This window comes from Sorangium sp. So ce1335, from assembly GCF_051521615.1.
In the GTDB taxonomy this organism is placed as follows: domain Bacteria; phylum Myxococcota_A; class Polyangia; order Polyangiales; family Polyangiaceae; genus Sorangium.
Genome location: NZ_CP150363.1, coordinates 3,482,501 through 3,540,171, shown reverse-complemented (window position 1 = coordinate 3,540,171; position 57,671 = coordinate 3,482,501). Strand labels below are relative to the sequence as shown.

Sequence of the window (57,671 nt, the reverse complement as noted above, 5' to 3'; positions counted from 1 at the left end):
TCCCCTTCGGGCCCAGCTCGTCGGCGAGGTTCTTCGTGATGGCCGCCACGCCGACGTTGCGCAGGGTGGCGACCGGGCGGCCGGTCTTCCGCACGGCCAGCCCGCCGATGTTGATGATGCGGCCCCAGCCGTTCGCGATGAGGTGCGGCGCGACGGCGCGCGCCGTCCGCAGGTAGCCGACGACCTTGATGTTGATGTCCTCGATCACCTGCTCGTCGACGATCTGATCGAGGCGGGTGGCCGGCGAGATCCCGCCCGGCAAGGCGGCGTTGTTGACAAGGATGTCCACGCCCCCGAGCGCGGCGACGGCGCGCTCGACGAGCGCGTTGACCGACGTCTCGTTGCCCGTGTCGACGACCAGCGGGACGACGCGGCGGCCGGTCTCGGCCGAGAGCTCGGCGGCGGTCGCGTCGAGCTTGTCCTTGCCGCGCGCGGCGATCACGACGTCGGCGCCCTCGCGCGCCAGCTCCCGCGCGATGGCCTTGCCGATGCCGCGGCTGCCGCCGGTGACGATCGCACGCTTTCCAGTGAGCTCGAGATCCAAGAGCGTCTCCCTTCCATCCGGCGCGCAGCCACGAGCTCTGCGCCTCTCGCGCGCGGCGCCCGCAGCGCGCTCCACAGCACGTCGCGGCCCGCCTGAGCACGTTCTGAGCACGTTCTGAGCACGTTCCGTTCCAGCCCGATTTTCCCCGCGCGCTCGGCGCGCCAGGCGGCGCGCGTGTTGCACTGGCAGCAACCTGCTGGCGCTGTGCTGCTGGCGAGGCAGTCCGCGCGCTCTACAACGACAACCGGGTTGAAACCGCTCGAAAGAGCAGAAAGACGAACCGCCAAGACACCAAAGACGCCAAGATCTCGTTCTCTTCTTGGCGTTCTTGGCGTCCTTGGCGGTTCATTTCTCGCTCGATCAACGAGATCGCTGTCCAGCGCGTCACGACGCCGGATCCGCGGGCGGAGGCTGCGCGGGTCGCCTCGAGCGGAGCCGGTCGCTCGCCGCGAGCACGCCCGCCGCGAGCGCGAGGATCGGCGCGACGACCACGGCGCTGAACCACGCGATCGCATACGCGACGCCGAGCGAGGGGTCGCCCCCGCTGCCGGGCGGGGCCGTGCCGCTCAGCACGGAGACGTGCTCGCGCAGGCCGAGCAGGTGACACGCGATGAAGGCCGACGCGAGCAGCGCGGCGCCGAGGGCGAGCAGGCGGATCACGGGGCACCTCCCGCCGCGGCGATCCGCTGCCAGAGCGGGCCGAAGCTCAGCGCGTGCAGCAGCGCCGCGTCGCCGACCTGGTTGCTCGCGGCGTAGCGCAAGAGGCTGCGGGCGGGCTGCTGCACGAACGGCCTCCCGGTGGCGTAGGGCATCAGGAAGTGCAGCATCCCGCGCTCGCGCTCCAGCGCGAGGGTCTCGTCGATGATCCGGTCCATCACCGCGAGGTGCCGCGCCTCGGCCCCCGGATCGCGCAGCGCGGCGTTGGCGAGCCCGAGGACGAGGAAGGTCCGGCCCATGAAGTCCCACTCCGCGTTCGTGGCCCGCATCCGCGCGAGCGTCGCGTCCCTCGCGGCCGTGTCCTCCCACAGGGAGAGCTGATGCGCGAGCAGCGCCCGGCCGCGCGGCAAGAGCGCGCCCGAGGGGCGGTGCTCGACGGGCTCGCGCCGGAAGAAGAGGTGGAGGCAGGAAAGCCAGACGGCCGCGGCGACCAGCACGGAAAGCGCGACGTCCCCGAGCCGGCGAAGGCGGCGTGCAGACCGAGGGCGGAGCGCGGCGCCGGTGGAAGAGAGGCCGGTCATGGGAGGCAGCATGGTACGGCGCCGTGGCCGGGCAGCGTACGAGTTGTGGCTTTTTCGAGGAAACCTCCAGAATTCCTCGCCGGATCGCCCATTCCGGCCATGGCGACGCCCGCGGCCGCGGCGGGCATCGCTCGCGCCCTCACGGGCGCGGACCAAGAGATCCCCTGCCCGGGTGCCCACTCTCAGCATGGAGACTGACAGAGAGGCCATGAGACGGGGTGTTCTCCAGAGATCTTGCTCCTCGCCCGTCTGACGGGCCGATCACGGGATGTATCGATTGACCATGTCGTCCGGGTCAGGCCGCGTTTCCACGCCGGAGCCACTGGCCTCCTCGACTCCACACGATGTCGGGAGATCGCTGTCGCCGGCGTGGTAGGTTCGCAGCGCGGGAAGACACACACCCTCTTGATAGGGAGATCATCCATCTATGTATCTACGGACACCGAGGGCGGGTATCGCTGCCTGGGTCATCGTGTCGGCCATCGCGAGCGGCGCGCTCGCCGCGTGCGGCGACGACGGCGCGCAGGCATCGGGCTCGGCGGCCACAGGGACCGGCGGAGATGGCAGCGGCGGAGACGGCGGGACCGGCGGAAACAGCGGGACCGGCGGAGGCGGCGGCTCCACGGGCGTGGGCGGCGAAGATCCTTATGCGTGGCTGGAGGAGGCGACCTCGGAGGAGGCGCTCGAGTGGGTGAGGCAGGCGAACCAGGCGACGCTCGACGCGCTCACCGTGGGAGAGCCGTTCACGTCGCTCTACGAAGATCACTACCGCGAGAGGACGAAGGAGCCGCCGCTCCGCTGCATTCCCCAGCCGGACGGCTTCGTCTACCAGTTCAAGCAGGACGCGACGAACCCGCGCGGGGTGTGGCGCCGGACGCCGGCGGAGGCGTGCCTGGCCGGCGATCCCGCGTGGGACGTCCTGCTCGACGTCGACCGGGTCGCGGCCGAGGAGGACGAGGACTGGGTCTACGCGGGATCGGATTGCTATCACGATGACACCGACATGTGCCTGATCTCGCTCTCGCGGGGCGGCAAGGACGCCACCGTGATCCGCGAGTTCGACAAGGCGACGAAGACGTTCGTCGCGGACGGGTTCACCCTCCCCGAGGCGAAGTCGGAGGTCGCGTGGAGCGACGGGGACACCCTCCTCATCGCGCACGGCACCGACGAGGAGTCGCTCACGACCTCGGGCTACCCACGGCAGGTGAAGGTCTGGCGCCGGGGCACCCCGCTCTCCGAGGCGAAGCTCGTCTTCGAGGCGGGGAAGGAGACCGTGTACGCCACCGGCGTGACCCTGCACGACGTCGACGGGTCGAGCCTCCGGATCATCACGAATCACATCGACTTCTTTCACGCCGACAACTACGTGCTCGGGGACGACGATGTGCCGGTGAAGATCGAGGTGCCCCGGGACGCCACGGTCCAGGATCTCTTCCAGGGCAAGCTGCTGGTCCGGCTCGCGTCGGACTGGACCGTCTCCGGCACGACGCTGAAGGCCGGCGCGCTGGCCGCCGTCTCGCCGGGCGACGCCCAGGCGACCGCGGAGCTCGTGTACGCGCCCGACGAGCGGAGCGCCTTCGTCGGGCTCGCGAAGTCCAGGGAGGGCATCCTCGTCACCCAGCTCCGCGACGTCGCCTCCGAGCTCCTCTCGCTCACGTACGCGGACGACGCGTGGACCTCGACGCCGATCCCGATCCCGCCGCTCGGGACCGCCCAGGTCACCGCGGATCCACGCATGGACGACGCCTATGTCACGTTCCGGAGCTTCCTTCAGCCGACCACGGTGTACCAGGTGCGGCCCGAAGGCGACGCGTACGCCGTGACGGAGCTCAGCGCGTATCCCCCGCTGTTCGACGCGTCGCCGTTCGAGGTCTCGCAGGAGACCGCGACGAGCAAGGACGGCACCGAGGTCCCCTATTTCCTCGTCAAGCCCACGGCGGCGGCGGCCGACGGCAAGAATCCCACGCTCCTCTACGGCTATGGCGGGTTCGAGGACGCGCGGTCGCCCTCCTACCTGGGGCTCACGGGCAAGCACTGGCTCGAGAAGGGCGGCGTCTACGTGCTCGCCAACATCCGCGGCGGCGGGGAGTTCGGCCCGGCGTGGCACAAGGCCGCGATCCTCGAGAACAAGCAGCGCTCGTACGACGACTTCATCGCCATCGCCGAGGACCTGATCGCGAAGGGCATCACCTCCCCCGAGCACCTGGCGATCCAGGGCGGGAGCAACGGCGGCCTCCTCGTCGGCGCCGTCTCGATGCAGCGGCCCGATCTCTTCGGCGCCGTCTCGTGCCAGGTCCCGCTGCTCGACATGATGCGCTATCACGAGATCGGCGCAGGGGCGAGCTGGATGGGCGAATACGGCAACCCCGAAGATCCCGAGATGGCCGAGATCATCCGGGCTTACTCGCCGTACCACAACATCCAGGCCGGCGTGGACTACCCGCCGATCCTGTTCACCACGACCACCACCGACGATCGCGTCCACCCCGCGCACGCGCGCAAGATGGCCGCGCGCCTGAAGGAGATGAACATCCCCTTCTACTTCTACGAGGGTGAGAAGGGCGGGCACGCGGGCTCCGCCGATCCCGAGACCTATGCGTTCCTCCAGGCGCTGAACACGACGTACCTCTACCGCGTCTTCGAGCGCCCGTAGCGAAGCGCCCCCCCGGACGCCTCGAGACGGGACTCGGGGCGTCAGGACGGGCCGAACAGGACGTGGATCGCGTCGGGGTTGCGGAACGCGAAGCCCTTGATCTCCGGCGCCGGCGCGTCCGGGTCGAGCCGCAGGTCGGGCAGCCTGTCGAGGATGGCGTCGAGCCCGACGCGCATCTCGAGGCGCGCGAGGTGCACGCCGAGGCAGGTGTGCGGGCCGGCGCCGAACGCGAGGTGCGGCCGGGGCGGCCGGTCGAGGCGGAAGGCGTCGGCCGCCTCGTAGCGGGCCTCGTCGCGGCCGGCCGAGCCCGTGAGGACGTTGAGCACCGCGCCGGCCGGGATGGGGCACCCCGCGATCTCGGTGTCCCGCGTGGCGACGCGCGAGACGAGGGTGACGCTCGTCTCCCAGCGCAGCGTCTCCTCGACGACGGCGGGGATCAGCGACCGGTCGGCGACCACCTGCGCCAGCATGGCCGGTCGGGTGAGCAGGGCGACGAGCGCGTTGCCCAGCGCCCGGAACGTCGTCTCCGCGCCGGCCGGCAGCAGCAGCAGGAGAAAGCCGTAGATCCTCTCCTCGGTGAGCCGCTGGCCGTCGATCTCGGCGGCCAGGAGCTCGCTGATCAGATCGCCCGCGGGCTCGCGCCGGCGCGCCTCGATGATGCCGGCGAGGTAGCCCCGCATCGCCCGCGACGACGCGACGCCCAGCGGCGGGTTCAGCGCGCCCTGCACGATCTCGTCCGACCAGCGCGCGAACTGCGCCTGATCGTGGAGCGGCACGCCGATGATCCCGCAGATGACCTGGACAGGGTACTTCAGGACGACATCGCGCAGGAGATCGGCGCGCCCGGCCGGCGCGATGCCGTCGAGGAGCGCGTGAATCGTGGGCCGCACGAGCGCCTCGTCCCACCGCTCGAGCACGGAGGCGCGGAACGCGTGCGCCACGAGGCTCCGGTACCGGCGGTGCTCCCCGCCGTCCATGCCCAGCATGGACTCGCCCATGTACTTGCCGACGACCTCGTTGTTGATCGCGCTCGAGAACGTCTCGGGGTCGCGCAGCACCCGCTCGGCGTCCTCGTGACGGGACACGACGAAGGTGGGCGCGGGGTTGATCGACGTGGCATCGAAGCGCAGGACAGGGCACGCCGCCCTGGCCTTCGCCCACAGCGGGTGCGGCTGCGCGACAGAGAAATCGAGCACGGAGGAAGGCTTGCTGTCGTCCATCGCGAGACGCTATCGACCCGCAGGCGGCCGATCAACGGGCGGCGGATGAACGTGTGGCCGCGCGAAAGAGCCGCGTCGTTATCGCGCGGGTCATGGCGAGGAGGTTATGGCGCGTGAAGCGGTACCAGAAGCCGACGTAGCAGCCGTTCGTGCGGAAATCGGGGTTGACCGCGGCGTAGCGCCTGGCGGCCGGGCGGTCGAAGTAGCGCGGCGGATAGCGGCGCAGCGTGTCCTCGGTCATGAAGATGTCGACGGAGAAGAGGCCCGTCTCCTCGTCGACGCGGAAGTCGCTCTCCGCGGCGAGCGCGAGGAACGCCGCGCGCACCGCCTCGTCCTCCTCCCCTCCCCTGCGCCCCGGGTCGAAGAGCTCGTATTTCGCGAGCGCCTCGGTGATCGAGACGAACCCGAACAGGCTGGCAATCGAGAGCCGGTAGAGGCGGGTCCGCGGCGCGCGGCGCTTCGTGTCGAGCAAGAACACGAGGCCGGAGACGAGGTGCAGCCCGCGGGTGCGGAGCTCGGGCGCTATCCGCAGCTTCCCGCCCACGATGGCCAGGCTGCGGGGCAGGGCCAGGGGCGCCGTCTTCCAGAACTGGAAGCCGGCGATCGCGCCCGTGTCGGCGCGGCGGAAGACGTGGACGACATCGTTCGTCTGGGCGTGGACGCGGAAATGGTCGAAGTCCTCGGCCATCAGCGCGTTCGAGAGGGCGTGGAGCTCGCGCAGGCGCTCGTCGGTGAAGTCGCGCCGGCGGAGGACCTCGAGGCGCACGCCGGGGCGCAGCGGGGAGAGGCGGAGCAGGAGGTTCAGCGCGGTGGTCCCGCTCATCGCTCCTCCAGCTTGGTCCCCGCCGTGAAGGCGTCCTCGAGGTGGGTGTCGGCGGCGCGCGCCTTCCAGGTCTCCGCCTGATACAGGTTGGCGCCGCGCAGGTCGGCGCCCTCGAGATCGGCGCCGTCGAAGGCGGCGCGCATCAGGTTCGCCTGGCGAAGGCGCGCGCCCCGGAGCCGCGCCTTGCGGAAGCGGGCGTCGACGAGGTCGGCGCCCTCGAAGGTGGCCCCGTCGAGCGTCGCCCGGGTGAAGCTCGCCTCCGGGAGCGCCGCGCCCGCGAAGACGCCCTCGGTGAGGTCTGCGCCCTCCCACACCGAGCCCGGGCCCCGCGCGCCGCGGAACGAGCCGCTCCGGAGCACGACGTCGTCGGCGCGGAGGTCGGCGAGCGAGGCCCCGTCCAGGGTGACGCGAGCTCCCGTGGCACCGTAAATTTTCACATCGTCGAGCGTGGCGTCACGGAAGCTCGCCTCGTCGAGCGCGGCCTGCATCATCTCGGCGCCGGTGAGGTCCGCGCGATCGAAGCTGGCGCCCGTGAGCGTGGCCCCCGCGAAGCTGGCGCCGGGCGCCCGCGCGCCCTCGAACACGGCGCCCTCGCAGCGCGCCGCCCCGGCGGCCGCGAGCTCCAGGATGGCGCCGGCGAAGCGCGCGGCCTTGACGCTGGCGCCGGTGAGGTCGGCCCGGGTGAGGTCGGCGCCCTCGAAGCGCGCGCCCTCGGCGTCGGCCTCGGCGAGCACCGCCTCGACGAGCCGCGCGCCGTCGAGGCGGGCGCCCCGGAGGTTCGCCCGCTTCAGGAGGACGCCGCCGAGGTCGGCCCCGGAGAGGTCCGCGCCGGACAGGTCGATGCCGGTCAGGTCCACGCCGGCGAGCGGCTCGCCGAGGCGAAGGAGCTCGAGGATCGCGTCGCGGCCGGCGGGCGGCGGCGCCTCGACGGGATCGCCGGGCGCGGCTTCCGCCGCGGGGGACTCCGCGGCGGCCGCCCCCGCCGCCGCGCCGCTGCCGGCCGCCGTGCGCCGGCGCGCGCGCGCCCGGGCGAGCGCCTCGGCGATGCGCGCGTCGAGGGCCGATTCGCCCTCCTCGGCCGTCGTGTCGTTCGCCGCCCCCTCCTCGCCCGCCGCCGGCGCCTCGGCCGCCTCGCGCGCCGACAGCTCCGCGAAGAAGCGCGCCCGCGCGTCGCGCTTCGCCATCGGCTCGCGCTTCGCCCCGCCCGCCGCCATCGGCTCGCTCAGGACGAACAGCGACGCGATCTCGGAAGCGTCCTCGTCCGCGACGTCCAGCAGGCCGCGCCAGACGAGCACGAGCCGGAGCGCGTCGGCGTCGAACCACACGGTGTCGAGCCGCATCGGCACCTCGGAGAACCCGCCGCCGGCCTTCTCCGTGGCCTGCTTGAACACGCGCACGCGCAGCTCGGGAAGCCGCCCCCGGACGACCTCCCCCTCCGGGCGCACGGACCAGAGCTCGAACGCCTCGTCCCCGCGCGGATAGGCGATCTGCTGCTCCGCGGGCGCGGCGTTGAAGAACGTCCAGTCGAAGTCGTCAGGGAAGAACGGCCAGCGCGTCTTCCGCCAGCGCTCGCCGTAGGACCCGATCTTCCTGAGACGATCGCCCCACGTCGCCGCGATCGGGGCGAAGCACGCCGGAGGGGGCCTGTCGCCCGCCGAGCGGATGAGCCGGTCGGGCAGCTCGAGCGACGGGAGCGCGCCGCCGGCCCGCGCGCCGTGCCCGGTCCCCACGGGGTTCGCGCCGAACCCGGCGCCCCCGAACGCGTTCTCGAAGCGGAGCGGGATGCGATCCCACGGCCCGGGCGCGGTGGGCGCGCCGAGCGCGTCCCAGCGGCGCGGGCCGATGGCCGCGACGGCGCGATCGAGCGCGTCGCCGAGGCGCAGCCGGACGAGCGCCGCGGCGTCGCCGGCGCCGGCGCTGTGCGCGTGCCCGACGAGCAGGACGTCGGCCTTCGGCTTGAAGATCGCGAAATCGGACGGGTAGCGGAGGCTCTTGCCGGGGTCGTCGTCGACGTGGACGTCGCCGCCGGGGAGCTCCTGGTCGGCCGCGATCGCCGCGGGCGCCCCGGGAACGAGGTCGAAGGTGCCCTTGACGACGACGGTGAGCGAGTCCCTCGGCGGCCGGGCCTGCCAGGGGATGGTGAAGGCGGCGAACGGGGTGAGGTTCAGGATCGGGACGTGCTCGGTGGTCCTGGCGGGCGGCGGCAGGTCGGGCGAGCCGGCGAGATCCTCGCCTGTCGGCGTCGACGGCTCCGGCTCGGGCAGCGGGAGCGTGGCCGTCGGCAGCGGCGCGCCGGCGTGCGCCGCGATGTGCGCGGCCATGGCGGGGAAGGCCTGCCGCAGCGCCTCCAGCGAGACCTCGGCCGGGGCCCGCGCGGCCTCGGCCTGCTCCGCGGGCCGCGCCGGCGCGAGCGGGAACGGCGCGTCCTCCTGGCGCGCGCCGCGCAGCACGTCCTGGAGGTTGAACTCGCGCGTGCTCGCGAGCACCGGCGGCTGCCCGGACCCCTGCGGCGCCGGCGCGCCCGCGCCTCCGGCCGCCTCCGCCGCCCGGGGGCCCTCCCCCGAGGGCGCGCCCGCGCCTCCGGCCGCCTCCGCCGCCCGGGGCGCCGCCGCGGGGGCCTCGGGGGCGGCGGCGCCGGGCGGCGCCGGGTCGAACGCCTCGAGCGCCTCGGCGAAGGCCGCGGGGTCGAGCGGGCGCGTCTGCGTCAGATCGAACGGCGGGCGCGCCGGCTCCGCGCCCGCGCCGCGCGCGGCCCACTCCTCGGCGCTCATGCCGCGGGCGACCGACGGATCCGGCTCGGGGATCGGGAGCGACGGCCGCGCGCCAGCAGGCGGCCTCGCCCCCTCCGGCAGCGGCGCCGTCGTCGCGCCCACCGGCGGCGCCGGCGCGACGGCGGGCACGGGCGCAGGCCACGCAACGCGCTCGCCGGGGGGCGCCAGCGCCACGAGGATGCCGCCGCGCTCGACGACCTCCAGGGCGCGCTCGGCGACGGCCAGGGACGCGCGCCATGTCAGGGTGCACCGGAGCGCGTCGGCGTCGATCCAGAGCGTGTCGCAGCGCACGGTGAGCTCGACGCCGGCAGGGTCGACGAGCGGCGGCGCGCGGAGGAGCACGCGCGCCGTCAGGCCGGGCAGGCGAGAGCGCACCTGGGCGGCCGTGGGGTGGAGGCCCTCGAGCAGGATCCACTCGTCCCCGCGCAGGTAGGGGATCTGCTGGTCGCGCGGTGCCGCGTTGAAGTAGCCCCAGTCCATGGCGATCGGGAGCTCCGGCACGGGCAAGAGGAGCTTCGCTGGATCCCACGCGGCGAGCGCGCGCCGGCGCTCGGGCCACGCGCTCGAGAGGGGCCCGAAGCCGTCGGGGGTGTCCGGCGCGGCGGGGTTGACGATGCTCGGCAGCCGGAGGTCCGCGGGGTCGGCGCCCCTGCCGACGGGGTTCTCGGGGCAGCGGGCGCCGCCGAAGGCGAGCTCGTAGCGCACGGGCAGCCGGGAGAACGGGGCCGGCGCCGTCGCCTGGCCGGTCCCTGGATCGCGCTGCCGCTCGCCCACGACCTGGAGCCGCTTGTCGACAGCGGGCACCTGCGCGCGCGAGTCAAAGACGGCGAGGCGCACCCACCGGTGGCTCACGCGCTGGCCGGGCGGGGCGTACGCGCTTCCGGTGAGCAGGACGTCGGCCCGGGGCTTGTGGGGCACGGCGTCCGAGGCGACATAGAGGCTCCGGCCCGCGTTCTGCTCGTGGAAGACGTCGTGGAAGAGCGGCAGCGGCGCGGCCAGCGCGGCGGTGTCGTCGGGCGTGAGCTGGAAGGTCGCCTTCACGGCGACGGTCACGCAGGGGCCGTTCGCCGTTCGCCAGAGCAACGCCGACGCTGCCAGGGGGGACAGGGAGATGAGCTGCATGGGCGGCGCGCCACCCTAGCCGAGAGCCCCGCCGGATGCGCCATCGTCGGCGACGCGGGGCTGCTCCGAGCTTCGACGCAGGCGGTGGTGCGGAGCGGTGATCATCAGAAGCGATGTTGAACCACCAAGACACTGAGAGAAGAATTTTACAATACCATCGTCCAGATTTTCTGGCGCTGATCTCGCGATGGGAAAGAGAATTTGAACCACAGAGGCACAGAGGGCACAGAGGGAGAGAGAAAGAGCGAGAAATATCTATCTTTCTCTCTTCTCTTCCTCTGTGCCCTCTGTGGTTCATTCTTTTCTGGCGCTGATCCCGCGATGGGAAAGAGAATTTGAACCACAGAGGCACAGAGGGCACAGAGGGAGAGAGAAAGAGCGAGAAATATCTATCTTTCTCTCTTCTCTTCCTCTGTGCCCTCTGTGCCCTCTGTGGTTCATTCTTTTCTGGCGCTGGCCCCGCGATGGGAAAGAGAATTTGAACCACGGAGGCACAGAGGACACAGAGGGAGAGAGAAAGAGCGAGAAATATCTATCTTTCTCTCTTCTCTTCCTCTGTGCCCTCTGTGCCCTCTGTGGTTCATTCTCTCATGCTCAGAGACGAACCTGGGCAACGCAGTAACGACGTCCCCGGCGCGTCACGCCACGGCGAAGCCGGCGCTCAGGAGATCCTGCGGACGGGACGACGCGCCGATGTGGACGCGGAACTCCCCCGGCTCGACGACGCGGCGCCCCTCGGCGTCGAGCATCGAGAGCTCCGAGGCGGGGACGTCGAAGCGCACCGTGCGCGCCTCGCCGGCGGCGAGGAGCAGGCGGCGGAACGCCTTGAGCTCCTTCACCGCCCACGTGGACGAGGTCACCAGATCCTCGATGTAGAGCTGGGCTATCTCGACGCCGTCGCGCCCGCCCGCGTTGGTGACCGTCACCTCGAAGGAGGCTGTGCCGTCCGGCGCCACGCTGGGCGTCAGCACCTTCAGGTCGGAGTACGCAAAGCGCGTGTAGCTCAGGCCGAAGCCGAAGGCGAACGCCGGCTCCTGCGTCAGATCGGCATAGCGATTCCCGTGCTGGCCGCGGGCCTGGTTGTAGAACACCGGCTGCTGGCCCACGTGGTAAGGGAACGAGATCGTCAGCTTGCCAGAGGGGTTGAGCCGGCCGAAGATCGCCTCGGCCACCGCCCGCCCGCCCATCATCCCCGGGTTGAACGCCTCGACGATCGCCGCCGCGCCCAGCGCCGAGCGCGGAAGGACCAGCGGCTTGCTGTTGACGAGGACCACCGCCGTGGGCACCCCCGTCCGGGCGATCGCGTCCGCGAGGGCCCGCTGCCCGCCCATCAGCTCGAGCGTCGCCGTGCTCTTCGTCTCGCCGATGAGCTCGATCCGATCCCCGACGACGAGGACCACCACGTCGGCGCCCCGCGCCAGCTCGACCGCCGCGGCGATGCCCGACTCGTCCTCGCTGACCACCGAACAGCCCGCGGCGTGGACCACCTCGCACCCCGCGGGCGCGAGCTCCCGTATCCCGTCGAGGATCGTGACGATGCTCGAGCGCGGGTGCTGAGGGCCGTTGCCGCCGCTCATCTGGCCCGAGCCGAGCGACCAGTCGCCGAGCTGGGCGATCGGGTCGTCCGCGTTGGGCCCGATCACCGCGATCCGCCGCAGCGGCCTCGGCGCCGCGCCCTGCCCGGCCCCGTCGCCCGCGAGCGGCAAGAGGCCGTCGTTCTTGAGCAGCACGAGCGACGCCCGCGCGACCTCCAGGTTCAGCTCCCGGTGCGCCGCGCAGCCGATGACCTCCTTGATCCGCCGCTCGTCGCTGTACCCGGGGTCCTCGAAGAGCCCCAGCGAGAACTTGAGCGAGAGGACGCGCCGCACCACCGCGTCGATCTCCGCCTCGCCGAGGAGCCCGCGGCGCACCGCCTCCTGGGCCCCCTCGTAGAACTGCGGGGTCGCCATCATCAGATCATTGCCGCTGCGCACCGCCACCGCGGCCGCCTCGGCCATGTCCTTGCACACCTTCTGGTCGAGCACGAGGTTGCCCACGTTGTTCCAGTCGGTCACGACGATCCCCTGAAAGCCCCACTCCTCCTTGAGCACCTCCGTGAGGAGCCAGCGGTTCGCGGTGGCCGGGATGCCGTCCATCGACTGATATCCCGTCATGAACGCCATGCAGCCGCTCTGCGCGGCCCGCTCGAACGGCGGCAGGAAATACGAGCGCAAATAGCGCCGCGAGATGTTCGCCTCCGAGGCGTCGCGGCCGCCCAGCGTCTCCGAATACCCCGCGTAGTGCTTCGCCGTGGCCAGCACCGCGTCCGGATCGTCGAGGCCCTTGCCCTGATAGCCCCTGACCATCGCGCAGGCGAGCTCGCCGATCACGTAGGGATCCTCGCCGAACGTCTCCCCCACCCTGCCCCAGCGGAGATCGCGCGTGAGGCACAGGACCGGTGAGAACGTCCACTTGAGCCCGGTGGCCCGCATCTCGACGGCGGTCACCCGCGCGACCTTCTCCAGGAGCCCCGGATCCCAGCTGCACGCCATGCCGAGCTGCGTCGGGAAGATCGTGGCGCCCGCCCAGAAGGAATGGCCGTGAATCCCGTCGTCGGCCATCAGCACCGGAATCCCGAGCCGCGTGCCCAGCGCGCGCCGTATCGCCGCGTCCGCGTCCTTGCCGTTGCAGTGGAGCAGGCTGCCCACCTTCATTCGCCCGATCGCGTCCTCGAGATCCCCCTGGGCGTCGAGCTGCATGAGCTGGCCCACCTTCTCGTCCAGCGTCATCCGGCGCAGGAGGTCTTCCACCCGCCTGTCCACGGGCTGCTTTGCATCTCGGTAGAGGGGAGCGTCGTTCATGAGTTCTCCGGTTCGGGACGAGGCGCGCACGATACCAGGTCCCTCCACCGGACGACGACGGATTCCCCCTCACGCGGCGGCGAGCTTGCCCGCCGCGTCGCGCACCATCGCCTCCGCGGCGGCGAGCTCACACCACCCTTGCCCCTCGGGGAACCCGCGGAGCGCGCGCGTCAGCGCGTCGTGGACCTCGCCGTGGCGCCCCTCCCTGTCGAGGAGCCGCGCGAGGTGCAGCGACGCGCGCAGCTCGGGCGACCGCGCGCCCTGGGCCCGCGCGAGCTCGACCGCCTCGCGGTAGCTGCGCTCGGCTGCTCGCTCGTCGCCAAGGCACCGCAGGCAGTCGCCCCTCAGGCGATGGATCTCGGGGACGTAGCGGCGCTCCCTGACCACCCCCGCCGCGGCGAGGCACCGGTCGAGCCGCGCCAGCGCCGCCTCGAAGCGGCCGAGATCCATCTCGGACTCCGCGACGAGCGAGCTCCAGCGAGGGTAGGGCTGCCCCATGCCGGCCGCGCTCATGTCCGCGAGCAGCCGGTTCCCGCCCTCCACGTCCCGCGCGATCCACGCCCGCAAAAGCCCGCCGAGCGTCAGCCACTGCGTCAGGCCGAGGGGCTCCGCGAGCCCGATGAGCCGCCGCGCCGCGCGCCGGACCGCGTCGCGGTCGCGCCGGCCGTGGTGGACCATGGCCGCGTGGACGAGCAGGTGGCACGTGGTGCCCACGTCGTCCAGCGCCCCGGCGGCCGCTTCGGCGCTCCTCAGCCACGCCGCCGACCGCTCCAGGTGGCCCGTCGACCAGCTGACCGCCGCGAGCGCGACCTGGGCGCTCACCGCGAGATCGACGCCGAACACGAGCGCGGCCCCGCGGTGCCGCTCCGGGTCGTACAGCGCGACGGCCCGCCCGAGCGCGGCCTCTGCCTCGCCGTAGCGCGCGGCGACGAGGTGCGAGCGCCCGAGCGCCACGTGCGCCGCGATCGTGTGCTGCGCGTCGCCGGAGCGCTCGCTCAGCGCGGCGTACTGCTGCGCCAGCGCGTACGCCTGCTCGGCGTTTCCCCGCTTCCAGTGGTGGTTGAACCGCGCCCAGAGCATCGCGAGCGCGTGCGACCTGTCGCCGACGCGCTCGATGAGCTCCTGAGCGCGCCGCACCGCCGAGTCGACCTCCTCCGCCGCGAAGCTGCGGATCGACGCGACGGCGGCGATCGTGATCTGGTGGAGGTCGAGCTCCGCCTCGGCGCGCTCGCGCGGCTCATCGAGCGCGCCGAGCCAGGAGATCGTCTGGAAGGCCGCCTCGACCGCCTCCGCGTTCATCGATCGCCCGAGCGCGCGGCGCGCCGCCGCCCGGCCGTACGCGATCGCCTCCCGCATCTGCTCCGCCCGCGCGTGGTGCATCGCGAGGAGCCCCGGCCGCTCCGCGGCGATCTGGGGGAAGCGCTCCTCCAGCGCCCGCGCGACGCGCGCGTGCGCGCGCTGGCGCGCCCGCCTCGGCAGCGACGCGTACGCCGCGTCCCGCAGGAGGACGTGCCGGAAGACGTAGGTCGACTGCCGCGCCCGCCGCCGCAGGAGCAGGATGTCCGCGGCGATGAGCCGGTCGAGATCCTCCCTCACCGCGGCCTCGTCGAGCGCGCTGATCTCGGCCAGCACCTCCCCGCTGAACTCGCGGCCCAGCACCGCGGCGAGCTGCGCCGTCTCGCGCGCGCGCCCCAGCCGATCCAGGCGCGCCATGAGGGACACACGGAGCGGGGTCGGGATCGACACCTCGCCGGACGAGCGCTCGATCGAGGGACCCCGCTCGGCGCGCTCCTCCGCCGACGCGCCCGACTCGATCGCCGCGCGCGTGAGCTCCTCGACGAAGAGCGGCACGCCCTCGGCCTGCTCGATCACCCGCTGGACGGCGCGCGGCGGGAGCTCTTTCCCCGCGGCGATGCCGGCGATCAGCGCCGCGACCTGGGCGCTCTCCAGGGCCGAGAGCTGGATCTGCAGCGTGCCCGCGAGCGGCCACGGCGGCGAGAAGTCGGGCCGCGCCGTCAGCAGCACGCAGACGCGCGCCGCCGCCACCTCGGGCAGGAGCCGCGTCAGGAGCTCGAGCGTCGTCGGGTCCGCCCACTGGAGATCCTCGAGGAGGAACAGCACCGGCCGCCGCTCGGCCATCTCGATCAGCAGCGAGACGAGCGCGCCCAGCGTCAGCTCCTTGCGGCGCTGCGGGGCCAGGTCGAGCGGCGTCGGGTCGTCCCCCGGCGGGATCGGGATGGCGAGCAGCGACGCGAGCAGCGGCATCGTGTCCGCCAGCCGGAAGCCGTAGGCCACGAGCAGCGCCCGCAGCCTGGCGGCCTTCTCCTCGGGCGTGTGGCGCTCGTCGATGTCGGCCACCTGCTCCAGCGCCTCGGTCATGGGCCGGAGCGCGCTGCTGCGGTTCTCGGGCGCGCAGCGGCACTCGATCCAGAAGTGCGCCTCCCCGCGGATCTCGCGGTAAAGCTCCGCGGCGAGGCGGGACTTGCCGATCCCCGGCTGCCCGGTGACGAGCACGCCCTGGCCGAAGCCCTCCCGCACGCGGCGCCAGCGCTGCGTGAGCAGCGCGAGCTCCTGCGTCCGCCCGATCATCGGCAGCGCCGCGACGCGCGGCTCGAGCGCCGAGCGCTCGCGCGCGATGCGGTGGACCTCGACCCGCCCGGCGCCCCCGAGCTCGCGCGCCCCGAGCGCCTCGGTCACGAACCGGTCGCGCAGCAGGCGGCACGTGTCCCCGCTGAGCAGGACCGCGCCCGGCGGCGCGAGCCCGCTCAGGTGCGCCGCGACGCTCGCCGTCGTCCCCGCGAACGGCCCCGGGCCGCCGGCGCTCGCCTCGCCGCCCTCGGGGACGATCACGAGCCCTGTGTGCGCGCCGATCCGGACCTGAGGGCCGAGCCGCCGCCACACCTCCCGCCGCTGGCCCAGCTCGCCGATCGTCGCCGCGATCTCCAGCGCCGCGCGCGACGCGCGCTCGGCGTCGTCCTCGCCCGCGACCGGGTGGCCGAAGCAGAGGAGCACCCGCTCGCCGAGCGCGCCGACGACGGTCCCCTGGAAGCGCCGGGCGACGTCGAAGCACACCTCCTGCTGCGCGCGGAGGAGCTCGTCCCGGTCCTCGACGTCGGCGCCCTCCCGCGCGGCCGCCGACGTCTGCAGCGAGCAGCACACGGCGGTGAGCAGCCGGCGCTCCCCCGCTCCCTCGCTCGAGGGGCGCGCCGGCGAGGGCGGGCCCCCGCGGCGGTCCGCGGCCGTCGCCGCCCGCGGCCCCGGGCACGCCGCGGCGCCGGGCGCCTGCTCCGATCCGCGCAGCCCCCGCGGGAGATCCCTCAGGTCGCACGCCTCGAGCTCCCGCAGCAGGCCCTCGGCGGTCACGTCGCGCTCCTCGACCTTCTTGACGAGCGCGCGCGACAGCAGCCGGCCGACGGGGTGGCGGAGCAGCGCGGCGGGCACGGCGATCGGCTCGGGGTCGAGCTGCCGCGACACGACCTCGGCCACCCGCCGCCCGGAGAAGACCGGCCGCCCCGTCAGGCACTCGAGGAAGACGAGCCCCCAGGCGAAGAGGTCGGCGCGCGGCGTCGCGGTGCCCCCCTGGAGCTGCTCGGGCGCCGCGTACGCCGGCGTCCCGAGGACCTCGTCGTCCCCGGTCAGGTTCGCCTCGCCCGCGGGCCCGACGTCCTCGGCGATCGCGCCGATCCCGAAGTCGAGGACGAGCGCGTTCCGCCGCGCCCCGGTGGGCATGATCATGAGGTTGGACGGCTTCAGGTCCCTGTGCGTGATCCCCTGCGCGTGCGCGGCCGAGAGCGCGTCGAGCACCTGGAGCATGAGGTGGCGCGCCTCCTGCGGCTCGAGCGCCCCCTCCTCGCGCAGCACCTCCCTGAGGTTCTTGCCGGGGACGAACTCGAACACGAGGTAGATCTGCCCGTCGCTCGTCTGCCCTGAGTCGATGAGACCGACGATGTTCGTGTGGTGGAGGCGCGCGCACAGGCGCATCTCCCGCTGGAAGCGCGCGACGCGCTTCGACGCCGACCCCTCGCGGGCGCCGGGCTTCAGGATCTTGATCGCGACCCGCTGGCCGGTCGCGACCTGACGCCCCTGAAAGACGGTGCCGAACCCCCCGGCGCCGATCCTGGACAGGATCTCGTAGCGCCCCTGGAACCCCTGTGACCGGAACGGAGCGTCTCGTTTCGGCCTCTCGTCGCCGCGGCTGCTCATCGCGCTGTCCCGGTGGCTTACGTCAACAGGCCTCGATCGCCAGGGGCGAGCGGCGGAGTTGCCGGCGCCGGGCCGGCGCGGCCGCGCCTCAGGCGACCAGGCGGAAGCTGGAGAGCGGCATGCCGTACACCCGCTGCGCTCCCTGCACGTCGACCTCGGTGATCGCGAGATCGCGGCTGCCCACGCCGCCGCAGTAATAGTGCATCACCGACCGCGGATCGTAGGCCGTGAGGTCGATCGTCTGCGACGTGTCCTCCTGCGGGCACACGGGCGGCGCGCCGCTCCGGATGTGCTCGTGGCGGAAGCCGAGGACGTGGCCCAGCTCGTGCCGGAGCACGCCGACGGCATCGAACCCGAGCGAGGGTGAGAAATAGGAAGGATCGATGAGGACCTGCCGCCTCGACGCCGGCTCGTGCGGGAAGAAGGCCGCGGCGACGAACCTCCCGCCGGCGTTGAAGAGCCGCACCGGGAACACGACCTCCTCGGGGCGGCGGTCGCTCCCGTCGAGCTCGGCGACGTGGCGGAACGAGACGCCGCACGTCGCCTCCCAGTCGCGCGTGGCCGCCAGCATGTTGGCGCGCGCCGTCGCGTACTCGCGCTCGTCCCGGAAGGTCGACCTGAGCACGCAGTACGTGATCACGAATCCGGGAGGCCAGCGCACCAGCTTGCCGTCTTGCAGGATGCCGACGAGCCCCTCTCCGCCGGGGCCGGTAGGCACGTGCGGCGGCTCGACGTTGGCGGCGCGAGGCACGTAGTCGGCGAGCTGCTCGTCGTCGAGCAGGAGATCGCCCTCCGCGACATACATCAGCTTTCCATCGAGCTCGAACGTCGGGAGCCTGGTCTTCAGCTCCTCGGCCTTCTGCGCGATGACCGGATCGACGATGGCCATGACGGGGACTCCTCGGCCCGGAGCGCCCGGGCCCGTGTGGGTGGTTGTCCTGGATCGGATCGCGTCGCGCCGCGGATCACCTCCTGGAGGTGCCGTGGCAGCTCAAGGAAGAGCGCGCGGCTGAGCGGATCGGCACCCTCGGGCGCGGCGCCGCGGGCGAGCGCGTCGACGAGCAGATCCTCGCGCGAGCCGAGCGTGTCTCCCCGCACGAGGTAGTGCGTCCTGCCGTCGAGCTCGACGCGATACCGCTCCTCCACGCGAGGGAAGATCGCGGACCGCTCGAGGAACGTGAGCAGCTCCGGGTGAGCCGCGAGCAGCGCGGGCCGCGGCTCATCCAGCCCGATCGACTCCATGTCGCCCCCCGCGCGGCCTCATGGCAAAGGCACCACGATCGCATTATTCCAGCCGCACAAGAACATTCTCGGGTCGGATGCGAGGGCGTCAACCCGCAGCTCGTAGACTGCGGGGAAGATGCCGGGCAGCGCGAGATCGACCTCGAACAGCGGGCCGGCGCCGAGCGTCACCGGCGATCCCGCGGGGCTCGTCGCGAAGAACCGCACCTCGCCCGGCTGATCGAGCGCGAAGAACGCGCGCAGCCCGGCGGCCTTGAGCGCCGCCCCCGGCCGGGTCGCGCGCGGCGAGACGGCCTCGGCGAACGACAGCCGGCCTTCCAGGCGCGACACGGTGAGCGCCCCCATGTGCTGCACGGACACCTTCACGGTGTCGCCGGGCTTCGCCTCGACGCGCGTGGGCCACACGAGGGAGGCGCCCCGCTGCCGCCGGCGCTCGAGGAACGCGGACTCCACCGTGTCGAGCAGGAAGCTCGAGAACTGCCGGGTCTCCGGGGGCAGCGCGGCGGGCAGCTCGCTCAGCGCCTTCCAGCCCTTCTCCCGCAGCGCCTGATCGTGCTCGTCGAGCGGGTCGAAGGCGGTCGGCGCGGTGCACAGGAAGTCGAACAGCGGCTCGGCGCTCGCCGCGCGGAAGAGCACGGGGGCCGACCAGCTCGGCGGATAGGGCTTCTGCGCGAACATCTCCTCGCGCCCCGCCCGCACGGCCCGCTCGACGTCGCCCGGGTTCAGCTTGAGCAGGCTGAGGACGAACGCCTGGAGGAAGCGCTCGGCGTCGGTCGTCTCCAGCCGGTGGCGCATCCCGATCGCGCACTGGACGCCGGACTCGCCGTGGACGAGCGCGTGCGCGACGCTCTGGCTGCCGCGCATCCACTGCGGGAGCCGGTCGCGCAGCGCCTCGCCCGCCGCCGTCAGGCAGCCCGCGAGCACGACGACGGGCACGGGCCGGTTCAGGAGCTCGCTCCGGAGCTGATCGGCGCGGATCGGGTTGGCGAAGGCGCTGCCGTCGAGCTCGAACTGGAGGACGCCGATCGGGGGGAACCCCTCGAACCCGACGTCCTGCAGGTCGCCGTGGCCGAGGTAGACGAGCAGGTTGTAGCTCGCGTTGCGCAGCTCGGCGCGGAGGGCGTCGTAGGTGACGGGCCTGCCCGCGCCGTCCTCGCTCGTCAGCGCGGCGACCTCCACCAGGTCGGAGAGCCCGCACGAGCGCGCGATCGCGACGATCCGATCGCGCAGGGGCAGCACGGGCGGCACGCACCCGCCGAGGTCCTTCGGGTTGGTGCGGACGAGCAGCACGCGGAAGGGCCACCCCCAGCGCAGCCTCGGCGGCGCGGCCGACGCGCGGTGGCGCTTCTGCGCGTGGACGATCCCCCGCACCCAGGGGTGCAGCGCCAGCGGGTCGGCGCCGAGCTTGAGCAGCTCGAAGGGGACGTCGTGCAGGTGCGGGAGCACCGACGGGTGCGTCCGGAAGACGATGCGAAAGGGCTGCGTCGCCGCGTTCACCGCCGTGCCCAGGTGGCCGCGGAGGTCGTTCTGGAGGAGCCAGCCGGTGACCTGCTCGGCCAGGGACTCGGTCATCTGCTCCGACCCGTAGCCGCTCCGCAGCTCGTCGAGCTCCGCGGGCGGGAGGCTCGGAAAGGGCCGCTCCAGCTCGTCGTCGATGGGCGCGAGGTTCTTCGCGTGGACGCTCAGCCGCAGGCGCGATCCGCCGCCCGGCTCGATGTCGACGACGAACTCGGGGTGCCTCATGTGTCCTCGGACAGCGACAGGTCGGTGGACAGGGACTCCTCGATCGCCTCGTCGAGCCCGGCCTGCCGCTGGATCTCCCGCTCGATGAGGCACTTGCCGGGGAACTCGAGCCCGAGCGACGCGTAGCGGGCCTCGAGCGTCCTCGCCGCGTCGAGCAGATCGCGGGAGCACGAGAGGTCGGCGGTCACCTGCGCCGGCGTGAGCGGCACGTCGGGCGTCGGCCCCGAGCCCAACGTCGGCCAGGCGGGGGAGCGCCGCGTCTCGTCGCCTTGCCGGGTGAACTGCCGGCCGAAGCGGTGCCGGAGGAACAGGACGACGGGCGCCGTGAGGGGGCGCTGCGACGCGCTCATCATCGCCTCCTCGACGTCGAGCGCCGCCGCGAGGTGCTGGTAGAACGCGCGCCAGAACTCGCGGGACACGCCGGGGTGCATGGGGCCGAGCTGCGCGGCGATCGTGGGCCCGTCGCCGCTGTCGTGACAGAAGCGCGCGAACGCGTGGTACACGCTGGGCATGCCCGCGTGGCCGACGCGGGGGATCTCCGGCGGGGTGAGCGAGAGGATGGTGACGCTCGACCCGCGCAGCATGGCGGCGAGCTCCAGGGGCGAGAGCGTGTCCTCCTCGTCCCCGGAGAACTCGAGGAGGCCCTCCAGGCCGAGCGGCACCACGCCGTCGGCGACCACGTGAATCAGCTCGACGCCCGCGCGGACCGCCGCGGAGAGCGCCTTGCGCGCGTCGTCCTCCTCGATCCAGACGGCCTCGATCCCGGGGCCGAGCTCCCCGAGCGCCTCGGCGAGCGCGGCGGGCGCGCCGCCGGTCGGGTCGACGACGGCGACGCGCAGCGGCTGGTCCTGCTGCAGCGGCAGCGGCGGCACGATCCGCCCCGGCCCGCCCCGCACGAGCGAGAGGTTGGGCGGGCGGCGCGCGCCGAGGAAGAGGATCTCCCAGGGCAGGTCCTCGAGCTCGGGCGACTCGGTCGACCACCAGATGCGCAGCCGCTGGGGCGCGCGCGGCCGGAGCCGCACGATCTCGCGCAGGCCGCGGGAGATCGAGCCGCTGACGCGGCGCCGCAGCTCGAGCAGGGCCTCCTCGCCGCCGTAGAAGCTGCTCAGGTACTCGGCGTAGCTCAGCCAGTGGACGGAGAGCTCTTCATGGCCGACGAGCGGCAGCCCCCCCACCTCGGCTGGCGGCGGCGGCGCGCCGCCCAGATCGGCCGCGCCGGGCTCGCCGAGCCCCAGCGCGGCGAGCGAGAGCTTCGTGTAGATCCACGCGTGGTAGCGCCGGCACACGCGGCCGTCGACCGCGCGGGCAGGGAGCGCGCCCGCGGAGCATAGCGGCGCGATGCGGACGAGGATCTCGTGGTAGCGAGGGGGGTTCGCGGCCGGTCCCGAGATCATCCGCCGCCTCCGGTGAAGTCGACCGACCGCGCGAGCCGCGCGTAGGACGACGCGCGCTGCGGCGGCAGCGACGCCGCGCCGGCCAGCATCGGCGGCCGCGGGATCGCCGCGAAGAACTCCATCGCCCGCCGCTGGACGGCGCCGAGATCGGCCAGCGGCGCCGCCGCGTCGACCGCGAGCTGCGCGGCGACCGGCACGAGGCGGTACGGGAAATACGACGGCCTGTCCGGCGCCGGGCGGAGCGAGCCTGTCGCGAGGAAGCGCGCGAGCGGGGCTGCCCGCCGCACGTCGGCGGCGACGTCGGGGTGGAGCTCGGCGAGCGGGCGGCCGCCGAGCGCGTCGAGCTTCCTCCCGAGGAACGTCCCCGTGATCGCGCCGAGGTCGTCGAGGAACGGCGCGACCCAGTCCGGCGCGCGGAGCGCCCGAGAGGCGCTCTCCAGCCGGTCGGCCGCGTCGTCGAGCGGCGCGACGCCGAGCCGCCGCAGCAGCGCGGCGAGCAGCGGGACGCGGACCATCGGGTGCGGGTGGGGGTCGAGCCGGTCGAGCTCCCCTTGCTGGCTCCCGGGCGCGACGACGAGGAGGAACGACGCGAGCGCCAGCGCGAAGCCGGCGTTGCCGAGCAGGACGCCGATCGCGTCGGCGAGGATCTCCCGCGTCCAGCCGAACCAGATCTCCTGCCGCTCGGACGGGATCTTCCCGTCGGTGTCGAGGAGCAGCGCCCGGGAGAGCTCGCCCGAGAGCGCGAGATCCTGATCGACGTTGTGGCCGACCTCGTGGCAGAGCATGGAGAGGAGCCAGGCGCACTCGGTCTGATCGGCCGGCAGGAGCACGATCGGGATGGGCAGCCGGAGATCGCGGTAGCTCCGGAGCGAGCTGCGCAGGACGCGGAGGGGGTTCTGGCGGCTCACGGCGACGGGACCGTAGTGCGCCTCCAGGCAGACGAGCGGCGGCTCGCGCATCCCCTCGCGGGGGATGAGCCCCCAGTTGCGCGCCGGGTTCATGCAGGTCTGGTAACAGTCGGCGGCCACGAGATCGGCCGCGTCGAGCGAGGGGGCGAGCGCCGGCAGCTCGCGCTGCGCGAGCGTCTGCGAGAAGACGCTCCACACCCCGTGCGCGCCCGCGATCTCGACGAGGAGCCTGGCGAGGCCGTCGGCGAAGTCGGCGTCGGACAGGTCGGCACCGAGGCGGTCCAGGATGCCTCGCTGGCGCTGGATCAGCTCGTCCATGAGGATCTTCAGCGCGAGCACCTGGCTCGCGTGGATGCCGAAGCCGCGCGCGTTCTCCGCGGCCGCCGACTCGAACCGCGCGACGTCGCGCGGGAGCACGTCGATGCGGCGCTGGAGCTCGGCGGTCGCCCTGGCACGCAGCGTGGACACGGCCCCCTCCTCTCCCCGATCCCGATCTGCTTCCGCTCGGCTTCCGCGCGGCTTACGCGCTGATTCCACGCGGCTTACGCGCTGATTCCGATCTGCTTCCGATCTGCTTAACGGCGCGGGGCCCGATGTAAAGCCTGCGCCGCGGCGCGCCCGATCCCGCACGAGCCCGGCGGCAGCGTCGCCAGGATGAGGGCGCCCGACGCGGGCGGCGGCCGCGCGGGCAGGCCGAAGAGGCCCGCGAAGAGCGAGGGCCCGGCGTAGGCGATCAGGAACCCGACCGCGACGCCGCCCCAGAAGTCCTCGATCGCGAGGATCGGCTGCACGTCCCTCTTCCGCGCGAGCAGGACGACCGCCATCGCGACGAGGACGAGCGACGCGGCCAGGCTGACGCCGGCCTCCGCGTCGAGCCGCGCGTCGCTGCCCCGCGCGGCGAACCAGCCCCCGACGCCGCCGACGACGGCGCCGCCGATCATGCTCCCGAGCGACGCGCTCACCTTGAGGACGTGCTCGATGGTGTCGAGGTTGCTCGCGCCGTCGACCTCGTACTCGACCTCGATGAGCAGCCGGTACGAGGCGGCGCGGAACCACAGCGCGCGCCGCGACCGCACGGTGAAGGCCCGCGCCGTCGAGTTCCCGGACTGGAGCACCGCAGGGGGGTCCGGCGCCTCCAGCGACCGGAGGGCCCGGCGAAAGGCGGTCGCGTCGTCGCCGAAGGGCCCCGGCGGCGCGGCGATCGACGCCACCGGCTCCGCCTCGTCGTGCCACCCGCGCGCGGCCTGCGCCGGCCCGCAGAAGCCGGCGCCGCTCCCGACGGGCAGCTCCATCGCCGCGAGGGCCGCCTCGCCGCCGGTCCTGCGGAGGTCGCGCGCGATCGCGGGCGCTCCCGGCGCTGCGGCGCGACCGGGCGAGCGCCGTCGCAAGAGCCGCCGGGCGGCCCGGCGCAGGCGCGCGCCGAGGGGGGCGCCGCCCGGCGCGAACGCGTGCGCTGGGTCCTCGAGGCCGGCGAACCGCTCCTCGATCTGGCGGATGCGCTGCTCCGTCCATTGCCCGTCGACGTCGACGAGCTCGGTGGGCAGCGCCGTGCTCACGCGGCGCAGCGCGAGCGGCGCCTCGAACGGGTTCTGCACCGTGACGAAGATCGAGAAGTCCTGCCCTGCGACGAGCGCGTCCGTCGACGTGGACACGGTGGTCCGGATCGCTCCCCTGAACGGCTTCGCCGGCTCTGGTCCCGCCATGCGATCGTTGGATGAGCGCACCTCGAACGGCGTCCCGCCCGCCGCGATCGGCGCGGCGCTCGGCCGCCTCACCTCGTCCGGCCGCGGTGCTGCCCGCGCTCCGCGTGCTAGAGCTCCCGCGCAGGGGGGTCGTTCATGGGGGACAGGTGCCTCGCGATAAAGCACCACCTGCGCGTCGAGCCCGCCGATGAGGAGACGGTCTTCCTCCTCGGCGAGCGCGAGCGGTTCATGCTCCGCGGTCGGATCTACCGCCTCCTCGTGCCGCTGCTCGACGGCCGCCGGACCGGGGCCGAGCTCGTCGCGGAGCTCTCCGGCGAGGCGTCGGCCGCCGAGATCCTCCATGCGCTGGGCCGCCTGGAGGAGCGCGGCTATGTCGCCGAGCCCGCGCCCGGATGCGCTGGGTTCTGGCAAGCGCTCGGGGAGAGCGCCGGGCGCGCGGCCGAGCGGCTCGCCGCGACGCCGGTCTCGGTGATCGCTGTCGGAGAGGACGATCCGCGCGCGCTCGCCGCGCTCTGCGACGCGGCCCTCGGCGCGCTCTCGGGCGCGGGCGTCGCGGTGGAGGGCGAGCCCGCGCTCGTCGTCGTCGTGACGCGCGACTACCTGGCCGCCGAGCTCGAGGCGTGGAACCGGCGCGCGCTCCGCGAGGGGGTGCGCTGGGCTCCGATCAAGCCCGGCGGCGTCGAGCCCTGGATCGGCCCCGTGTTCCGGCCCGGGGCGGGGCCTTGCTGGGCGTGCCTGGCGCACCGCCTGCGGCACAACCGCCCCGTCGAGGCCTACCTGCAGCGGCGCCGCGGCCTCGCCGGGCCGCTCCTGCCGCCCCACGTTGGCCTGCCCGCCGGCCGCGCCGCGGCGCTCCACCTCGCGGCCGTCCTCGTGGCCCGGTGGATCGCCGAGGGCGGGGCCGGCCTCCTCGACGACCGGCTGATCTCGCTCGACCTCGCCCGCGCCCGGACCGCGGAGCACGTCGTGGCGCGGCGCCCCCAGTGCCCCGCCTGCGGCGATCCGGAGGGCGCGCGGGCGCGCGCGGGCGCGCCGGTGCACCTCGAGCGGCGCCCGAAGCGGTTCACCGACGACGGCGGGCACCGGATCGCCTCGCCCGAGGAGACCCTGGCGCGCACCCTCCACCTGGTCAGCCCGATCAGCGGCATCGTCGCGAGCCTCGGGCCGCTGGAGGGGCGCGATCACCCGCTCCGGCCGGTGTACGGGGCCACGTACCGCGTCTGTCCCGGGGCGGGCTCCCCGTCGTTCGACGACTTCCACCGCGCGAGCGGCGGCAAGGGCAAGACGCCCGCGCAGGCGCGCGCCGGCGCGCTGAGCGAGGCGGTCGAGCGTTACAGCGCCGTCTTCCAGGGCGACGAGCCGCTCGTCCGCGCGCGCCGCGCCGAGCTCGGGGCCGCCGCGGTCCACCCGCACGATCTCCAGAACTTCAGCGAGGCGCAGTACCGCGGCCGGCGGGCCGCTGGCCCCGCGGCGGAGGACCCGCGCCGCGCCGTCCCCCTCCCCTTCTGCGAGGACACGGCGATCGACTGGGCGCCGGCGTGGTCGCTCACGCGCGACGAGCGGCGCTTCTTGCCGGCGGCGTACTGCTATCTCCACCTCCCGGTGCCCCCGGAAGAGCGGTTTGCCGCGCCGAGCCCGAGCGGCCACGCGGCGGGCAACTGCCTCGAGGAGGCGATCCTGCAAGGCTTCCTGGAGCTCGTGGAGCGGGATGCCGTCGCGCTCTGGTGGTACAACCGCGCGGCGAGGCCCGCGGTCGATCTACGCAGCTTCGAGGAGCCCTATTTCGAGGCGCTCGCGGCGCATTACCGCGCGCTCGGCCGGCGGCTGTGGGTGCTGGACGTCACGACGGACCTGGGCATCCCGGCGTTCGTCGCGGTGGCGCGGGCGGCCGACACGGGCCGGCTCACGCTGGGCTTCGGCTGCCACCTCGAGGCCCGGCTCGGGGTGCAGCGGGCGCTGACCGAGCTGAACCAGCTCTTCGATCCGCGGGATCGCGCGCGCGCCGCGTGGCAGGACGTCGTCTCCGGCGACGCGCCCTACGTGCAGCCGACCGGGGGGGCCCCGCCGCGGAGGTGCGGCGATCACGAGAGTGCGCCGAGCGACGATCTCCGCGACGATGTCCGCGCGTGCGTGGCGCGCGCCGCCCGCGCCGGGCTGGAGACGGTGGTGCTCGATCAGACGCGCCCCGACGCCGGGCTGTCGGCGGCGAAGGTGGTTGTCCCCGGGCTTCGGCACATCTGGCCTCGCTTCGGCCCGGGGCGCCTGTACGACGTCCCGGTCCGCCTCGGCTGGCTGCCCAGGCCGACGCGGGAGGAGGATCTGAACCCCGTGCCGCTCGTCCTGTGACGGACGGGGCACGAGGGAAGGACACGGGAGGACGAGCGCGGAAGCAGGGAGAAGCGAGCGCGCATGCGCGACGGGTACCGCATCCTCGACGCCGATCGCCATGTGATCGAGCCGATCGATCTCTGGCGCACCTACATGGAGCCGGAGCACCGCGCCCACGCGCCGTGTTACGCGTATGTCGGCGAGGGCGACCTGGCCGATCGCGTTGCGTGTCCAGGCCCGGGCGGATGGCTGCCGCTCCCGCCGCAGCCGGTGGTGGACGGGCGCCCGCTCTTTCGCCGGCTGAGCGCGCGGGCCTCTCGCGAGCTCGCCCTGTCGGCGAGCCGGCGACGCCGGGAGGTCGTCCCGACAGGGCGGCCCGAGGCGCAGATCGCGGCCATGGACCGGGAGGGCATCGACGTGGCCTTTCTGTATCCCACGCTCGGGCTCTACCTTGTCGGCCTGTCTCCGCTGGATCCGCGGCTCGCGACGGCGTTCGCGCGGGCTTACAACAGGTGGTTGCGGGACTTCTGCGCTCACGCTCCCGGTCGGCTCCGGGGCGTCGCGCTGATGAGCCCTCATGATCCAGGAGCGATGGTGGTCGAGCTCGCGCGGGCCGCGGCGCTCGGCTTCGGGGCCGTCGTGGTCCGGCCCAACCCGGTCGACGGCCGCACGCTGGGCGACCCCGCCTACGAGCCCTTCTGGGCCGAGTGCGAGCGGCGATCCATCGCGGTGGCGGTCCACGAGGGCACGCACGCGCACCTGCCGACGGCCGGGGCCGATCGCTTCCACAGCCGGTTCGCCCTTCACGCGTGCTCGCACCCGATGGAGCAGATGATGGCGCTCCTCGCCCTGGTCGAGGGCGGCGTTCTCGAGCGCCACCCGGGCCTGCGGGTCGCCTTTCTCGAGGCCGGCTGCGGCTGGCTGCCCTACTGGCTCTGGCGCCTCGACGAGGTCGAGCACCGCCACCTGGCCGGCGAGGTCGAGCCGCACGTCCCGCAGCAGCCGTCGGCGTATTTCCGCCGCCAGTGCTTCGTCGCCGTCGAGCCCGACGAGCCCTACCTGCCGGAGGTCGTCCCGCGCATCGGAGAGGACAACCTGCTCTTCGGCACGGATTACCCCCATTTGGACCACGACGAAGGGATCGTCGGGCGAGCGCTCGCGCTGCGCGACAGGCTGCCGGGCGAGGTCGTCCGCAAGCTGCTCTGGGACAACCCGGCGCGCTTCTACGGGGTCGAGGGCTGAGTCAGCAGCAGATCGGCGGCAACTTGTCAGGATCGCCGAGCTCGGCCAGAGCGACGGCGCGCTCGGTCAGCTCCGGCGGAGGTGGTATGTAAAGGGTGATCTCGGCCCTTGGCAGGTTCCATTTTCCGTGCCGGCCGTCCCAGCCCCACGCGCCGCGCTCCGCCGGGGGAGCTTCCCGCGCCTCGCGGATGTTCAGCGCGAGGTTCTGCGGGAGCTCATAGTCGCAGCAGGTCCTGAAGAATCGCCTCGGATCGCGCCTCAGCAGCTCGAGCTTCGCCTCGTCTTCCCACGCCAGCGCGATGGCGCGCAGGCAGGCAGACTCGAACGCTTGCAGCCTGTCCGCCAGCGATGTCCCCTCGCCCAGCGGCGCGGGCTCGCCGGGACCGAGGAGGGATGTGCGTTGGGCCCCGTCGCAGGCGCGCTCGCACGCCGGCGCATCGGGCTCGCGCGCCGCAGCTTCGTCCTTGAACATGGTCGCTCTCTCTCTCTTCAGGCGTCTCCACGGCGCCCGTGGGCGCTCCATGGAGCGGCGGCCGCAGCGCCGTAAGGCTTCGTCTCGCCGCATCACGCGCCGCGCGGCTCACCCGAGATCTCTCGAAGCAGACCCCGGGACTCTGCGATCTCGGGCATTGCGGCGTACTCGGCTGGCCAGCGGTCGAGCTCGCTCAGGAGCACGAGCGCCTCATCGTTCCTGCGTTGCCCCAGCAGCACGCGGCAGAGCGCGAGCGTCGAGCGGAGCTCAGGCAGCCGTGCCCCCTGCGCACGGGCGTGCATCATTGCCTGCTGCAGGCACTCCTCGCCCTCCCTCGCGCGCGGGTCGCGGGCGAGCACGGAGGCAGCCTTGAGGCGGTAGAGCTCCGGAACGTAGTACATCTCGCCCATTCGCTCGGCGGTACGCAAGCAGTCATCGAACCGCTCGATGGCGGCACCGTGCTGCGCGCGCTCGGCCATCAGCTCCGCCTCCAGGGACGGGTAGTACGTCATACCCAGCAAGAGGCCGGAGCTGCGGAGCGCGTCCACATGCTCCATCATCCGATCCAGATCCCCTTCTACCCAGCGGCGAAGGGTCCAGCAATAATCTCTGAACCAGAGCCTCTCCCGGTCCACCATCTCGGTGAGCTCACGGCTGTCCGTGGCGAGGTTCGCGCGCATCCGGCAATGGTGATACAGCATGAGCCTGTAGAGCTGCGCCATTCCGATGCTGGTGAAGTGCTGCAGCTGGTAAGCCCAGGCCGCAGCAGCCTCACCGCGCGCGAGCGCCTCTCTCGGGTAGCCCATGAGACAGAGCACGATCGAGAGCGTGATCTCGGCGTAAATCCTTGCATCCAGCCCGTAGACGAACACCTGTCCGCCGTGCGCCTCGGGGCGATACAGCGCGAGGACGCGCTCCAGGTGAACGCGAGCCTCCGAGAGCTTGCCCTCGATCCAGAGGCACTGCCCGAGCAGAGGCAGCGACCAGACGAGCTGAGCGTTATCTCCGGATCGCTCTGCTGACGCGACGAGCCGATCCGCCACGGCCCGCGCCTCGTGGCGGGGACTCCGGACATGGTGGTACACGAACATCGCCCCCAGCGTCGGCGTCGTCAGAGGGCTGTCTCCCAGAGACTCGTTCAGCTCCTCGCAGCGCCTCACCGCCGCGATGAGCTCCGGGTTCATGTACCCTCGTCGCTCGAGCAGCGCCAGGATGAGCAGGTTGTTCAGCCGCAGCTCGGTCATGGCGCGCTCCCGGCCCTCCGGGAGCGCCGACAGCCACCCGAGCGCGCTGTGGAGGTGCGTGACGGCCTCCGTCTCGTCGGCGCGCCCGGCAGGCCGCTCCAGCGCGCGCTCGGCAGCGCGCTCCGCGTACGCGATCGCCTGCCGCATCTGCCCCGCGGACGCGTGGTGCCACGAGAGGAGCTCCGGCCGCGCCTCCGCGATCTCCGGGAAGCGCTCCTCGATCGCCCGCGCGCTCCGCGCGTGCGCCTGCTGCCGCGTGCGCCGCGGCAGCGACTCGTACGCCGCGTCCCGCAGCAGCGCGTGCCGGAACACGTACACCGCGGACCGCGCTCGGTGCCTGCGGTGGAGCAGGTCCGCCGCGACCAGCCGCTCGAGATCCTCCCCCACCGCCTTTGCGCCGAGCGGGCTCACCGCGCCGAGCACCTCCTCGCTGAACTCCCGGCCGAGCACCGCCGCGGCCTGCGCCGTCTCCTTCGCCCGCCCCAGCCGGTCGAGCCGCGCCATGAGCAGCCCTCGCAGCGTCGTCGGGATCGCGACCTCGCACAGCGGCTCCGCCAGCGCGTAGCGGCCGCCCTCGTCCCGCAGCGCCCCCGACTCCAGCACCATCCGCGTCAGCTCCTCGATGAAGAGCGGCACGCCGTCGGCCCGTCGCGCGATCTGCTCCAGCACCTCGCCGGGCAGCGCCCTCCCGCCCGCGATCTCCGCGGCCATCGCCTCGACGTGCGCGCGATCCAGGCGGCCGAGCTGGATCTGCAGCATCGCCGACGTCGGCCACGGCGGCGCGAACTCCGGCCGCGCCGTCATCAGCGCCAGCACGCGCGCCGACGAGACCTCCGCCACGAGGGCCCCCAGCCACTCGAGCGTCACCGGATCGGCCCAGTGCAGATCCTCCACAACGAGCAGCACGGGCCGCCTCTCCGCCCTCTCGAAGAGCAAGGACAGTAGCGTCGCAATTGTCCGCTCCTTCTGTCGCTGCGGCGGGTCGAGGGGCGGCGCGTAGCGATCCCCGAGCGGGATGGACAGCAGCGCCGCGAGCACCGGCACCGCGTCCGGCAGATGGAACGGATACTCCGCCAGCAGCGCCTCGAGCCGCTCCAGCCTGCTCCGGGAGGTGTCGTCGGCTTCCGGCTCGAGGAGCCGCTCGAGCAGGTCGACCACGGGGTGGAGCGCGCTGTGCCGGCGGTCGTTCGTGCAGCGGCACTCGAGCCAGTCGCGCGGCCCGAGGCGCAGCCGGCGGACGAGCTCCATCGCGAGCCGCGACTTGCCGATGCCCGGCCCGCCGGTCACGAGCGCGCTCTGCCCCGCGCCCTTCCGGATCTGCTCCCAGCGCTGGATCAGGAGGGCGAGCTCCTGCTCCCTGCCGAACAGCGGCGCCGCCTCGCCGCCCGGGCCGGGCCGCTCGGGCGCCTCGCGGGGGAGCTCCTCCCGCACCCGGTAGACAGGGACGGCGCGCGCGCTCCCCAGGCTCACCCGGAGCTCGGTCCCCTCGAGGTCGAACGCGCCGCGGAGGAGCCTGTGCGTGTCGCCGCTGGCCACGACGGCGCCCGGGGCCGCCAGCGCGCCGAGCCGCGCCGCGGTCTGCAGCGTCATCCCGAGGTGCTGGAGGTGCTGCTGCCCCTCCCGCGCGACGACGACCCCGGTGTGGATGCCCGCGCGGACGTCGAGCGCGATCCCGCGCTCCGCCGCCAGGCGAGCGCTCCGCGCGCGGATCCTCGCCGCGATCTCCAGCGCCGCGCGGGCGGCGCGCCGGGCGTCGTCCTCCTGGGCCACCGGGAAGCCGAAGTGGAGGAGCACCTGGTCGCCAAGCGCGCCCGCGACGCGCCCGCGGTGCCGGCGCGCGACCTCGGCGCAGAGCTCCTGCGCCTCGCCGAAGAGCTCGTCGACCTCGTCGACCTCCATCGCCGCGATCCCCGGCCCCGCCGCGGTCACCACGCAACACACGGCGGTGAGCGGCCGCCGCTCGGCCTCCCGCGACCGCGCCGGCGGCGCGGCTTCGCTCGCCCCCGGCTCCGCGCCGCTCGCCGCGGGCTCCGCGCCGCTCGCCCCCGGCTCCGCGCCGCTCGCCCCCGGCCGCACGAGCGTCCCGGGCCACGCCGCGTCCTCGCGCGCCGCGCCCGCCATCGACGATCCGGGCACCCGCGGCGCCGCGGCCCACGACGCCCACGGCACCTCCTCGGTCGGCTCGATCGCGCTCCGGTTCGCCTGCGCCGCTCCTGCCGCGCCGCCCGGGCGGAGCGGCGCAGGAGGAGCGGCGGGCCCGATCAGGTCCTCGCGGCGAAGCCCGACCGTGCTGCACGCCTCGAGCTCGCGCAGCAGGCTCTCTGCCGTCACGGAACGCGCCCCGAGATCCTCGAGGATCGTCCGCCGGAGGAGCGCCCCGAGCGGGTGCCCGACGAGCGCCGGCGGGATCCGGACCGGCGGCGGTCGCTCCGGCCCGGGCGCCCCGACCGGCCCCGCCCCGCCCGTCGCCGCGGGCCTGCCGGTGAGGCACTCGAGGAAGACGATCCCCCAGGCGTACAGATCCGACCGCGCCGTCGGCGGGAACCCGCGGCGCTGCTCGGGCGCCGCGTACACCGGCGCGACGCTCGCGGGCGTCTCGTCCCCGTCCCCCCGCGCGCCCGTGACCGCCGCGCCGATGCCGAAGTCGAGCACCAGCGCGTTCCGCCGCGCCCCCGTCGGGACGATCGCGATCGCGCCCGGCCGCAGGCCCCCGTGGACGACGCCCCGGCCGTGCGCGCAGCTCAGCGCGTCGAGGACCTGCAGCATGAGGTGGCGCGCCTCGTGCGGCGCCAGCGCGCCCTCGGCCTCGAGCAGCTCGGCCAGGCTCTGCCCTGGAACGAGCTCGAAGACCGTGTAGAGCTGCCCCGCGTCCGTCTGCCCCGAGTCGATGAGCCGGACGATGTGGGGGTGGTGGAGCTGCGCGCAGAAGCGCATCTCCCGCCGGAACCGCGCGCCGCGCCGCCGCGCCGCGTCCGGGGAGCCGCCGTCCAGGCCCGGGCGCAGGACCTTGATGGCCACGCGCTGCCCGGTGGCGAGCTGCCGCCCCTCGTACAGCGTGGCGAGGTCTTCCTTGCGCAGGACCGAGAGGATCTCGTAGCGGCCCTGGAACGCGCTCTCCGCGGCGACGACCTCAGCGTTCATCGTGCCCCCCCAGGCGCGGCGCCGCGACCTCGGGCGCCTCCGAGCGAGCGGCCGCTCGCCGGGGCGCTCGCCCCGGGCTCGAGGGCCGGCCCGGCGCGCCAGCGGCGGAGCGCACGGCTCATCGTCGCTTTGTAATGTCGCCGCGCGCCCGTGATGAGGTGGCCGCGCCGCGCCGGATCACATGCGGACGACGGCGCTGCCCCACGTGAGGCCGCCGCCGAGCGCGCACAGGAGCACGCGGTGCCCCGGCTGGACGCGGCCGTCGCGGAGCGCCTCGTCGAGCGCGATGGCGACCGAGCCGGCGCTGGCGCCGGCCGCGCTGCCCCCGTCGAGCGCGCCGATCACGCGCTGCTTCGGGCAGCCGAGGCGCTCGGAGAGGAGCGCGGCGACGTGGGCGTCGGCGTGGTGCGGGATCACCCAGTCGAGGTCGGCGGGCGCGAGCCCCGCGGTCGCGAGCGCCGCGAGCGCCTGCCCGCCGAGGCGCTCCTCCACGGCCTGCCGCAGCTCGAGCTGGTTCACGCGCAGGGTGTGGCGCCGGTCGGCGAGCCGCTCCGGGGTGAGCGGCTCCGCGGAGCCGCCGCCGGGCACCTGGAGCACGTCGGCCTTTCTCCCGTCGGCGCGGAGGCTGACGCTGAGGATGCCGCGCCCGTCGCCGGCGGCCGGCCCGATCACGACCGCGCCGGCGCCGTCGCCGAAGAGCGCTGCGGCGGCGCGATCGCGCGGATCCACGCGGCGCGAGAGCAGGTCCGCGCCGATCACGAGGACGTGCCGCATCGTCCCCGCCGTGACGAACTGGTTCGCCACCGAGAGCCCGTAGAGCAATCCCGTCAGCGAGGCGGAGAGATCGAACGACGGGATGAGCTCCGCGCCGAGCTTCTGCTGGACGTACACGGCCGTGGCCGGCATCGGCGCGTCGCCGCTCGAGGTGGCGAGGATGATCATCTCGAGGTCGCGCGGCCCGATCCCGGCCGCGTCGAGGGCCGCCCTGGCCGCCCTCGTCGCCAAGTCGCTCGTCGTCTCGCCGGCCGCGGCGCGGCGCCGCGCTTTGCCCGCGCTCGCGTCGCTCGCGGCGCCGTCCGCCGGCGGCGTGTCGGACGGCGCTGCGTTCTCGGGGGCGGCGGGCAGGGCGCGGCCTGTGCCGAGGATGCGCGCGCGGGGATTTCTGGCATCGGACGTCATCGGAAACGCAGCCTACATCAAGGGCTGCGCCTTGAGACGGGCGATCGCGCGCTGCCGTTCGGTCCACGGAATGCTTGAGTCGGGGACGCGCTCCGGTACATAAAGCGCCGCGATGGCTACGAGCTCCGAAGACAAGGACCGCCTCGACGACGACGCGCCGGCCGACGAGGCCGACGCGCAGGACACCACGACGGAGGGGGACGGCGGGAGCCGGGCCGCTTCCCGTGCGGACGCAGCGGCGCCTGCGAAGGCGTCGCGGCCCGCGAGGCAGGCGGGCGCCGCCCGGCGCCCGGCGGGCAAGAAGGCTGGCGCGCGGCCTCGCGCGGCCGCCCAGCCGCAGGGCGGATCGCTCGGCAAGAGCATGATCCTGTTCCTCATCATCATTGGCGGCCTGGCCGCGGCGTTCGCCTATTTCGGGCGCGAGCCCACGCCCGGCAGCTCCGGCCCCAAGTGGAAGCCCGGGGACAAGGCCCAGGTCGAGGTCACCCTCGTGTCGTCGGACATCAAGGATCTCGCCTGCTGGTCGTCCGAGGAGATCAACGGGCGCCACTGCGCGTTCGAGTCGCCGACGAAGGGCTGGTCCAAGGGGGACGCGGACGACAAGAAGCTGCTCCGCCCTTACACGACGACCGATCGCGTGCAGTTTCTCGCTGCCGGCCTCTGGAGCGAGCCCGCGCTCACTGGCAAGCTCCCGTCCGCGCGGTTTGCGGTGAAGTGCACCTACACCGTCGAAGGCAAGATGAAGAGGCCCGGCATCCGCTGGTCCAGCGAGGGCGCATGGCTCGACAGGACCGATGACTGGTACACGGGGCTCCTGTCGGACTGCAAGCTCATCACACCCTGATGTCGCATGCGCGGCCGCGCCCCGGCGGGCGCGGCCGCCCGCGCTTTTGCGCAGCGGACTCTGCGATGACGCGTGCAGCACGCGTCGCGTCGTTCTCCATGCCCCTCGTGGGGCCGTCACCCTCCGTGGTAGTGTCATGCTTGGTTTGGAGGTGCTCATGCCCTGTCATCGGGTGATCGCGCTGGTGTCGTTGGCTGCATGGTTCGCCGTCGCTGGATGTGAAGCTGACCCGGGCGCCGTGAGCCTTCTGCCGACGTACGTCACCGCGTCGAGCGCCTCCGGCGGCGGCGCGGGCGGCGACGCCGTGACGAGCACGAGCGTCGTCACGACCACCACCTCGAGCGGCGAGGGGGGCGCGGGCGGCGTGGCGTGCACGTGCGAGGACGGGCTCTCGTGCTGTGGACCGACGTGCGTGAACCTCGCCAACGACCCGAACAACTGCGGCGAGTGCGGCGCGCCCTGCGCTCCGGAACAGGCCTGTATCCAGGGCGCGTGCAAGGATCCGTGCGCCCCCGAGTTCGGCTGCGAAGAGGGCATCTGCTGCGGCGAGGCGTGCTGCGGCGCCGGCACGCTCTGCTGCGACTACGGCACCAGCGCCGACGCGCCGAACCTGAGCTGCCAGGATCCGGTGAACGGCACCTGCCCCGTCGCCTGCACCGGCTGCTAGCGCCGACGCACATCGAGAGCGCGCGGTAGGCGCGCGGCGCGCCATGCGACGGCGCGCGGCTCCGGGGGAGCGCCGCGCGTCTCGTCGGAGCGCGCGCGGTGCGGGTCGTCCGCGCTGCGCGCCGCGCGTCGTCGGAGCGCGCGCGGTGCGGGTCGTCCGCGCTGCGCGCCGCGCGCGGCGTTCAGCGCACCGCGCCGGTCCGTCGCGCGCGGCGCGGGCCTGCGGCGCGGACGACGCGCCGGCCCGCCTCGTCCGCGCGCGGACGGCTCAGGCCTTCTCGAAGACCTTGCCCGGGTACTTGCGCTCGAAGTGCCCCACGACACCGTGGCCGATCGCCTCGATGGTGAGGCCCGCGATGGTCATCTTGATGGCCGGTCCGATCAGGGGGACGAAGCCGACCGCCCGGGTGGCGAGGAATTTGAGCCCTTGCCCGAGGATCGCGAAGCTCCCGCCGGCAGCGGTCGTGGCCACGGATCCCACGGTCTCGCCGTAGATGGCGCCGACCATCGACATCATGTGGGTCTCGATCGCGACGAGCCCGGCGGAGGTGGAGATCGGGAGCGGAAGCGCGGCGAACGCGGCCCCGCCGATGGCGTAGCGGTGAACCCAGCGGAGAGCTTCATCCCTGCACGTCGTCATGGATCGAGGTTGCCGCAAGTCACGCCGTCCGTCCATCGACCATCGCGCCGGCGGCGCGGGCGCGGCGATCAGCCTGGGCGCACCCTGCGCCGTCTGTGCGCTGCCTTCCCGCTCGGCGGGAACCGCGCGTGCATGGCCCTCGCTCGGCCCGGCCTCCGCGTTCACGCCGGAGGGCGGCGCCCGAGGCAAAGCGACCCCGCGAGGGGATGCCGGACCGTCGGAGCTCGCGGATCCGAGCTCCAGAGAGGTGCCCATGACAGCTCGACGCGCGCTCTTCACCCTGCCCCTTCTCTGGTCCTGCGCGGCCCTCGCCGCGTGCGGCGGGGAGCCACGCCCCTCCTCGCCCGGAGCGGAGCCGCCTCCCGGCCCGGAGACCCCGGGCGCGCCCGACGCCGAGGTCGTCCCCCTCTTCGGCGACATCGGCGCAATCCATCACCCCGTCACGACCTCATCGCAGCTCGCGCAACGCTATTTCGATCAGGGGCTGAGGCTCGTCTATGCGTTCAACCACGACGAGGCGAGGAGGGCGTTCGAGGAGGCCGCGCGCCGCGATCCCGGTCTGGCGATGGCCCGCTGGGGCGTCGCGCTCACGCTCGGCCCCAACATCAACCTGCCGGCCGATCCGGCGCGGGAGCGGGCCGCCTTCGAGGCCGTCGAGGAGGCGCGCGCGCTCGCCGGGACCGCGAGCGAGCGCGAGCGCGCGTACATCGAGGCGCTGGCGACGCGCCACGCCGCCGACCCGGGCGGCGACCGGAGCGCTCTCGACCGCGCCTACGCGGACGCGATGCGCGAGCTCGCCCGCCGCTACCCCGACGATCTCGACGCCAGCGTCCTCTTCGCCGAGGCGCTCATGGATCTGCGCCCGTGGGATCTCTGGGCGCTCGACGGCCGGCCGCAGCCCAGGACCGAGGAGATCGTCCTCACGCTGGAGAGCGTCCTCCGGCGCGACCCCGAGCACACGGGCGCGAATCACTATTACATCCACGCGGTCGAGGCGTCGCCCGCGCCGGAGCGGGCGTTGCCGAGCGCCGAGCGGCTCGGCGGCCTCGCCCCCGGCGCCGGGCACCTCGTGCACATGCCGTCGCACATCTTCTTCCGGGTCGGCGGCTATGCGGACGCCTCCGACGCGAACGAGCGCGCCGCCGAGGTCGATCGCCGGTACATCCGCGAGCAGCGCCCGGAGGGCATCTATCCGATGATGTATTTCCCCCATAACCTCCACTTCCTCTCGGTCTCCGCGGGCATGGAGGGGCGCGGCGCCGTCGCGTTGCGCGCCGCCCGCGAGGTCGTCGCCGAGGTGACGGACGGGCACGTGCGGCACATGCCGATGCTCGAGATGTTCCGGCCTGCGCCGCTGTTCGCGCTCGTCCGGTTCGCCCGGTGGGACGACGTCCTCGCGGAGCCGGCGCCGCCGCCCGAGCAGCGGTACACGACGGGGATATGGCGCTACGCGCGCGGCCGCGCGCTCGCTTCGAAGGGGCGCCCCGACGACGCCGCGCGCGAGGCGGCGGCGCTGCGGGCGCTGTCGTCCGAGGGCGCCACCGACGTGACGATCGGAATGAACCGCGCGAAGGACCTGCTCGAGATCGCGGCGCTCCTGCTGGAGAGCCAGATCGCTTCGGAGCGCGGCGAGACCGGCGCCGCCATCCGCATGCTGGAGGAGGCGGCGCGCGTCGAGGACACACTGCGCTATTTCGAGCCGCCGGACTGGCCCGAGCCGGTACGTCACACGCTCGGCGCGGCGCTCCTCAAGGCCGGTCGCCCGCGCGAGGCCGAGGCCGTGTACCGGGAAGATCTGCGGCGAAACCCCCACAATGGCTGGTCGCTCTCGGGCCTCGAGCAGAGCCTCCGCGCACAGGGCAGGGAAGAGGACGCCGACGCCGCACACGAGCGCTTCGAGCGCGCGTGGGCGCGCGCCGACGTGCGGCTGTCCGGGTCACGCCTCTGAATGTCCGGCCTCGAGCGGCGAGGAGCGACGTGGAAAAGCGCGCGCGCTCGGCATGCGCGTGGAGCGATCTGCTACGTTGCTTGGGTGTCGCGCGCAAAGCTTGGACTCTCGGCGCTCCGTCGTCTCTCCACTTCTCTCCCTGCCGGCCTGTGCGCTGCCTCGCTCCTCGGCTGCGAGAGCACCGATCTCCCGTCGTACAGCGCCCTTCCGGACGACGGCGGGCTCACGTGTCTTCCGGGACAGCTCATCGGATCGAGCGGCTGTGTCCCGGTGGGGATTCAGGGCTGCGTCGGCGACTTCATCGGGGATGACGGCCTCTGTCGTCCCGCGCTCGATCGGTGCTCGCCCGGGACAATCCCGAAGCACGATGAGGGCTGCGTCGAGGCCGGGATCCCCGGCTGTGCGGCGGAGTTCGTGGCGGACGGGGTCTGTCATCCGACGATGACCCGGTGCGCCGAAGGGACGTTCGCGCTCCCGCAGGAGGGGTGTGTATCCATCGACGGGCCGGACGGCTGCGGCGAGGGTCCGTGGGGAGCCGTCGTCGCGGCGCCCGGCGATATCCATGTCGATCCCGGGTACGCGGGTGGGGACGGCGCCGGATCGCGGGAGCGGCCGTTCGCGACGATCGCCGAGGCGCTGGTGGCGGTCGAGGCGGGCGGGCGCGTCATCCTGGCCGAGGGCGAGTACGACGAGCCGGTCGAGGTCACGAAGCCGATCGAGATCGTCGGGCGGTGCGCCTCCCGGGTCACGCTCCGGGGCGAGCAGAGCGATCCGAGCGGCAACATCAGCGCGGTCTGGCTCCACGACGTCGAGGGCGCCGGCGTCCGCGGCGTGAGCGTGATCAGCCCCTCGATCGGGCTGCTCGTCCAGGCGGCGGCGGTGGCGGTGCGCGACGTGCGCGTCACGGGCGCGAGCGGCAGCGGCGTCGTCGTCGCGCAGCCGGGCGCGCGCCTCGACATGTCCCGCAGCCTCATCGAGCGGTCGGGCGAGGCCGAGGGCGACCCCTGGACGAACGTGCTCGTCCTCTCCGGGGCGCGGGCGCAGCTCACGGACAACGCGCTGATCGGCGGCACGGTCAACCTGCGGATCAGCTCCGAGGCGCAGGAGGTGGTCGCGGACGGGAACCTGCTGGAGGCCGCGGCCCCCCAGGCGGGGACGAGCGACGGCGTCGGCGTGCTCCTCGAGGAGGGCCTTCTCAAGCTCGAGGCGAGCGCCCTTGTCCACCACCGCACGGGCCTGCTCGTCACGGGCGCCGGCGCGTCGCTCGCGGCGGCGCACAGCCTCATCGCGGCCCCCGCAGAGGCGGTCCCGGGGGCCGGCGCCGTGGTCGTGGAGCAGGGCGCCCTCGCGGCGCTCGCCGCCAGCGTGATGTCGGGCGCGTGCGACGCGCAGCTCCTCATCACCGACGCGGACACGAAGGTCGACGCCTACAACAACCTCTTCCAGGGCGAGGCCGCTGCGCAGGATCACCTCGGAATCGCGGTCGAGCAGCGGGGCGGAACGCTCTCGCTGTCGTCGAGCCTCGTGCGCGGGGCCGGCGACGTCGGCCTGCTCGTCTCGGGCGGGGAGCTCTCGGCGAAGGGCGTGGTGGTCGCGGGCACGCGCGCGAGCCCTCTCCACCGGGATCGCGCCGCCGGCGTGCTCGTGGAGGGCGCGCGCGCCACGCTGGCGTCGACCTATGTCCTGGAGGCCCATGTCGCCGGGGTCGCGGTCTCCCAGGGCGCCGATGTGGAGCTCGACGGCAGCCTCATCGAGCGCGCCCGGCCGGAGGAGCGCGACGGCACGGGCGGCGTCGGCCTGCTGAGCGGCGGGGCAGCGAGCGTCGCCGTCCGGCGGTCGGCGGTGCTGGAGAGCCGCGCGTCGGGCATGCTGCTGCTGTCCTCGCCGAGCCGGGTGGAGGAGACGCTCCTCCGGGGCGTCGAGGGCGGAACGCTCTCCCTCCTGAGCGACGAGGGACAGCGGGAAACCGTGACGGACATGGGCGACGGCCTCCTGGTCCTGCGCTCGACGGCGCAGGTGAGCTCGGTCGAGGTGGAGGGCTGCGCGCGCGCCGGGCTGCTATTCGACGACAGCGACGGCGCGCTCGCGAAATCCCGCGCCACCGGCAACCGGTTCGGCCTGGTCGTGCAGGGCGCGCACGCGCCCACGGTGGCCGAGGACAACACCTTCGATGGCAACGAGGAGCGCGATCGCGTCACCACGGGCGATCTCCCCGTCCCGGAGAGCGCCAGGCCTGCGCCCTAGCGCCGCGCGTTAACGCCGCCACAGCGCGCCGCCTCGCCGCGCAGGGAGGACGGGTGTCCGATCGAGACCCGTCTGGGTGCGTCCGCGCGTGAGCGCCTCTCGGAGGGGCGGATCGCGTCGCCGAGAGCTCGCGTCGATGTCGCGGGAACGACGTGGGCTCCATGTCACGATGAAGTCGATGACCACGATCGCGCACCTCACGGATTTTCATCTCCTCGAGGCGGATCACGACCGACGCCGCGGCGCCGCGCGGTGGCGGCTTCGTTACCTGAGCTTCGGCCGCCCCATCGACGCGACGCAACGCCGCCGTCGCGCGCTGACAGCGCTGGTCGAGGCGCGGCGGAGCGGGGCGGACCACCTGGTGCTCACCGGCGACCTGACGGAGGACGGGACCCCCGCGCAGTTCGAGGTGCTCGCCGCCGTGCTGGCGGAGAGCGGCTGGGACCCATCGCGCGTCACGCTGGTGCCTGGCAATCACGACGCGTACACCGGCAGCGACGCCTGGGCGCGCGCGCTCCGCGGCTGCCTGCGCCCCTTCGCGGCGACGAGCGGGCCAGGCACGGTGGTCTCCCTCCCCGGGACCGTCGTTGCCGCGGTGTCGACGGCCATGACGCAGCCGGTGACGCGCTCGGCGGGCGCGATCGCGGCGCACGAGCTCTCGCAGCTCGCCTCGCTGGCCGCCGAGACGCGGCGCTCGGGCAACGCGCTCGTGCTCGCCCAGCACCATTCGCCGTTCCGCCATCCCCTCGGCGCGATGCAATGGCTGGACGGGCTCATCAACAGCGCCGACCTCATGGCGCTGCTCCGAGAGCACGACCACCTCCACGTGATCCACGGCCATACACACCGCGAAAATGACGCCCCCGTGCGCGCCGGCGCGCCGCCTCGCATCTTCTGCGCTCAGGCCCTCGTTGACGGCCCATCTCCGCTTCGCTTCTACCGTGTGCGCCACGGGCGCCTGCTTTCAGAGCGGACGCGCGTGTGGAGCGGCGCGTCGGCGTTCGCGATGGCGTAGAAACTCTCACAGCCACTGGACGCGAGCGCCCCTCAGCGCCCTCTTTTCGCCGGAGACGAGGCTCGTATAGAGTCGCCGTCGGATCATGAAATTCACTCGCTTTCTCAGGGGCTCCATCACCCTCGTTGCCGTCTCGTCGCTCGCGTCCGTCCTCGGCTGTGGCGGCGCCGAGCCCGCGCCCGCGGCGCCGGAGATGCTCGACGCCGCGCCTGTCACCGAGTCGCGCCCGTCGATGAGCTCGCGGTCCGAGATCGGCGGGATGAACGAGGAGAAGGTGCAGGCGGCGTTTCAGCGCGTCTCGCCTCGGCTCTCGCGCTGCTACGAGCGGGGCGTCCAGCGCATCCCCTATCTCGGCGGTGAGATCCGCTTCAAGGTCCGCGTGACCGAGGACGGCACGGCGCGCTGGGCGTTCGTGAAGGACTCGACGCTGGGCGATCGCGACACCGAGGCGTGCATGCTCAAGGTCCTGAAGGCGACGCGGTGGCCGAAGCCGGTCGGCGGCGAGGGCCTGGCGGAGAACAGCTTCACGTTCGAGCCGAGCAGCGACGAGCGCCCGCCCGTCCCGTGGACGCCCGACCAGCTCGGGACGCCGTACAAGAAGGCGCGGCCGGCGCTCGAGTCCTGCCGGAGCCAGGCGGGCGCGAGCCAGCTCAAGGCGACGCTCTACATCGACACCGACGGCAGGCCGCTCAGCGTGGGCGTCTCCAGCGCCGACGAACGGGGCGAGGAGGCCGCCGAGTGTGTCGCCGGCGCGCTCCGCGAGATCACCTTCCCCTCCCCGGGCAGCTATGCCTCGAAGGTGAGCGTCGACATCGACTGACGTTGCGCGCGCCACGCACGCCGCGCGCTGCCGGCCGCCCGTGCGCCGGCCATCGCCGGCGGGGTGGCCGGTGGGCGCGAAATCTCCCGCCCTCGCTGGGCGCGCGTCGCGGGACTGCGCTACGCTCCCGTCGTGGGCAAGGTCCTCTGGCAGATCCTGGCGCTCTTGTGGAAGGTGGCTCGCCTCGTCCTGTGGAGGTGGCTGAAGCCGCGGCTGGCGAGGCTCATGATGATCACCGCCGCGCTGGTCGGGGTCATCCTGCTCGTTGTCGCCGTGCTCGGCAGGCTGTAGCGCGAGCGGGGCGGACGGCGCCGGCGCCGTCCGCTTGTCCGCGGCGGGTCCCGGCAAGTAGTCTTCCCCTGCTTGCATGGGTAGCTCACCGTCCTCCTTGCTCCTCGCGACCCTCGCGTGCGCGGTCGTGTCGGGGGCCATCGCCGCCTGCTCCGAAGAGAGCCCTGCCGCGGGGTCGCCGCAGCCGCTAGAGGCGGACGCCCCTCAGGCGCCCGCCGAGGCGAGCGCCCCGCGCGCCCCTTCGGAAGCGGACGCTCCCCGCGCGCCGTCGCCAGCGGACGCGCCGCCCGCCGAGGCCGTCGAGACCGCGCCCGCCGACAAGGCGTCCGCGGAGACCGAGGCGGCGCCGCCCGCGAGCGCGGCGAGCGCGGGCGCGCGCATCTACTCGAAGGCGCGGTTTGCCTGGATCAACCCGGGCCCGTACCCGACGCGGGGCTGGAGCGGCTACCTGGGGCTCGGGGGCTCCGTCGCGCTGCGCGGCGGCAGCGTCGAGGCCGCGCGGACGCCGGGCGAGGGCTGCGCCGCCTGGTACGCCGTCGAGCCGCGGGGCTACGTCTGCGCGGGTGCCGCAGCGACGGTCGATCCGAGCGACCCGGTCGTCGTCGCGCTGCGGCCGCACGCGCCCCGGATCGACTCGCCGTGGCCCTACGACTACGCCGAGTCGACGGGCGCCCCGCGGTACCGCGCGCTCCCGAGCGCGAAGGAGCAGCGGCGCGCCGAGTGGGATCTCGCGGAGCACCTCGCGAACGTCGCCAGGGTGCGCGCGGCCGAGGGCGCGAGCGAGGAGGCCATCCGGGAGATCGACGAGGCGCTCGTGGGAGTCGATCTGAAGCCGGCCGGCGTCGCGGCCCCCGCGCTGTTCCCCTTCGGCGATCTCGTGCGCGAGGGGCGCGACCGCATCGTGAACGGCTCGACGGTGGCGTTCACCCAGGTGTTCGACGCGCAGGAGCGGACCTGGGTGGTGACCTCGGATCAGGCGTACATGCCGAAGGATCGGCTGAAGCCGTACCCGCGCTCCAGCTTCCAGGGCGTGTGGCTGAAGGACGGCCGCTCGCTCCCGCTCGCGTTCTTCCGCAAGATCGATCGACCGAAGTACCAGCGGGGCGCCGGCGGCCGCTTCGAGCCGACGGGCGCCTCCTTCACGCGCCTCGCCTGGGTCGGCCTCACGGGTCGCGCCGAGGTCGAGGAGGGCGAGCGGTACCTCGAGACGCAGGAGCCCGGCATCTACGTGCTCCAGGACGACGCCGTGGTGATCGAGCCGGCGAAGCGGGCGCCGCTCGAGGGCGAGAACGATCCTTCCGCGCCGCCGCGCAAGTGGATCGAGATCAGCGTGCTCGGCGGCTGGTTCGTCGCCTACGAGGAGCTCACCCCCGTCTTCGCGACGCTCATCTCGCCGGGGCGCGGCGGCGTCCCGCAGAAGGGCGTCCCCGCGATCGAGACGGCGGCGACGCCGACGGGTCGCTTCCGCATCGACGGGAAGTTCGTGACGGCGACCATGGTGTCGAGCTCGAACGACAACATCGTCCACTCCGAGGTGCAGTTCGTGCAGAACTTCCACGGCCCCCACGCGCTGCACGGCGCGTACTGGCACGACGCCTGGGGCGAGCTGAAGAGCGGCGGCTGCGTGAACCTCTCCCCGATCGACGCGAAGCAGATGTTCGCCTGGACCGACCCGCCGGTGCCCGAGGGCTGGCACGGCCTGCGGGCCTCCCGCGACGCCGGCCGCTCCACGGTGGTCCTCATCCACCGCTGATCGCGCGCGCCATCCGGTCCACGAGCCGCAGCGCGGCCTCCGCGAACGCGGCCGGATCGAGCAGCAGGCTGACGACGAGGAAGCCGTCGCGCGGCATGTCGAAGAAGTAGCCGGGGTGGACGACGATCCCCTCGTCGCGCACGAGGAGCTCGACCCAGCCGTCCTCGTCGTGGACGCGCGGGACCTCCAGCGTCGCGTACCAGCCGCCGTCGACCGGGAGCCGTCGGACCGCGCCCCCGGCGCGCGCCGCGATCGCGGCGTCGAGCGCCCCCAGGTTCGCCTGCACGCGCGACAGGATCGCGCGCTGGACGGGCGCGCGCGCGGCGAGGATCTCGGGCAGCGCGAGCTGCACCGGCGTGCCGACCGAGAGGTAGGTATCGGCGATCATCTCGAGCCGCTCCACCGCCGCGGCGGCGAGCTCCGGCGGCCCCGAGACGGCGATCCAGCCGAGCTTGAGCTGCGGCAGCGCCATCACCTTGGAGAGCCCGCTCAGGACGAAGGTCAGCGCCTGCCGCCGGCCTGCGAAGCTCGGCAGGCGGTCCGGCGCGAGGTCTCCGTGCGCGTAGTCGCCGAAGACCTCGTCGACGATCAGCGCGAGGCCGCGCTCCTGTGCGACGGCCTCGAGCGCCGCGGCGTCATCGCGGCGCACGAACGATCCGGTGGGGTTGTTCGGGTGGACGAGCACCACCGCGCGCGTCCGCTCGCCGGCGGCGCGCTCCAGCGCGCCGAGGTCGATGCGCCACCCTTCCTCCCGGAGGAGCGGGTACGGCGTGAGGGCGACGTCCTCGAGGCAGGCGAGGTACTCGAGAAGCGGGTAGGACGGCACGGGGACGAGCACGTCGTCGCCGCGCTCGGCGAGCAGCTTGAGCAGCCAGCCGTACGCCTCGCTGGTGCTGGCCGTCAGCACGACGCTGGCCGGGTCCACGTCGAGGCCGCGCTCCTCGTAGTAGCGCGACACCGCGGCGCGCGCGTCGGGGTCGCCGAGCGGCAGCGGCGCGTACCTCGCGCCGCGCGGGTGGCCCAGCGGCGCGACGAGGGACGCTGTCTCGGCGATCCCGCAGCGCGTCGGGTTCGACTCGGTGAAGTCGACGAGCGCGCGTCCGGCCCGGCGGGCCTCGGCGAGCACGGACGCGAGCCGGTTCTCCGAGAGGTCCCAGCCGGTGCGCGTCGCGAACCGGAGCGGCCTCGGCGCGCGCGCGCGCCCCGCATCCATCTCTGCCGTGGGGGGTCGTTCTGAGCTCACCCGTCTCTCCATCGCATCCTTGCTCATCGTCGTGATCGTCTGCCCTGCCCTGCCGCCCGGCCACGGTGACACGGACGGCGCCGCATGGCAGCCGGTCGCGAGAGGCAGCATCGACCAGCTCGAGCGCCTCGCACCAGCGGAGCGCGGCCGCGCTCAGGACCAGCGGCGCGCCGCGCGGCCGCGCTCAGCCGCGACGGCGCCGGCGCGCGACCACGGTGGCCGCGAGGGCCCCCGCGAGCCCGAACGCCACGCGGCTCGACGGCCACCCCTGCTCCGCGCCGGCCGCGGCGCACGAGCACGCGCCGCTCGCCGCCTCGAGCTCTCCGTTCGCCATCCACACGTCGCTCCCGACCGGGAGCTCGCGCGCCCCGAGCGAGACGCCGTCGTAGAGCACGTCGACGGTCAGCGTGGATCCGCCCGAGCCGCGGGGTGCGGCGACCGCGAACTGCCACAGCCCGCGGCGCACCCGCCGGAGCGGCGTGTGCATCACCCCGCCTCGGAGCGCGACCGTGAGCTTCTCGTCGTCGCCCCCGAGCGGCGAGCCGTCCGGGCGCCGCATCTCGATCGTCCCCCAGACCGGCCAGGTCGGGTCGGGTCTGGCGTAAGCGCTCGACAGCACATACCAGCTCCGGTCGAGCGCCGGCTCGTTGCCCCTCGCCTCCGCCGCCTGGAGCGCGAGCCGCGCGCCCTCGAGATCGAGCACGCCGGGGCCGAGCTGCGCGTCGAGCGGCACGTCGCCTTTCGGGTACCGCGCGCCCGCCTGGAGCACCTCGGTGATCTCGGCCTGGGTCAGGTTCGGATCGATCTGGAAGAGCAGCGCGATCGCGCCCGCGACCTGCGGCGCCGACATCGAGGAGCCCGAGGCGATCGCGTGGAAATCGTCGACGACGAAGCACGGCTGATCGTCCGGGCAGCCGGGCGTGTCGAACAGCCCCCCGTGCCCCTCCCGTGGGTCCACCCCGCTCCCCATGGCCGCCGCCACGAGGCCGCCTGGCGCGCTGATCTCCGGCTTGGCCACGCCGAACGGCGTGGGGCCGGCCGCGCTGAAGTAGCAGGCGCTATCCTCGTGGATCGGCTCGCCGTCGAGGTTCATGAGGAGCACGCTGTCGCTGCTCCCCTGCGGCTTCCAGCGGACGCGGTTGATGGTGCACCCAACGGCGAGCAGGCCAGGGTGGCTCGCGGGCACGTTGATCGTGCCTTGCTTGATGCCGCGCGTGAACTGGAGCCCGAGGTCGTGCGACGCCGAGACGTCGCCGAGCCCCGTGACCCACAGCTGCGCGTCCCCGCGGCCCTTCAGGCGAATGGCGAACTCGCCTGCCTCCCACGCCCCGCTGAACGCCACGACCGCGCTGTTCGTGTCCGCGGTGATGGGCGACTTGCCGTTCGCGAGCCGGTTGATCACGGCGCCGGTCGTCTCGCCGTCGTCGCCGGTGTAGCCCGCGTCATGCCCGGGATCGACGAGGCCGATCCACGTCTCGCCGCCGGGCCCCTCGAGGCCGACCGACACCTCGTCGCCGGGCCGGAAGGTGATCCACACGTATCCCTGCCCTTTCGACGCGCTCGGCGTGCGGATGGGCACGCGCGTCTCGGCGTGCGGCGAGGCGTGCGCCTCGGTGTGGATCCCCATCGGCCCCTGGCCATCGATCTCGTACAGCGCGCCGCTGTTGCCTGCCGCGACGACGATCGCGCGTCCCGGGTGCGCGCTGCCGACCATCGCGGCGAGCCCGGTCTCGAGCGGGCTCGTCCCGTCGTGGGGCCCGAAGTCGCTCCCGACGCTCAGGTTGACGACCGCCGGCATCTTCAGCTCATCGGCGCGGTCGAAGATGAACTGCACCGCCTTGAGGATGTCCGGATCGTCGAAGCCAGCGCCGGGCCGCGACGGCGCCGCGACGATCAGCGTGGCCGCGGGCGCGACGCCGACGTACCGCGGCCGCTTGGACACCATCGGCCCGCCGTTGCCCGCCGCGATGGAGGCGACGTGCGTGCCGTGCCCCGTGATGTCGCGGAGCATCCCCGGCTCGCCCTTCGCGAGCATCGCGTCGATGTCGGCGTCGGCGACGATCGCGCACGGCGACTGGTCCGGGTCGTCGCACCCGTACCTGTGCTCGAGCGGCGCGTGCAGCCCCCTCGGGCTTCCGGCCTGCAGCATCCATCGGATCCGCGTCTTGCCGTTCTCATCCCGGAAATCCGGGTGGGTCACGTCGATCCCTGTATCGACGATGCCGACGACCACCCCCTTTCCGTCCGCGCCCGTGGCTCGCCGGTACTGCTCGACCCGGATCCACACCTTCGAGCGGTCCAGGAGGGGCTGCCGCGGCGGCCCTGTGAGCAGCGAAAGCTCCGGGTGCGCGGCGCCGAAAGCGCCGACGTCGCCGGGCGGGAGCCGGACGGTCCCGAAGCCCGGCGCCACCTGGAGCAGCCCGAGCGATCGCGCATCGGCGCCGGCCGGCAGCGGCACCAGCACGGGGATGCGCCCGCGCGGATCGACCAGCGGATGCCGCCCCACGCGCGGCCGGAGCAGGCGCGCCATCGCCGGGGCCGGGGCGTCGGCGCGCGCCTCGCCCGTCGCGAGAGCGAGGCCGAGCAGCGCGAGGGAAAGCGGAAGCCTGCGGGCAAGCACGCGACGAGTCTACACCACCTTCACGCGCGCCCGAGCCCGCCGAGCGCGCCGCTCTCGCCGCCCGTCCTCACCGTTCACGCCCCCGCCGCGCTCAAAGGCGCCTGACGGCGCGAGGCGCGCCGCTCACACAGGCGGCACGAGGTGCTTCTTGCGCGGCCGTTCCTCGACCTTGCCCGCGTACCGCTCGAAGCGGCGCGCCACCTCGCGCCGGAGGTTTGCGGTCGGGATGACCGCGTCGATCACGAGCTCGCTCGCGAGCTTCTCCAGATCGACGTCGGCCCGGTACTCGTCGCGCAGCTTCTGGACGAGCGCCTCGCGCTCCGGCCCCGCCGGGATCGCCTGGATCTTGTTGTAGTAAACGGCGTTCACCGCGGCGCTCGGCCCCATCACCGCGATCGACGCCGAGGGCAGGGCGATGCACTCGTCCGGCGCGAACGCCGGCCCGCACATCGCGTAGAGCCCGGCGCCGTACGCCTTGCGCACGATGACGGACAGCTTCGGCACGCTCGCCTCGCTCACCGCGGCGATCATCTTCGCCCCGGCCCGGATGATCCCCTGCCGCTCGACGACGGTCCCGATCATGAAGCCGGGCACGTCCGCGAGGTACAGGAGCGGGATGTTGAAGGCGTCGCACAGCCAGATGAACCGCGCCGCCTTGTCGGCCGAGTCGACGAACAGCACGCCGCCCTTGTATTTCGGCTGGTTCGCGACGATCCCGACCGCGCGCCCCTCGATGCGCGCGAGCCCCGTGACGATCTCCTTCGCGTAGAGCTTCTTGATCTCGACGAAGCTGCCCTCGTCGATGATCGCGTCGATGACCGCCATGATGTCGAACGGCTTGTTCTCGTCGGCGGGGATCACGTCCTCGAGCGCCCGCTGCCCCGGCTTCTCAGGCCGCGGCTCGGCGCGGGGCGGCGTCTCCGCGGAGCTCTGGGGCATGAGGGCGAGGTAGCGCTTCGCGAACGCGATCGCCTCCTCCTCGGTCTTCACGAGCACGTCCCCGCACCCCGAGACCGAGCAGTGCATGCGCGCGCCGCCGAGCTCCTCGAGCGTGACCTTCTCGCCGATCACCATCTCCGCCATCCGCGGCGAGCCCAGGTACATGCTCGCGTTGCTCTCGACCATGCACACGACGTCGCAGAACGCCGGGATGTACGCGCCGCCCGCGGCCGACGGGCCGAACAGCAGGCAGATCTGCGGCACCAGGCCGCTCAGCTCGACCTGGTTGTAGAAGATCCGCCCCGCGCCGCGCCGCCCGGGGAACATCTCGATCTGATCGGTGATCCGCGCGCCCGCGGAGTCGACGAGGTAGAGCAGCGGGCACCGGAGGCGCCGCGCGGTCTCCTGCACGCGCAGGATCTTCTCGACGGTCCGGCGCCCCCACGAGCCGGCCTTCACGGTCGAGTCGTTCGCCATCACGCACACGGGGCGCCCGCCCACCGTGCCCGTGCCCGTGATGACGCCGTCGGCCGGCAGCTCGGGATCCAGCGCGTTGGCGAGCGCCGCGTCCTCGATGAAGCTCCCTTCGTCGAGGAGCAGCGCGACGCGCTGCCGCGCGAACAGCTTGCCCTGCTCCGCGTTCTTGTCGTGGTACTTCTGCGCGCCCCCCTTCTCGATGCGCGCCGCGAGCTCCCTCAGCTTCTGATCGAGCGACATGGCGCGACCCATAGCCCTAAGCGCGCCGGGCGACCACCTCCCGCGCCGCCGTTTCGAGCTCCCGCGCGGTCCGGGCCACAAGCACCTTTGTCGACGCCGCGGCGTAGCGCAGCATCGCGCTGTCCCCCGTCCCCCAGGCGCCGGGCCCCTCGGGGCAGATCCAGAGCAGCGCCCGCGCCCGGTCGCGGAGCCTCCTCACGACCTCCGCCTGGTCGGCGAAGTAGTTCGTGCGGCCGTCGCCCAGGATCACGAGGGTCACCCGCCGGTCGACCTCGCGCCCATGGCGCTCCTCGAACGCGCCGAGGACGCGCCCGTAGTTCGAGTTGTGCGCGCGGCTCACCACCTCGCCGCGCTGGATGCGCTCCAGCGCCGAGCTCGTCGGCAGCGCGTCGAAGAGCTCGGTCGTCTCCGCGAGCTCGCTCACGAAGACGAACGACCGTGTCCGATCGAAGAGCTCCTGCGCCGCGCAGACGAACTCGAGCATGAACCGCGCGGCGACCCGGACCGAGTCCGACACGTCGCACAGGACCATGAGGCGCGGCTTGTCGCGCCGCCGCGCCCGCCGCGCCGGGTGGAACGGCACGCCGCCCGTCTGGAGGCTGCGCCGCAGGGTGCGGTGCGGATCGATCCTCCCCCGCCGCGCCCTGCGCCGCCGGACCCGCTCGGCGCCGCGCAGCCGCTCGGACAGCGCCCTCACCGCGCGGCGCACCTCCTCCATCTCGCCCTCGCCGAGCGAGGCGAACGGCACATCCATGCGGCCAGGGGTCTCGCGCTCCTCGCCCTCGAAGCGCCGCAGCGCCATCGTCACGTGCTGGCGAACACGGTGCCGCATCCGCTCCATCTCCGCGCCGAGCGCCTCCGCGAGCGCCCTCCCCCGCTCCTCGCCGAGCGCCTCCTCGAGCGCGCTCCGGATCCGCCGCAGCGCGCTCGCGACGGCCGGCACCCCGAGCTGATCCATCACCCGCTGCGCGAAGAACCCGACCTGGAGCGAGCTCGTCATCGGCGCGAGCACGCGCGCGATCCCCGCCGCCTGGAGCGCGCTGTCGAGCTCCCCCGCCGTCCCGGCGAGCGCCTGGAAGCCGATCGCGTCGCCGGAGACGCCGCTGCGCTCCGCCGCGGCGGTCAGCAGATCGCGGAGGGCCGAGAGCTCCCCCTCGGAGAACCCGCGCTCGAGCAGGCGCGCCCAGAGATCCCCGACGTGCGCGCCTCCGGGCGAGAAGAAGCGGTCGAACGAGGCGTGGTACCGGCGGAGGTCGGCCGCGCGCTCGACGACCACCGCGCCGATGGCGTCCCGCAGCGCCGCGCGGCTGCCGAACCCCACCAGCGCGCAGGCCCGCGCGACGTCGATCGCCTGCGCCGTCGACACGGCGAAGCCGTCGCGCCGCAGCGCCCACAGGAACTCGTCGATGGAGAGCAGCATGGAAGCCTACGTGGCGGGCCAGCGAGGCCAGCGCGGCCCCGCGGCCGTCACGGCGACGGCGCGGGCTCGGCGAGCAGCGCCTGGAGGAGCTTCTCGATCTCGGCGTGCCGCGACGGGTCGTACCCGACCACCACCTCGCGGATGACGCCCTTCTTGTCGATCACGAACATCGTGGGAAGCGCCCTGACCCCGTACGCCGCGGAGGTCGACTCCGAGGCGTCCGACGCGACCGCGTAGCGCATCGCGAGGGCCTGCGCCGTCTTCGTCGCGACGCCGACGCTGTCGCTCGTCAGCCCGACGACCCGGAGCCCCTGCGCGGCGTACGTCGCGTGCCACTTCGAGAGCTGCGGGGCCATCAGGCGGCACGGCCCGCACCAGGTGGCCCAGAAGTCGAGGAGCACCACGTTACCGCGCAGGGCACCGACGTTGGCCGGGACGGTCCCCGCGACCGTCGTGAGCGACTTCCATGCCGGCGCGAAGGTGCCGATCTTGTCGAGGCGCAGGATCTGGTCCTGCCCGGGGAACGGCACGAGCGTCGGCGCGACGTCGCGCTCTCGGCCGCCGCGCCGGATCCGGAGGTTCACCACGTTGCCCGGCCCCGCGAGCGCGACGCGGGCGACGAGCTGCTTCGGGTCCTCGAGCGGGACGCCATCCGCCGCGACGACATGGTCCCCGTCCACGATGCCCGCCTTGGCCGCCGGCGAGCTGGTGACCACGTGCCTCGCGACCACCCCGCCGGCCGGCCCGGGCTCCAGCTCCACGCCCAGCCAGGCGCGGCGAGGCGCTTCCTGGGCTGCCGCCTCAGGGGCTCCTCCCATCAGCGCGGCGCCCGACAGCGCGACCAGCGTTGCAGCAAAGAGGGCGCGCCAGGCGCGGCCTCGCCTGGAAGAGGCCAGGTGCATCCCGGGCAGTGTAGCATCTCGGCCGGTGCGGTCCTGGTCCCGACCCCGCGTCCCTGCGCGCTGCGCGCTCGCCGCCGCGTCCCTGGCCCTGGCGATGCTCGCGACGGAGGCGCGGACCCCCTCGGGGTGGGCGCCCTTGCCGATCGGCTGCGCGCCGCCGCCCCGCCCGCGGGTTGATGCCGCGGCGACGGCGGCGTGGATCGAAGGCGGCTCCGCCCCCATCGCCGAGCCGCGTGCGCCGGCCGCAGCGCCCGCTGCATCTCCGGCCCCGGAGCCCACCGCCTGGGAGCTCGCCGCGCAGCTCGCGAGCTTCAAGCCCGCGACGGGCCGAGCTCGCTCCCAGCATTTCACCGGCGAGCTGGAGGCGGAGGTGCGGATCAACGCGCCCGCCGTGCCTTACCCGGCGCTCGGCCCCGAGCGCGTCCTCCCGCCCGGCGCCGCGCTCGTCGCGTTCCACTACCCCGCGGGGTCGTCGGAACCGGTGACGCTCCTGGCCATGGTGAAGCGACCGGCCGGCTACGATCCTGACGGCGGCGACTGGGAGTACGCCATCGTCACGCCCCAGGGCACCTCCACGCACCGTGGCGCCATACCGCTCTGCAAGCGTTGCCACGCTGACGCTCCGCACGATCACCTCTTTGGCGGCCCGCGCTAGCGCACCGCGTCACATGCTGCCGGTGCTCGGCTGGCACAGTCCGCAAAGATTGCGAGCCACGAATTCCAGCGCGACATGGTTGCCCGAGCTCTGACCGCTCAGGAGCGCGAAACCCTCGGAGAAACCCTCAAGAAACGTGATGATTCCGCTGGAGGGCGCGCGTCCAGGGCGCGCCGGGGGCGACGCAGGGAAATGGCACAGAGGCTGCTCAAGGCGGAATAGACCGCGTTCGTCGCTGTGGGCTGCAGCGTCTCGCGGTCTTCCTCCTCCTCCTGAGGCCTTGTTCGCTTGGGCTTTGCCGTTCGCTGACGCTTATCTCGCCTCGTCCATAGCTCGGCTGCTGCTTGGCTTACGATTGCTTCCGATCCTTCAGCTTGGCCTGTGCTCCGCTTGCAGCGTCTTTCCGAGCTTCGCCTTGCCGTTCGAGAGCGTTTGAAAGCGCGCGGCCATTCCCGGGGTGGAATCGCCGCGCGCCATGTTTTTTGTCCGGCGCTGCCCCGGCGGTCGCCTCGATGCGCAGCGACGATCACGACACTGCGCGGCCCGCTCGCTCGGCGCGCCACCTGCCCGAACCTTGGGGCAAGCTCATCCGTACCGCCGGGGGCGAGAGGCCGCCGGGAGAGCGGCGAGAACCGAAGCGGCGTTCGTGCACGAAATGCCGCTCGTTTGAGCGAACGAGCTCAGGCCGTTCACTTTTCCTTTGACAGGTCGCTCGGGGGCGTATAAACGCCGGCACTCACTTCGCGCAAACGAGCGCGACGCGAGGAGTGCGGTGGCGTAGCCACGTCTTGTTTGCTTGTCTTCACCAGAGCGCCCATAGCTCAGCTGGATAGAGCATCGGCCTACGAAGCCGGGGGTCGGAAGTTCGAATCTTCCTGGGCGCGCCTGATCGGTCGTGTGACAGTTCCCGAGACCTGCATGGATGACGGAGCCGATGTGCTCCTCTCCGCCCCTGGACGAGCGGAGGATGCCGTCGACGTGCTGCGGATGCGCGAGGCGATCGCGGAGGCCGAGGCCGCGGCAGCATCCGGTGACGTCCCCGTGGGGGCGCTGATCGTCGACGCGAACGGGGTCGAGCTGGCGCGCGGGCGAAACCGGCGCGAGATCGACCAGGATCCGACCGGGCACGCCGAGGTGGACGCGCTCCGGGCCGCTGCCAGGCAGCTTGGCCATTGGCGGCTCGAGGGAGCCACGGTCTACGCCACGCTGGAGCCGTGCCCCATGTGCGCGGGCGCGCTCGTGAACGCCAGGATCGCGCGGCTTGTCTACGGTTGCCCGGATCCGAAGGCAGGAGCGGTGGATACGCTCTTCACGATCGGCCGCGACACCCGGCTCAACCATCGCTTCTCGGTCACGTCGGGCGTGCTCGCGGACGAGTGCGCCGCCTTGCTCCGCTCCTTTTTCGCGAAGCTCCGGACCGCTGCGCTCAAGCGTTGACGGCCCTGTCTGCGCGCGTGCGGTCGGTCAGGGCGCTGTCCACACGTCGCCCTGCGCCTCGTCCGGCTCGGACCTCTCCTCGTCGCCTTCCCCGGCGGGCGGCCGCGGCGCCAGGTGAGGCGCGGGGGACCCTCGCACGACGGTCTCCTGCAGCCCCTTCTCGAGCTCCTCGTCGGTGATCCGCTGGCGCCTGTGCGCGATCTGCATGAGCTTCCGCAGGTAGCCGGTCCATGCAGGCGTCACCTCGCCGCTCGGGTCGAAGTGCTGGACCTTCGGGTTTGGCAGGATCGACGCGATGTAGAGCGCCTGTCCGAGCGAGAGCTGCGCGGCCGACGCGTTGAAGTAGTGCCGCGCCGCGGCGCCGATGCCGTAGACGAGCGGCCCGAACTCCACCACGTTCAGGTAGAGCTCCATGATCTGCTCCTTGGTGAGCTCCTGCTCGAGGTACATCGTGAGCAGGGTCTCCTGGAGCTTGCGCGCCACGCTCTTGGTCCGCTCGAGGTAGAGGTTCTTGGCGAGCTGCATGCTGACCGTGCTCGCCCCCCGAACGAACCTCCGCTTGCGGAGGTTTTCCCGGATCGAGTTCTTGATGGCCTCCTGGTCGAACCCGTGGTGTCGATGGAATCCGCCGTCCTCCGTGGTCAGCACGGCGACTTCCATGAAGCGGGAGATGTCTTCATAGGGGACCCACTCGGCCGTCCCCGGGCCGGACTCCATCTCGACGCGCTGACCACCGGGCCCGTAGACCAGGCGCCTGAACGCGCGCTTGAAGCGGTCGACGCTCAGGTCCGGCGGCATCTCGGTCACGCGGCAGGTGTTCGACACGCCCCAGTCGAGCGAAAATGTCCGGTCCAGGCTGGCGGTGTCGAAGCGGAGCTTCCCTTCGATTCCGAACGACCCGGCGAGCCGCATGCCGTGGAGCTTCCCGACGACCCCCCGGGGTACCGAGTCCAGCATCGACTGGCAGGCCGTGAGGGGCACCTCGAAGCTGCCGCGGACCCGATGCGAGGCCCCGGCGCGCTCGTACTCGCCCCGGGCGATCAACCTCAGCGCGCCGAGGTCGACCTCGGCGTCCTCCGCGACGACCTTGGACCCATCGAGCCTGCCGTTTGCCTTCGCTCGCCACGCCAGATCCAGCCCGGCGATGGGCTCGTCGGCCAGGGCCGCGCTCCGCAGGGAGAGGTTCTTCAGTCTCCCCTCGCCGTCGATCCCGAGCGTCTGGCCGTCGGCTGACAGGACGACCCGCGCGCGGCTGACGATCGACGTGCGCGCCACGTCGAACAGCCCCATGTCACCCTCCCTGACGCCCAGGGTCGAGAGCCAGATGGGCCCGCCCTGTACGTCGGCGACGATCTCCTGCGGGGTCTCCTTCGCGTCGCTGATCGGCACGCGAAGCCGGAACGTGAGCGCGTGCTGGGCATCGGCGTTGACCGCGGCGATCGCCGCCTCTCCCGGCGAGAGCTCCACAACGAGAGAGCCGGCATCCCGCCGCACCGTGAGGTTTCCTGGCCCGAGGTTGAGCATGTCGGCGTCGCGCTTGAGCCGCGCGGTCACCCCTGCGACATCCACCTTGGCCCCCTCGCCGAGCGCCAGGTCGATCCCTCGGGCCGTCCGCAGGAGGGCTTCTCGGATCGCGGCTCCGCGGTCCTGGCCTCGGCCCTGCCCGGCGGCGTCATCGACCGCTCTCGTGACCTGTGCCGGTCGGGTGACGCTACCCAGCTCGGGCGCCACCGGCGCGTCAGGCGCGCTCGCCGGGAGCGCGACCTCGGCGTCGATGGCGACCGCCGAGAGCTCACGCACCTGATACCGCGCCTGGTCCCGGATGAGCACCAGCCGGCCCTCCCGGACCGAAAACGCCGCGCGTCCGAGGGACAGCATCGCCTCCCGGGCGGAGATCGCCGTCTGCCCTTCGGCGCGCGACAGGCGCACACCGTCCGCCGACAGCCTCTCGCTGGGTGCCTCGGCCCGGTCGCTCCAGACGAGCTTCAGCCCTTCCAGCTCGGTGCTCCCGCCACGGCCCGCCGCAGCGGTGCCCGGGCGACCAGCGGGCTGCCCAGCGCGCCACGTCTCCAGCTCATGAAGGATCGCGTCCCGCGGGCCGACGGCGGAGACCGTCCCCCCACGCATCGCCACCCGACGGCCCGAGAAGCCGAGCGCGACGTCGACCTCTTCCAGCCGGATAGAAACGCTCGGGGCCCCTCGCAGCCGGACGTCGACCCCCTTCAGCGAGACGCCGCCCCACGTGGGCCGAACCTGCTCGATCGCGAGCGTCGCCCCGTACCCCTCGGCAGCCAGCTCCGCGCGGTAGCGCACGAGAGGCGCAAACCCGACGATGAGCCCGAAGCCGAGGGCACCACCGACGCCTGCTGCGACTTTCCAGCGCTTGGGTCCCAAGGTTCCCCCAGGGTAGCAACGCCTGAGCGCCGCGAGAAACCCGGAACGTCCTCCACGCAGCACCGATCACAGGGGCCGCAGCGCGGCCCGCGCCCGCGGCGCTGGCCGCGGAAGCGACGACGAAGGACAAAAAAAAACCTGCGCACAGCGAGCGCTGTGCGCAGGTTCGAAGAAAATCCCGGCGGCGTCCTACTCTCCCACCAGGTTGCCCTGGCAGTACCATCGGCTCCAAGAAGCTTAACTTCCGAGTTCGGTATGGGATCGGGTGTGACCTTCTCGATATCACCACCGGAAACTTGTGGGTGCGTCCCTTGGACTCCGCGGAGCCCGCTTCTCGCGGTGCTCTACGCGGGGCTAGCTGTGTCACGCTGCTCGTCACCCGAACTCCGGGCGCGACGCTTCGATGTTTGCCTTAGAAGTATGGTCAAGCCGCACGACCTATTAGTACCGGTTAGCTCCGCCGATTGCTCGGCTTCCACACCCGGCCTATCAACCTCGTGGTCTACGAGGGGTCTTTAGGGGCCTTGCGGCCCGGGACACCTAGTCTTGAGGCCGGCTTCCCGCTTAGATGCTTTCAGCGGTTATCCGTTCCGTACATGGCTACCCGGCTATGCCCTTGGCAGGACAACCGGAGCACCAGAGGTACGTCCACCCAGGTCCTCTCGTACTATGGGCAGCTCCTCTCAAGTGTCCTACGCCCACGGCAGATAGGGACCAAACTGTCTCACGACGTTTTAAACCCAGCTCGCGTACCGCTTTAATCGGCGAACAGCCGAACCCTTGGGACCTGCTCCAGCCCCAGGATGCGATGGGCCGACATCGAGGTGCCAAACCGCGCCGCCGATATGAACTCTCAGGCGCGATCAGCCTGTTATCCCCAGAGTACCTTTTATCCGATGAGCGATGGCCCTTCCATACAGAACCACCGGATCACTAACGCCTGCTTTCGCACCTGTTCGACCTGTCGGTCTCACAGTTAAGCTCCCTTGTGCGTTTGCACTCTACGCCTGGTTTCCAATCAGGCTGAGGGAACCTTCGCACGCCTCCGTTACTTTTTAGGAGGCGACCGCCCCAGTCAAACTGCCCACCAGGCAGTGTCCCCGACCCAGTTCA

Annotated in this window: 37 protein-coding genes, 1 tRNA gene and 2 rRNA genes (2 of these 40 running past the window's edge); 14 read left to right on the top strand and 26 right to left on the bottom strand. The window is 73.1% G+C overall.

What is annotated here, in order from left to right; genetic code table 11:
- The 3 genes from WMF24_RS13265 to WMF24_RS13255 form a co-directional block, all read right to left on the bottom strand.
- On the bottom strand, nucleotides 1–544 hold the 5' portion of the coding sequence (locus WMF24_RS13265) for an SDR family NAD(P)-dependent oxidoreductase (protein WP_437736752.1). Its footprint begins 215 nt before the window's first position; only the first 544 of its 759 coding nucleotides appear in the window; the start codon lies at nucleotides 542–544; the stop codon falls past the left edge of the window.
- Nucleotides 545–928: 384 nt separating this feature from the next.
- Nucleotides 929–1,204 (bottom strand): hypothetical protein, encoded by a 276-nt coding sequence (locus WMF24_RS13260; protein ID WP_437736751.1) that lies wholly within the window; start codon nucleotides 1,202–1,204, stop codon nucleotides 929–931.
- Nucleotides 1,201–1,782: a hypothetical protein gene (locus WMF24_RS13255; protein ID WP_437736750.1), complete on the bottom strand. Its 582-nt coding sequence runs from the start codon at nucleotides 1,780–1,782 to the stop codon at nucleotides 1,201–1,203. Before WMF24_RS13255 ends, WMF24_RS13260 begins: the two co-directional genes overlap by 4 nt.
- A 472-nt stretch (nucleotides 1,783–2,254) precedes the next feature.
- On the opposite strand from WMF24_RS13255, the gene WMF24_RS13250 reads away from it, so the two are divergent.
- Nucleotides 2,255–4,435, top strand: a complete 2,181-nt coding sequence (locus WMF24_RS13250; protein ID WP_437736749.1) for a prolyl oligopeptidase family serine peptidase — start codon at nucleotides 2,255–2,257, stop codon at nucleotides 4,433–4,435.
- Between the two features lie 41 nt (nucleotides 4,436–4,476).
- Here the strand turns inward: WMF24_RS13250 and WMF24_RS13245 are convergent, their stop codons facing one another.
- The 11 genes from WMF24_RS13245 to WMF24_RS13195 all read right to left on the bottom strand — a co-directional run bounded on the left by WMF24_RS13245 (nucleotide 4,477) and on the right by WMF24_RS13195 (nucleotide 24,404).
- Nucleotides 4,477–5,655, bottom strand: a complete 1,179-nt coding sequence (locus tag WMF24_RS13245) for a cytochrome P450 (protein ID WP_437736748.1) — start codon at nucleotides 5,653–5,655, stop codon at nucleotides 4,477–4,479.
- A gap of 31 nt (nucleotides 5,656–5,686) precedes the next feature.
- Complete coding sequence (locus WMF24_RS13240) at nucleotides 5,687–6,478, bottom strand: hypothetical protein (RefSeq protein WP_437736747.1); 792 nt, start codon at nucleotides 6,476–6,478, stop codon at nucleotides 5,687–5,689.
- Nucleotides 6,475–10,371 carry a DUF2169 domain-containing protein gene (locus WMF24_RS13235; protein WP_437736746.1) on the bottom strand — a complete coding sequence of 1,299 codons (3,897 nt, stop codon included), beginning with the start codon at nucleotides 10,369–10,371 and terminating at the stop codon, nucleotides 6,475–6,477. The genes WMF24_RS13240 and WMF24_RS13235 overlap by 4 nt, the downstream gene beginning before the upstream one ends.
- Nucleotides 10,372–11,009: 638 nt before the next feature.
- The gene (locus WMF24_RS13230) at nucleotides 11,010–13,211 is read right to left on the bottom strand and encodes a glycoside hydrolase family 3 N-terminal domain-containing protein (RefSeq protein WP_437736745.1); all 2,202 of its coding nucleotides are present in this window, start codon (nucleotides 13,209–13,211) and stop codon (nucleotides 11,010–11,012) included.
- Between the two features lie 69 nt (nucleotides 13,212–13,280).
- Nucleotides 13,281–17,414, bottom strand: a complete 4,134-nt coding sequence (locus WMF24_RS13225; protein WP_437736744.1) for a TOMM system kinase/cyclase fusion protein — start codon at nucleotides 17,412–17,414, stop codon at nucleotides 13,281–13,283.
- Between the two features lie 88 nt (nucleotides 17,415–17,502).
- A complete protein-coding gene (locus tag WMF24_RS13220) occupies nucleotides 17,503–18,303 on the bottom strand; it encodes a matrixin family metalloprotease (RefSeq protein WP_437736743.1) in 801 nt (266 codons plus the stop codon).
- The gene (locus WMF24_RS13215) at nucleotides 18,258–18,656 is read right to left on the bottom strand and encodes a hypothetical protein (protein WP_437736742.1); all 399 of its coding nucleotides are present in this window, start codon (nucleotides 18,654–18,656) and stop codon (nucleotides 18,258–18,260) included. The genes WMF24_RS13220 and WMF24_RS13215 overlap by 46 nt, the downstream gene beginning before the upstream one ends.
- Before the next feature lie 18 nt (nucleotides 18,657–18,674).
- Complete coding sequence (locus WMF24_RS13210; RefSeq protein WP_437736741.1) at nucleotides 18,675–20,399, bottom strand: CHAT domain-containing protein; 1,725 nt, start codon at nucleotides 20,397–20,399, stop codon at nucleotides 18,675–18,677.
- Nucleotides 20,396–21,793, bottom strand: a complete 1,398-nt coding sequence (locus tag WMF24_RS13205; RefSeq protein ID WP_437736740.1) for a hypothetical protein — start codon at nucleotides 21,791–21,793, stop codon at nucleotides 20,396–20,398. The genes WMF24_RS13210 and WMF24_RS13205 overlap by 4 nt, the downstream gene beginning before the upstream one ends.
- The gene (locus WMF24_RS13200) at nucleotides 21,790–23,169 is read right to left on the bottom strand and encodes a hypothetical protein (protein ID WP_437736739.1); all 1,380 of its coding nucleotides are present in this window, start codon (nucleotides 23,167–23,169) and stop codon (nucleotides 21,790–21,792) included. The genes WMF24_RS13205 and WMF24_RS13200 overlap by 4 nt, the downstream gene beginning before the upstream one ends.
- A 107-nt stretch (nucleotides 23,170–23,276) precedes the next feature.
- On the bottom strand, nucleotides 23,277–24,404 hold the full coding sequence (locus WMF24_RS13195; protein WP_437736738.1) for a hypothetical protein: 1,128 nt from the start codon (nucleotides 24,402–24,404) through the stop codon (nucleotides 23,277–23,279).
- A gap of 135 nt (nucleotides 24,405–24,539) precedes the next feature.
- Here WMF24_RS13195 and WMF24_RS13190 point away from each other — a divergent pair, with 135 nt between their 5' ends.
- Nucleotides 24,540–26,750 carry a TOMM precursor leader peptide-binding protein gene (locus WMF24_RS13190; RefSeq protein WP_437736737.1) on the top strand — a complete coding sequence of 737 codons (2,211 nt, stop codon included), beginning with the start codon at nucleotides 24,540–24,542 and terminating at the stop codon, nucleotides 26,748–26,750.
- 63 nt (nucleotides 26,751–26,813) lie between these two features.
- The gene (locus tag WMF24_RS13185; protein WP_437736736.1) at nucleotides 26,814–27,974 is read left to right on the top strand and encodes an amidohydrolase family protein; all 1,161 of its coding nucleotides are present in this window, start codon (nucleotides 26,814–26,816) and stop codon (nucleotides 27,972–27,974) included.
- A gap of 1 nt (nucleotide 27,975) precedes the next feature.
- On the opposite strand, the gene WMF24_RS13180 is transcribed toward WMF24_RS13185, so the two are convergent.
- The 3 genes from WMF24_RS13180 to WMF24_RS13170 form a co-directional block, all read right to left on the bottom strand.
- Complete coding sequence (locus WMF24_RS13180; RefSeq protein WP_437736735.1) at nucleotides 27,976–28,446, bottom strand: BMA_0021/BMA_0022 family TOMM bacteriocin; 471 nt, start codon at nucleotides 28,444–28,446, stop codon at nucleotides 27,976–27,978.
- Nucleotides 28,447–28,538: 92 nt separating this feature from the next.
- Nucleotides 28,539–32,831: a TOMM system kinase/cyclase fusion protein gene (locus tag WMF24_RS13175; RefSeq protein WP_437736734.1), complete on the bottom strand. Its 4,293-nt coding sequence runs from the start codon at nucleotides 32,829–32,831 to the stop codon at nucleotides 28,539–28,541.
- A gap of 177 nt (nucleotides 32,832–33,008) precedes the next feature.
- Nucleotides 33,009–34,010, bottom strand: a complete 1,002-nt coding sequence (locus WMF24_RS13170; RefSeq protein ID WP_437736733.1) for a 3-oxoacyl-ACP synthase III family protein — start codon at nucleotides 34,008–34,010, stop codon at nucleotides 33,009–33,011.
- A 112-nt stretch (nucleotides 34,011–34,122) separates the two neighbouring features.
- On the opposite strand from WMF24_RS13170, the gene WMF24_RS13165 reads away from it, so the two are divergent.
- The gene (locus tag WMF24_RS13165) at nucleotides 34,123–34,854 is read left to right on the top strand and encodes a hypothetical protein (protein WP_437736732.1); all 732 of its coding nucleotides are present in this window, start codon (nucleotides 34,123–34,125) and stop codon (nucleotides 34,852–34,854) included.
- A 157-nt stretch (nucleotides 34,855–35,011) separates the two neighbouring features.
- The gene (locus WMF24_RS13160; protein WP_437736731.1) at nucleotides 35,012–35,521 is read left to right on the top strand and encodes a hypothetical protein; all 510 of its coding nucleotides are present in this window, start codon (nucleotides 35,012–35,014) and stop codon (nucleotides 35,519–35,521) included.
- Nucleotides 35,522–35,788: 267 nt separating this feature from the next.
- Here WMF24_RS13160 and WMF24_RS13155 read toward each other — a convergent pair whose 3' ends face one another.
- The gene (locus WMF24_RS13155; protein WP_437736730.1) at nucleotides 35,789–36,160 is read right to left on the bottom strand and encodes a hypothetical protein; all 372 of its coding nucleotides are present in this window, start codon (nucleotides 36,158–36,160) and stop codon (nucleotides 35,789–35,791) included.
- A gap of 253 nt (nucleotides 36,161–36,413) precedes the next feature.
- Between WMF24_RS13155 and WMF24_RS13150 the strand changes: the two genes are divergently transcribed.
- The 6 genes from WMF24_RS13150 to WMF24_RS13125 all read left to right on the top strand — a co-directional run bounded on the left by WMF24_RS13150 (nucleotide 36,414) and on the right by WMF24_RS13125 (nucleotide 44,231).
- Nucleotides 36,414–38,108, top strand: coding sequence for a tetratricopeptide repeat protein (locus tag WMF24_RS13150; RefSeq protein WP_437736729.1), 1,695 nt, complete (start codon nucleotides 36,414–36,416; stop codon nucleotides 38,106–38,108).
- A gap of 84 nt (nucleotides 38,109–38,192) precedes the next feature.
- Nucleotides 38,193–40,352 carry a DUF1565 domain-containing protein gene (locus tag WMF24_RS13145; RefSeq protein WP_437736728.1) on the top strand — a complete coding sequence of 720 codons (2,160 nt, stop codon included), beginning with the start codon at nucleotides 38,193–38,195 and terminating at the stop codon, nucleotides 40,350–40,352.
- A 169-nt stretch (nucleotides 40,353–40,521) separates the two neighbouring features.
- Nucleotides 40,522–41,367, top strand: coding sequence for a metallophosphoesterase family protein (locus WMF24_RS13140; protein ID WP_437736727.1), 846 nt, complete (start codon nucleotides 40,522–40,524; stop codon nucleotides 41,365–41,367).
- 85 nt (nucleotides 41,368–41,452) lie between these two features.
- A complete protein-coding gene (locus tag WMF24_RS13135) occupies nucleotides 41,453–42,187 on the top strand; it encodes an AgmX/PglI C-terminal domain-containing protein (protein ID WP_437736726.1) in 735 nt (244 codons plus the stop codon).
- Between the two features lie 132 nt (nucleotides 42,188–42,319).
- Nucleotides 42,320–42,478: a hypothetical protein gene (locus tag WMF24_RS13130; protein ID WP_437736725.1), complete on the top strand. Its 159-nt coding sequence runs from the start codon at nucleotides 42,320–42,322 to the stop codon at nucleotides 42,476–42,478.
- Between the two features lie 76 nt (nucleotides 42,479–42,554).
- A complete protein-coding gene (locus tag WMF24_RS13125) occupies nucleotides 42,555–44,231 on the top strand; it encodes a L,D-transpeptidase (RefSeq protein WP_437736724.1) in 1,677 nt (558 codons plus the stop codon).
- Here the strand turns inward: WMF24_RS13125 and WMF24_RS13120 are convergent.
- The 5 genes from WMF24_RS13120 to WMF24_RS13100 form a co-directional block, all read right to left on the bottom strand.
- Nucleotides 44,218–45,474 carry a pyridoxal phosphate-dependent aminotransferase gene (locus tag WMF24_RS13120; RefSeq protein WP_437736723.1) on the bottom strand — a complete coding sequence of 419 codons (1,257 nt, stop codon included), beginning with the start codon at nucleotides 45,472–45,474 and terminating at the stop codon, nucleotides 44,218–44,220. The two genes, WMF24_RS13125 and WMF24_RS13120, sit on opposite strands and share 14 nt — an antisense overlap.
- Nucleotides 45,475–45,658: 184 nt before the next feature.
- Nucleotides 45,659–48,094 (bottom strand): S8 family peptidase, encoded by a 2,436-nt coding sequence (locus WMF24_RS13115; protein WP_437736722.1) that lies wholly within the window; start codon nucleotides 48,092–48,094, stop codon nucleotides 45,659–45,661.
- A 123-nt stretch (nucleotides 48,095–48,217) separates the two neighbouring features.
- Nucleotides 48,218–49,750: an acyl-CoA carboxylase subunit beta gene (locus WMF24_RS13110; RefSeq protein ID WP_437736721.1), complete on the bottom strand. Its 1,533-nt coding sequence runs from the start codon at nucleotides 49,748–49,750 to the stop codon at nucleotides 48,218–48,220.
- 16 nt (nucleotides 49,751–49,766) lie between these two features.
- Nucleotides 49,767–51,170, bottom strand: a complete 1,404-nt coding sequence (locus WMF24_RS13105) for a VWA domain-containing protein (RefSeq protein ID WP_437736720.1) — start codon at nucleotides 51,168–51,170, stop codon at nucleotides 49,767–49,769.
- Nucleotides 51,171–51,217: 47 nt separating this feature from the next.
- Nucleotides 51,218–52,072 (bottom strand): redoxin domain-containing protein, encoded by an 855-nt coding sequence (locus WMF24_RS13100; RefSeq protein WP_437736719.1) that lies wholly within the window; start codon nucleotides 52,070–52,072, stop codon nucleotides 51,218–51,220.
- Nucleotides 52,073–52,097: 25 nt separating this feature from the next.
- On the opposite strand from WMF24_RS13100, the gene WMF24_RS13095 reads away from it, so the two are divergent.
- The 3 genes from WMF24_RS13095 (at nucleotide 52,098) to WMF24_RS13085 (ending at nucleotide 54,164) form a co-directional block, all read left to right on the top strand.
- Nucleotides 52,098–52,727 (top strand): hypothetical protein, encoded by a 630-nt coding sequence (locus tag WMF24_RS13095; RefSeq protein WP_437736718.1) that lies wholly within the window; start codon nucleotides 52,098–52,100, stop codon nucleotides 52,725–52,727.
- Between the two features lie 810 nt (nucleotides 52,728–53,537).
- Nucleotides 53,538–53,611: transfer RNA gene (locus WMF24_RS13090), tRNA-Arg, on the top strand.
- A gap of 34 nt (nucleotides 53,612–53,645) precedes the next feature.
- Nucleotides 53,646–54,164 (top strand): nucleoside deaminase, encoded by a 519-nt coding sequence (locus WMF24_RS13085; RefSeq protein ID WP_437736717.1) that lies wholly within the window; start codon nucleotides 53,646–53,648, stop codon nucleotides 54,162–54,164.
- Nucleotides 54,165–54,191: 27 nt separating this feature from the next.
- Here WMF24_RS13085 and WMF24_RS13080 read toward each other — a convergent pair whose 3' ends face one another.
- The 3 genes from WMF24_RS13080 to WMF24_RS13070 form a co-directional block, all read right to left on the bottom strand.
- Complete coding sequence (locus tag WMF24_RS13080; RefSeq protein ID WP_437736716.1) at nucleotides 54,192–56,558, bottom strand: transglycosylase domain-containing protein; 2,367 nt, start codon at nucleotides 56,556–56,558, stop codon at nucleotides 54,192–54,194.
- Nucleotides 56,559–56,734: 176 nt separating this feature from the next.
- Nucleotides 56,735–56,851: ribosomal RNA gene (gene rrf / locus WMF24_RS13075) — 5S ribosomal RNA — on the bottom strand.
- 127 nt (nucleotides 56,852–56,978) lie between these two features.
- Nucleotides 56,979–57,671 (bottom strand): 23S ribosomal RNA (locus WMF24_RS13070); it runs 2,312 nt beyond the window's last position.

What these genes read in the sequence shown, in the direction of transcription:
- WMF24_RS13155 (WP_437736730.1), bottom strand. Translation starts at nt 36,160, where the DNA reads ATGACGACGTGCAGGGATGAAGCTCTCCGCTGGGTTCACCGCTACGCC.
- WMF24_RS13190 (WP_437736737.1), top strand. Translation starts at nt 24,540, where the DNA reads ATGGGGGACAGGTGCCTCGCGATAAAGCACCACCTGCGCGTCGAGCCC.
- WMF24_RS13210 (WP_437736741.1), bottom strand. Translation starts at nt 20,399, where the DNA reads ATGAGGCACCCCGAGTTCGTCGTCGACATCGAGCCGGGCGGCGGATCG.
- WMF24_RS13180 (WP_437736735.1), bottom strand. Translation starts at nt 28,446, where the DNA reads ATGTTCAAGGACGAAGCTGCGGCGCGCGAGCCCGATGCGCCGGCGTGC.
- WMF24_RS13160 (WP_437736731.1), top strand. Translation starts at nt 35,012, where the DNA reads ATGCCCTGTCATCGGGTGATCGCGCTGGTGTCGTTGGCTGCATGGTTC.
- WMF24_RS13105 (WP_437736720.1), bottom strand. Translation starts at nt 51,170, where the DNA reads ATGCTGCTCTCCATCGACGAGTTCCTGTGGGCGCTGCGGCGCGACGGC.
- WMF24_RS13215 (WP_437736742.1), bottom strand. Translation starts at nt 18,656, where the DNA reads ATGGAGTCGATCGGGCTGGATGAGCCGCGGCCCGCGCTGCTCGCGGCT.
- WMF24_RS13100 (WP_437736719.1), bottom strand. Translation starts at nt 52,072, where the DNA reads ATGCACCTGGCCTCTTCCAGGCGAGGCCGCGCCTGGCGCGCCCTCTTT.
- WMF24_RS13140 (WP_437736727.1), top strand. Translation starts at nt 40,522, where the DNA reads ATGAAGTCGATGACCACGATCGCGCACCTCACGGATTTTCATCTCCTC.
- WMF24_RS13110 (WP_437736721.1), bottom strand. Translation starts at nt 49,750, where the DNA reads ATGTCGCTCGATCAGAAGCTGAGGGAGCTCGCGGCGCGCATCGAGAAG.
- WMF24_RS13225 (WP_437736744.1), bottom strand. Translation starts at nt 17,414, where the DNA reads ATGAGCAGCCGCGGCGACGAGAGGCCGAAACGAGACGCTCCGTTCCGG.
- WMF24_RS13135 (WP_437736726.1), top strand. Translation starts at nt 41,453, where the DNA reads ATGAAATTCACTCGCTTTCTCAGGGGCTCCATCACCCTCGTTGCCGTC.
- WMF24_RS13125 (WP_437736724.1), top strand. Translation starts at nt 42,555, where the DNA reads ATGGGTAGCTCACCGTCCTCCTTGCTCCTCGCGACCCTCGCGTGCGCG.
- WMF24_RS13150 (WP_437736729.1), top strand. Translation starts at nt 36,414, where the DNA reads ATGACAGCTCGACGCGCGCTCTTCACCCTGCCCCTTCTCTGGTCCTGC.
- WMF24_RS13185 (WP_437736736.1), top strand. Translation starts at nt 26,814, where the DNA reads ATGCGCGACGGGTACCGCATCCTCGACGCCGATCGCCATGTGATCGAG.
- WMF24_RS13245 (WP_437736748.1), bottom strand. Translation starts at nt 5,655, where the DNA reads ATGGACGACAGCAAGCCTTCCTCCGTGCTCGATTTCTCTGTCGCGCAG.
- WMF24_RS13255 (WP_437736750.1), bottom strand. Translation starts at nt 1,782, where the DNA reads ATGACCGGCCTCTCTTCCACCGGCGCCGCGCTCCGCCCTCGGTCTGCA.
- WMF24_RS13205 (WP_437736740.1), bottom strand. Translation starts at nt 21,793, where the DNA reads ATGATCTCGGGACCGGCCGCGAACCCCCCTCGCTACCACGAGATCCTC.
- WMF24_RS13230 (WP_437736745.1), bottom strand. Translation starts at nt 13,211, where the DNA reads ATGAACGACGCTCCCCTCTACCGAGATGCAAAGCAGCCCGTGGACAGG.
- WMF24_RS13165 (WP_437736732.1), top strand. Translation starts at nt 34,123, where the DNA reads ATGGCTACGAGCTCCGAAGACAAGGACCGCCTCGACGACGACGCGCCG.
- WMF24_RS13220 (WP_437736743.1), bottom strand. Translation starts at nt 18,303, where the DNA reads ATGGCCATCGTCGATCCGGTCATCGCGCAGAAGGCCGAGGAGCTGAAG.
- WMF24_RS13175 (WP_437736734.1), bottom strand. Translation starts at nt 32,831, where the DNA reads ATGAACGCTGAGGTCGTCGCCGCGGAGAGCGCGTTCCAGGGCCGCTAC.
- WMF24_RS13195 (WP_437736738.1), bottom strand. Translation starts at nt 24,404, where the DNA reads ATGGCGGGACCAGAGCCGGCGAAGCCGTTCAGGGGAGCGATCCGGACC.
- WMF24_RS13240 (WP_437736747.1), bottom strand. Translation starts at nt 6,478, where the DNA reads ATGAGCGGGACCACCGCGCTGAACCTCCTGCTCCGCCTCTCCCCGCTG.
- WMF24_RS13170 (WP_437736733.1), bottom strand. Translation starts at nt 34,010, where the DNA reads ATGACGTCCGATGCCAGAAATCCCCGCGCGCGCATCCTCGGCACAGGC.
- WMF24_RS13235 (WP_437736746.1), bottom strand. Translation starts at nt 10,371, where the DNA reads ATGCAGCTCATCTCCCTGTCCCCCCTGGCAGCGTCGGCGTTGCTCTGG.
- WMF24_RS13085 (WP_437736717.1), top strand. Translation starts at nt 53,646, where the DNA reads ATGGATGACGGAGCCGATGTGCTCCTCTCCGCCCCTGGACGAGCGGAG.